The organism is Bradyrhizobium sp. 87 (genome assembly GCF_023073015.1).
Classification (GTDB): Bacteria; Pseudomonadota; Alphaproteobacteria; order Rhizobiales; family Xanthobacteraceae; genus Bradyrhizobium; species Bradyrhizobium canariense_D.
In genome coordinates this window covers 1-56,335 of the sequence record NZ_JADPIQ010000134.1, presented here as the reverse complement: position 1 = coordinate 56,335, position 56,335 = coordinate 1, and the positions used below count along the sequence as shown (strand labels likewise).

Annotated in this window: 56 protein-coding genes and 3 pseudogenes (1 of these 59 cut by a window edge); 33 read left to right on the top strand and 26 right to left on the bottom strand. The window is 62.0% G+C overall.

The annotated features are described in order from the left end of the window. Positions 1–551, bottom strand: partial view of an MFS transporter gene (locus IVB50_RS36330; RefSeq protein ID WP_026233652.1) — the start only. Its footprint begins 646 nt before the window's first position; 551 of the gene's 1,197 nt are visible here — the first part of the coding sequence; the start codon lies at positions 549–551; the stop codon falls past the left edge of the window. 26 nt (positions 552–577) lie between these two features. Here IVB50_RS36330 and IVB50_RS36325 point away from each other — a divergent pair, with 26 nt between their 5' ends. Next, positions 578–913 carry a hydroxyisourate hydrolase gene (locus tag IVB50_RS36325; RefSeq protein ID WP_026233653.1) on the top strand — a complete coding sequence of 112 codons (336 nt, stop codon included), beginning with the start codon at positions 578–580 and terminating at the stop codon, positions 911–913. On the opposite strand, the gene IVB50_RS36320 is transcribed toward IVB50_RS36325, so the two are convergent. The 4 genes from IVB50_RS36320 to IVB50_RS36305 are packed head-to-tail and all read right to left on the bottom strand — an operon-like array spanning position 914 to position 4,781. Continuing rightward, positions 914–1,729 (bottom strand): ABC transporter permease, encoded by an 816-nt coding sequence (locus IVB50_RS36320; protein ID WP_018458752.1) that lies wholly within the window; start codon positions 1,727–1,729, stop codon positions 914–916. After that, entirely contained in the window at positions 1,729–2,592 is an 864-nt protein-coding gene (locus IVB50_RS36315) for an ABC transporter permease (RefSeq protein ID WP_026233654.1), read from the bottom strand. Before IVB50_RS36315 ends, IVB50_RS36320 begins: the two co-directional genes overlap by 1 nt. A gap of 17 nt (positions 2,593–2,609) precedes the next feature. Further along, positions 2,610–3,656 carry an ABC transporter substrate-binding protein gene (locus tag IVB50_RS36310; protein WP_007608710.1) on the bottom strand — a complete coding sequence of 349 codons (1,047 nt, stop codon included), beginning with the start codon at positions 3,654–3,656 and terminating at the stop codon, positions 2,610–2,612. A gap of 30 nt (positions 3,657–3,686) precedes the next feature. Beyond that, on the bottom strand, positions 3,687–4,781 hold the full coding sequence (locus IVB50_RS36305) for an ABC transporter ATP-binding protein (protein ID WP_018458754.1): 1,095 nt from the start codon (positions 4,779–4,781) through the stop codon (positions 3,687–3,689). 40 nt (positions 4,782–4,821) lie between these two features. Between IVB50_RS36305 and IVB50_RS36300 the strand changes: the two genes are divergently transcribed. Beyond that, complete coding sequence (locus IVB50_RS36300; RefSeq protein ID WP_247299697.1) at positions 4,822–6,261, top strand: amidase; 1,440 nt, start codon at positions 4,822–4,824, stop codon at positions 6,259–6,261. Here IVB50_RS36300 and IVB50_RS36295 read toward each other — a convergent pair. Then, complete coding sequence (locus IVB50_RS36295) at positions 6,258–7,007, bottom strand: aspartate/glutamate racemase family protein (protein ID WP_018458756.1); 750 nt, start codon at positions 7,005–7,007, stop codon at positions 6,258–6,260. The two genes, IVB50_RS36300 and IVB50_RS36295, sit on opposite strands and share 4 nt — an antisense overlap. Beyond that, positions 7,004–7,720, bottom strand: coding sequence for a GntR family transcriptional regulator (locus tag IVB50_RS36290; protein ID WP_018458757.1), 717 nt, complete (start codon positions 7,718–7,720; stop codon positions 7,004–7,006). Before IVB50_RS36290 ends, IVB50_RS36295 begins: the two co-directional genes overlap by 4 nt. Before the next feature lie 206 nt (positions 7,721–7,926). Here IVB50_RS36290 and IVB50_RS36285 point away from each other — a divergent pair, with 206 nt between their 5' ends. After that, positions 7,927–8,667, top strand: a complete 741-nt coding sequence (locus IVB50_RS36285) for an aspartate/glutamate racemase family protein (RefSeq protein WP_018458758.1) — start codon at positions 7,927–7,929, stop codon at positions 8,665–8,667. An 11-nt stretch (positions 8,668–8,678) separates the two neighbouring features. Beyond that, positions 8,679–10,088, top strand: a complete 1,410-nt coding sequence (hydA, locus tag IVB50_RS36280) for a dihydropyrimidinase (protein ID WP_026233655.1) — start codon at positions 8,679–8,681, stop codon at positions 10,086–10,088. 225 nt (positions 10,089–10,313) lie between these two features. Here the strand turns inward: hydA and IVB50_RS36275 are convergent, their stop codons facing one another. From IVB50_RS36275 to IVB50_RS36265, 3 genes are all read right to left on the bottom strand, one after another. After that, positions 10,314–10,610 (bottom strand): hypothetical protein, encoded by a 297-nt coding sequence (locus IVB50_RS36275; RefSeq protein WP_231188681.1) that lies wholly within the window; start codon positions 10,608–10,610, stop codon positions 10,314–10,316. Between the two features lie 141 nt (positions 10,611–10,751). Beyond that, entirely contained in the window at positions 10,752–11,912 is a 1,161-nt protein-coding gene (locus IVB50_RS36270) for an iron-containing alcohol dehydrogenase (protein ID WP_018458761.1), read from the bottom strand. A 35-nt stretch (positions 11,913–11,947) separates the two neighbouring features. Further along, a complete protein-coding gene (locus IVB50_RS36265; protein WP_026233656.1) occupies positions 11,948–12,526 on the bottom strand; it encodes a TetR/AcrR family transcriptional regulator in 579 nt (192 codons plus the stop codon). Between the two features lie 86 nt (positions 12,527–12,612). Here IVB50_RS36265 and IVB50_RS36260 point away from each other — a divergent pair, with 86 nt between their 5' ends. From IVB50_RS36260 to IVB50_RS36240, 5 genes and pseudogenes are all read left to right on the top strand, one after another. After that, positions 12,613–13,695 carry an efflux RND transporter periplasmic adaptor subunit gene (locus tag IVB50_RS36260; RefSeq protein WP_247299695.1) on the top strand — a complete coding sequence of 361 codons (1,083 nt, stop codon included), beginning with the start codon at positions 12,613–12,615 and terminating at the stop codon, positions 13,693–13,695. 39 nt (positions 13,696–13,734) lie between these two features. Next, the gene (locus IVB50_RS36255; protein ID WP_018458764.1) at positions 13,735–14,190 is read left to right on the top strand and encodes a nuclear transport factor 2 family protein; all 456 of its coding nucleotides are present in this window, start codon (positions 13,735–13,737) and stop codon (positions 14,188–14,190) included. 70 nt (positions 14,191–14,260) lie between these two features. Next, positions 14,261–14,638: pseudogene (locus IVB50_RS36250) on the top strand (efflux RND transporter permease subunit); the annotation flags it as partial. A 430-nt stretch (positions 14,639–15,068) separates the two neighbouring features. Further along, positions 15,069–16,268, top strand: coding sequence for an ABC transporter substrate-binding protein (locus tag IVB50_RS36245; protein ID WP_018458766.1), 1,200 nt, complete (start codon positions 15,069–15,071; stop codon positions 16,266–16,268). A 57-nt stretch (positions 16,269–16,325) separates the two neighbouring features. After that, positions 16,326–18,128: an AMP-binding protein gene (locus IVB50_RS36240; protein ID WP_018458767.1), complete on the top strand. Its 1,803-nt coding sequence runs from the start codon at positions 16,326–16,328 to the stop codon at positions 18,126–18,128. A 26-nt stretch (positions 18,129–18,154) separates the two neighbouring features. Here IVB50_RS36240 and IVB50_RS36235 read toward each other — a convergent pair whose 3' ends face one another. Next, positions 18,155–18,667 (bottom strand): helix-turn-helix domain-containing protein, encoded by a 513-nt coding sequence (locus tag IVB50_RS36235; RefSeq protein ID WP_018458768.1) that lies wholly within the window; start codon positions 18,665–18,667, stop codon positions 18,155–18,157. 238 nt (positions 18,668–18,905) lie between these two features. Here IVB50_RS36235 and IVB50_RS36230 point away from each other — a divergent pair, with 238 nt between their 5' ends. Beyond that, positions 18,906–19,538 carry a 2-hydroxychromene-2-carboxylate isomerase gene (locus IVB50_RS36230; RefSeq protein WP_018458769.1) on the top strand — a complete coding sequence of 211 codons (633 nt, stop codon included), beginning with the start codon at positions 18,906–18,908 and terminating at the stop codon, positions 19,536–19,538. Between the two features lie 98 nt (positions 19,539–19,636). Next, a complete protein-coding gene (locus IVB50_RS36225) occupies positions 19,637–20,836 on the top strand; it encodes a CaiB/BaiF CoA-transferase family protein (RefSeq protein WP_018458770.1) in 1,200 nt (399 codons plus the stop codon). Positions 20,837–20,869: 33 nt separating this feature from the next. On the opposite strand, the gene IVB50_RS36220 is transcribed toward IVB50_RS36225, so the two are convergent. Together IVB50_RS36220 and IVB50_RS36215 are read right to left on the bottom strand one after the other, a co-directional pair. Beyond that, entirely contained in the window at positions 20,870–21,547 is a 678-nt protein-coding gene (locus tag IVB50_RS36220; RefSeq protein ID WP_026233657.1) for a glutathione S-transferase family protein, read from the bottom strand. Position 21,548: 1 nt separating this feature from the next. Next, a complete protein-coding gene (locus IVB50_RS36215) occupies positions 21,549–22,292 on the bottom strand; it encodes an SDR family NAD(P)-dependent oxidoreductase (protein ID WP_026233658.1) in 744 nt (247 codons plus the stop codon). 229 nt (positions 22,293–22,521) lie between these two features. Here IVB50_RS36215 and IVB50_RS36210 point away from each other — a divergent pair, with 229 nt between their 5' ends. The 7 genes from IVB50_RS36210 (at position 22,522) to IVB50_RS36180 (ending at position 28,548) form a co-directional block, all read left to right on the top strand. Continuing rightward, complete coding sequence (locus IVB50_RS36210) at positions 22,522–22,767, top strand: hypothetical protein (RefSeq protein ID WP_157643067.1); 246 nt, start codon at positions 22,522–22,524, stop codon at positions 22,765–22,767. A 14-nt stretch (positions 22,768–22,781) separates the two neighbouring features. Further along, positions 22,782–23,519 (top strand): SDR family oxidoreductase, encoded by a 738-nt coding sequence (locus tag IVB50_RS36205; protein WP_018458774.1) that lies wholly within the window; start codon positions 22,782–22,784, stop codon positions 23,517–23,519. 9 nt (positions 23,520–23,528) lie between these two features. Then, positions 23,529–24,710 carry an acyl-CoA dehydrogenase family protein gene (locus tag IVB50_RS36200; protein WP_018458775.1) on the top strand — a complete coding sequence of 394 codons (1,182 nt, stop codon included), beginning with the start codon at positions 23,529–23,531 and terminating at the stop codon, positions 24,708–24,710. A 23-nt stretch (positions 24,711–24,733) separates the two neighbouring features. Next, a complete protein-coding gene (locus IVB50_RS36195; RefSeq protein WP_018458776.1) occupies positions 24,734–25,864 on the top strand; it encodes an acyl-CoA dehydrogenase family protein in 1,131 nt (376 codons plus the stop codon). A 14-nt stretch (positions 25,865–25,878) separates the two neighbouring features. Then, a complete protein-coding gene (locus tag IVB50_RS36190; protein WP_018458777.1) occupies positions 25,879–27,066 on the top strand; it encodes an acetyl-CoA C-acyltransferase in 1,188 nt (395 codons plus the stop codon). Between the two features lie 22 nt (positions 27,067–27,088). Then, entirely contained in the window at positions 27,089–28,099 is a 1,011-nt protein-coding gene (locus tag IVB50_RS36185) for a nitronate monooxygenase family protein (RefSeq protein WP_018458778.1), read from the top strand. Positions 28,100–28,251: 152 nt separating this feature from the next. Then, entirely contained in the window at positions 28,252–28,548 is a 297-nt protein-coding gene (locus IVB50_RS36180) for a YciI family protein (RefSeq protein WP_018458779.1), read from the top strand. A gap of 18 nt (positions 28,549–28,566) precedes the next feature. Here IVB50_RS36180 and IVB50_RS36175 read toward each other — a convergent pair. Beyond that, a pseudogene (locus IVB50_RS36175) lies at positions 28,567–28,740 on the bottom strand (acetyl-CoA C-acetyltransferase); the annotation flags it as partial. A 170-nt stretch (positions 28,741–28,910) separates the two neighbouring features. Here IVB50_RS36175 and IVB50_RS36170 point away from each other — a divergent pair. The 6 genes from IVB50_RS36170 (at position 28,911) to IVB50_RS36145 (ending at position 35,622) form a co-directional block, all read left to right on the top strand. After that, a complete protein-coding gene (locus IVB50_RS36170) occupies positions 28,911–29,798 on the top strand; it encodes an AraC family transcriptional regulator (RefSeq protein ID WP_247299693.1) in 888 nt (295 codons plus the stop codon). 206 nt (positions 29,799–30,004) lie between these two features. Further along, positions 30,005–31,078: a sugar ABC transporter substrate-binding protein gene (locus tag IVB50_RS36165; RefSeq protein ID WP_026233659.1), complete on the top strand. Its 1,074-nt coding sequence runs from the start codon at positions 30,005–30,007 to the stop codon at positions 31,076–31,078. A gap of 60 nt (positions 31,079–31,138) precedes the next feature. Then, positions 31,139–31,963: an ATP-binding cassette domain-containing protein gene (locus IVB50_RS36160; protein WP_085350866.1), complete on the top strand. Its 825-nt coding sequence runs from the start codon at positions 31,139–31,141 to the stop codon at positions 31,961–31,963. Next, positions 31,960–33,216: a sugar ABC transporter permease gene (locus IVB50_RS36155; protein ID WP_247299691.1), complete on the top strand. Its 1,257-nt coding sequence runs from the start codon at positions 31,960–31,962 to the stop codon at positions 33,214–33,216. The genes IVB50_RS36160 and IVB50_RS36155 overlap by 4 nt, the downstream gene beginning before the upstream one ends. Before the next feature lie 27 nt (positions 33,217–33,243). Further along, the gene (locus IVB50_RS36150) at positions 33,244–33,972 is read left to right on the top strand and encodes an SDR family oxidoreductase (protein WP_085350868.1); all 729 of its coding nucleotides are present in this window, start codon (positions 33,244–33,246) and stop codon (positions 33,970–33,972) included. A gap of 24 nt (positions 33,973–33,996) precedes the next feature. Further along, complete coding sequence (locus IVB50_RS36145) at positions 33,997–35,622, top strand: FGGY-family carbohydrate kinase (RefSeq protein ID WP_247299689.1); 1,626 nt, start codon at positions 33,997–33,999, stop codon at positions 35,620–35,622. Positions 35,623–35,928: 306 nt separating this feature from the next. Here IVB50_RS36145 and IVB50_RS36140 read toward each other — a convergent pair whose 3' ends face one another. After that, positions 35,929–36,855 carry a hypothetical protein gene (locus IVB50_RS36140; protein ID WP_247299687.1) on the bottom strand — a complete coding sequence of 309 codons (927 nt, stop codon included), beginning with the start codon at positions 36,853–36,855 and terminating at the stop codon, positions 35,929–35,931. Positions 36,856–37,063: 208 nt separating this feature from the next. On the opposite strand from IVB50_RS36140, the gene IVB50_RS42500 reads away from it, so the two are divergent. Beyond that, positions 37,064–37,186: a hypothetical protein gene (locus tag IVB50_RS42500; protein WP_256465361.1), complete on the top strand. Its 123-nt coding sequence runs from the start codon at positions 37,064–37,066 to the stop codon at positions 37,184–37,186. A 179-nt stretch (positions 37,187–37,365) separates the two neighbouring features. Here IVB50_RS42500 and IVB50_RS42835 read toward each other — a convergent pair whose 3' ends face one another. Both IVB50_RS42835 and IVB50_RS36130 read right to left on the bottom strand, forming a co-directional pair. Further along, positions 37,366–38,052, bottom strand: a complete 687-nt coding sequence (locus IVB50_RS42835) for a hypothetical protein (RefSeq protein WP_247299685.1) — start codon at positions 38,050–38,052, stop codon at positions 37,366–37,368. Then, the gene (locus IVB50_RS36130) at positions 37,965–38,351 is read right to left on the bottom strand and encodes a hypothetical protein (protein ID WP_244561323.1); all 387 of its coding nucleotides are present in this window, start codon (positions 38,349–38,351) and stop codon (positions 37,965–37,967) included. Before IVB50_RS36130 ends, IVB50_RS42835 begins: the two co-directional genes overlap by 88 nt. Positions 38,352–38,691: 340 nt before the next feature. Between IVB50_RS36130 and IVB50_RS36125 the strand changes: the two genes are divergently transcribed. Further along, positions 38,692–38,991, top strand: coding sequence for a hypothetical protein (locus tag IVB50_RS36125; RefSeq protein ID WP_247299683.1), 300 nt, complete (start codon positions 38,692–38,694; stop codon positions 38,989–38,991). Between the two features lie 92 nt (positions 38,992–39,083). Here the strand turns inward: IVB50_RS36125 and IVB50_RS36120 are convergent, their stop codons facing one another. Next, positions 39,084–39,380, bottom strand: coding sequence for a response regulator (locus tag IVB50_RS36120; RefSeq protein WP_346731165.1), 297 nt, complete (start codon positions 39,378–39,380; stop codon positions 39,084–39,086). Positions 39,381–39,645: 265 nt separating this feature from the next. Here IVB50_RS36120 and IVB50_RS36115 point away from each other — a divergent pair, with 265 nt between their 5' ends. Further along, on the top strand, positions 39,646–39,864 hold the full coding sequence (locus IVB50_RS36115) for a response regulator (RefSeq protein ID WP_018458793.1): 219 nt from the start codon (positions 39,646–39,648) through the stop codon (positions 39,862–39,864). Positions 39,865–40,005: 141 nt separating this feature from the next. Here the strand turns inward: IVB50_RS36115 and IVB50_RS36110 are convergent, their stop codons facing one another. Continuing rightward, positions 40,006–40,158, bottom strand: coding sequence for a hypothetical protein (locus IVB50_RS36110; protein WP_157643068.1), 153 nt, complete (start codon positions 40,156–40,158; stop codon positions 40,006–40,008). A 215-nt stretch (positions 40,159–40,373) separates the two neighbouring features. Between IVB50_RS36110 and IVB50_RS36105 the strand changes: the two genes are divergently transcribed. The 5 genes and pseudogenes from IVB50_RS36105 to IVB50_RS36080 all read left to right on the top strand — a co-directional run bounded on the left by IVB50_RS36105 (position 40,374) and on the right by IVB50_RS36080 (position 44,924). Further along, complete coding sequence (locus tag IVB50_RS36105; protein ID WP_051113050.1) at positions 40,374–40,571, top strand: Myb-like DNA-binding domain-containing protein; 198 nt, start codon at positions 40,374–40,376, stop codon at positions 40,569–40,571. 14 nt (positions 40,572–40,585) lie between these two features. Further along, positions 40,586–40,906 (top strand): annotated as a pseudogene (locus IVB50_RS36100) (MBL fold metallo-hydrolase); the annotation flags it as partial. A gap of 554 nt (positions 40,907–41,460) precedes the next feature. After that, positions 41,461–43,122 carry a cytochrome b5 domain-containing protein gene (locus IVB50_RS36095; protein WP_247299679.1) on the top strand — a complete coding sequence of 554 codons (1,662 nt, stop codon included), beginning with the start codon at positions 41,461–41,463 and terminating at the stop codon, positions 43,120–43,122. A 747-nt stretch (positions 43,123–43,869) separates the two neighbouring features. Then, a complete protein-coding gene (locus tag IVB50_RS36085) occupies positions 43,870–44,013 on the top strand; it encodes a hypothetical protein (RefSeq protein WP_018458798.1) in 144 nt (47 codons plus the stop codon). 356 nt (positions 44,014–44,369) lie between these two features. Further along, complete coding sequence (locus IVB50_RS36080) at positions 44,370–44,924, top strand: hypothetical protein (protein ID WP_143275384.1); 555 nt, start codon at positions 44,370–44,372, stop codon at positions 44,922–44,924. 128 nt (positions 44,925–45,052) lie between these two features. On the opposite strand, the gene IVB50_RS36075 is transcribed toward IVB50_RS36080, so the two are convergent. The 5 genes from IVB50_RS36075 to IVB50_RS36055 form a co-directional block, all read right to left on the bottom strand. Beyond that, positions 45,053–45,382, bottom strand: coding sequence for a GcrA family cell cycle regulator (locus IVB50_RS36075; protein ID WP_085350875.1), 330 nt, complete (start codon positions 45,380–45,382; stop codon positions 45,053–45,055). A gap of 37 nt (positions 45,383–45,419) precedes the next feature. Then, entirely contained in the window at positions 45,420–45,590 is a 171-nt protein-coding gene (locus IVB50_RS36070) for a hypothetical protein (RefSeq protein ID WP_166517563.1), read from the bottom strand. A gap of 152 nt (positions 45,591–45,742) precedes the next feature. Beyond that, positions 45,743–46,054 carry a hypothetical protein gene (locus IVB50_RS36065; RefSeq protein WP_085350876.1) on the bottom strand — a complete coding sequence of 104 codons (312 nt, stop codon included), beginning with the start codon at positions 46,052–46,054 and terminating at the stop codon, positions 45,743–45,745. Between the two features lie 31 nt (positions 46,055–46,085). Beyond that, positions 46,086–46,586 (bottom strand): dodecin family protein, encoded by a 501-nt coding sequence (locus IVB50_RS42585; RefSeq protein WP_274535507.1) that lies wholly within the window; start codon positions 46,584–46,586, stop codon positions 46,086–46,088. A 1,105-nt stretch (positions 46,587–47,691) separates the two neighbouring features. After that, positions 47,692–53,571: an AAA family ATPase gene (locus tag IVB50_RS36055; protein ID WP_247299677.1), complete on the bottom strand. Its 5,880-nt coding sequence runs from the start codon at positions 53,569–53,571 to the stop codon at positions 47,692–47,694. Between the two features lie 1,137 nt (positions 53,572–54,708). On the opposite strand from IVB50_RS36055, the gene IVB50_RS36050 reads away from it, so the two are divergent. Beyond that, positions 54,709–54,972, top strand: coding sequence for a hypothetical protein (locus IVB50_RS36050; RefSeq protein ID WP_007592736.1), 264 nt, complete (start codon positions 54,709–54,711; stop codon positions 54,970–54,972). Positions 54,973–55,219: 247 nt separating this feature from the next. Here IVB50_RS36050 and IVB50_RS36045 read toward each other — a convergent pair whose 3' ends face one another. Together IVB50_RS36045 and IVB50_RS36040 are read right to left on the bottom strand one after the other, a co-directional pair. Beyond that, positions 55,220–55,411 carry a hypothetical protein gene (locus IVB50_RS36045; RefSeq protein WP_026233663.1) on the bottom strand — a complete coding sequence of 64 codons (192 nt, stop codon included), beginning with the start codon at positions 55,409–55,411 and terminating at the stop codon, positions 55,220–55,222. A gap of 408 nt (positions 55,412–55,819) precedes the next feature. Further along, positions 55,820–56,335, bottom strand: a 516-nt coding sequence (locus IVB50_RS36040) for a Crp/Fnr family transcriptional regulator (RefSeq protein WP_247299676.1), incomplete at its 5' end; no start/stop codon positions are given.

The following is a 56,335-nucleotide window of genomic DNA, read 5'->3' as shown; positions in this document are numbered from 1 at the left end:
CGCTCGAACCACGCTATCGCCAGCAGCGCACAGGCGCCCACGGCGGCATAGCACCAGGCGGGCCCGAGCGAGATTGCGATCGCGGGCAGAACCAGCGAGCCGCAGACGGCGCCGATCTGGTTTCCGGTCTGGCGAACCGAGAACACGAACGCGCGCCGCTCGGCCGTCACGAGCCGCGCCAGCAGCACCGCGCTTGCGGGCGTCTCCGGTCCGAAGGCGAGGCCAAGACAGAGGCCGGCTGCGAGCAGGGCCGCCGTCGAGCCGAGCGAAGCCAGCGCCATGCTGGCGATGATCGCCGCCGCGCAGAGGCTCGCGATCCGCATCGAGCCCAGGCGGGCGATGAAGCCGCCGCCCCAGAACGAGGCGGGAATGCCGACCGCGAACACGGCGCAGGAGAACATCGAGAGCTGCCAGACCTCGATATGGGCGCGCGGTGCCACCACGCCCGGCGCGAACAGAGCCAGAGCCACCAGCGCCTGCAATGAGGTCGTGGCGCCAAGCGCGGGCAGCAATGCGGGCGCTGGTCGAACGGCCGTGTTTGCGTCTACCATGGTGCAGCGCTCTCGGGGGGAACATTGTGGCAGGTGGCATTTCCATTCACGCGGTCGATGTGGCGAGCGGACGCCCGGCGCAGGGTCTGCGCGTCGAGATCTGGCGGATCGATCCGGACTCGCTGCGCGTCGCCGACGGACGGCTTGGTGTCAACGGCGTGCTCGATCATCCCGTTGCGCAGGGGGCGGGCGTGACGGCGGGCGAGTATGAGGTCCTGTTTCATCTCGGCGAGTTCTTTGGCGAGCGCGACGGGTTTCTCACGGTGACGCCGTTCCGCTTTCGCATCAAGAATGTTGACGAGCATTTTCACCTGCCGCTGAAATTCACGCGCTGGGGCTATTCGCTGTTCCGCGGCGCCTGATCAGTTGGTCAGCCGCCGCGATAACCCCGTGACGCGCTCCATAATCGCGACCAACGCGACGGTTGCAATGATCAGCACGCCCGACAGCGCGGCGATGGTGACGTCGAGCTTGCCCTCGAGGTCCTGCCACATCCGGATCGGCAGCATGTCGGTGGCGGCATCACGCAGGAACAGCGACACCGGCACGTTGTCGAAGGACGACATGAAGGCGATGAAGGCGCCCGCGATGATGCCCGGCCGGATCAGCGGCAGCACGATGCGCCGGAACGTGTAGATGCGGCCGGCGCCCAGCACGGCCGAGCTCTCCAGCAGGGTCGGCTCCAGCTGGGCAAGCGCCGCAATCGTATTGCGCACGACATAGGGCACGCAGACCACGGTGTGGCCGATTACCAGCGTCAACGGCGACACCGGCAGGCCGACCAGCGAGAACAGCATCAACGCGGCAAGGCCAAAGGCCAGCGCCGGCAGAACCAGCGGCGACATGAAGAGGGAATCGAGCAGCCGCGCCGACAGCGTCGGTGAGCGCGAGATCGCGAGCGCGGCGGCAACGCCGAGCACCACGGACAGGCCCGTCGCCCACAGTGCCACGATGAGGCTGTTCTTGGCTGCGAAGTGCAGCTGCCAGGCGTTCCACAATTCGGCGTACCAGCGCAGCGAATAGCCCGGCGGCGGAAAACGCAGCGAGAAGCCGCTGGTGAACGAGACGATCAGCACCACCAGCGACGGCGCGATGATGATGATCAGCGCAATCGCGGCGATCAGGCTCATGACCAGCTCGAAACTGAACGCCTCCAGGGTGCGCTTGCGCCCGCTCATCACGCACCTCCATAGCCGCGCGACAGGCGGCCGAGCGTGGTGAAGACGGAGACGACCGCGAGCACCGCGAGCAAAAAGATGATCGAGATTGCGGAGGCAAACGGCCAGTTCTGCAGGGTCGAAGCCTGCTGGTAAAGATACATCGGCATGAACAGCATCTGTCCGCCGCCGATCAGCGACTGGGTGATGAAGGCCGTGATCGCGGCGGCATAGGTCAGCGTGCAGCCGGCGATCACGCCGGGCAGCGACAGCGGCAGCACGATCCGGAAGAACGTGCGCCAGCTTCCAGCGCCGAGCGAGCAGGAGGCGTCGTCGAGATTGGAATCGATCCGGCCGAGCGCGGTGATCAGCGGCAGCGTCATCAGCGGCATCTGCACCTGCGCCAGCGCGAGGACGACGCCGAACTGGGTGTAGAGCAGTTTCAGGGGCGTCTCGATGATGCCGAGCGATTGCAGCGTCGCGTTGATGATGCCCTGGCGGCCCAGGATGACGATCCAGGCGAAGGTACGGACCACGACGCTGGTCAAAAGCGGCAGCAGCACGATCAGGATGATGATGGTCTGAAGCCGCGGCCCGACCCGCTGGTAAAGCCAGGCGATGGGAAAGCCGAGCACGAGGCAGACGGCCGTCACCTCGGCCCCAAGCAGCAGCGTCGAGCCGAGCACGCTGAGGCTGAAGGGATCGGTGAGGAAGTGCAGATACTGGCCGAGTCCCCAATGGAGCGCGGCCGTGTCGTTGTGCAACGAGAGCCACAGTAATTGCAGCAGCGGCGCCACTAAGAACACTAGGAAGAACAGCGCCAGCGGCGCTGCCAATCCCATCCCGTAGGACGTGACGTCTCGTGATGCCGGTGCTGTGCCCATCATGAGTCCTTGAAGCTCTAGATCTTGATCTCGCGGTTGAAACGCTCGATCCAGGCCGAGCGCTGCTCGTTGATCTTCTTCCAGTCCTGGAACACGAATTTCTGCTTCAGCTCGGCCGTGTCCTTGGCGAGCACGCGCGCGATCTCGCCGCCCATCGCCACCTTGGAATTGGTCGGCACGATCAGGTAGGGCGGGTTCATCAGCGTGGTCTGCACTTCCGGGGTCAACGACGCCTCGATCAGCTTGAAGGCGAGCTCGCGGTTGGGCGAGTTCTTGACGATGTGGATCGTGGTCTTGAAGGCGATGGCACCTTCCTTCGGGGCCACGAACTCGACCGGCACGCCGCGCGCTTTCAGGATCTGGATGGCGTTGAAATTGCCGGGCGAGATATCGATCTGGCCCTGCTGGAACAGGGTGGCGAGCGCGCCGGGATTGGCGGCGACCGCGGCGAGGTTGGGCTTCAGCTCCTCGATCGCCTTGAAGCCGGGATCGACATTGGCTTCCGAACCGCCGCGCATCTTGGCGATCTCGACCAGCCAGCCGGTGCCGAGCGTCGAGTTAAGGTTGGTGATGCCAACGCGGCCCTTGAACTCGGGCTTCCACAGATCGGCCCAGGAGGTCGGCGGCGTCTTGACGGCTTCCGGATTGTAGGTGAGGCCGACGACCTGAAAGAAGGGGGCAGGGCCCATCGGCTCCTGGGCCTCGGCGATCAGGTCCTTGTAATAGGCGCTCTTCTCGACGGGGTATGGCTCGACCAGATCCTGGCCGATTGCGACCAGGGCCGGGCCGGGATCGTGCAGCATGACGTCAATCGGCGGATTGGCCTTGGCGGCGTTCACCTTGGCGATCTGGTCGACCGAGAGCATGGGGTCGAGCACCATCGCGGCATCGGCGTTCGCCTTGCGAAAGGCCGGCACCAGCACGGCCTTGTGCGCCTCCTCCCAGCTTCCGGTGAAGGTCGCAAACACCAGCGGGCGGGCCTGGGCGTAGCTCAGTCCGGGAAACGCCTTCATGGCGCCGAGTGTGAGTGCGGTCGTCATCAGGCTTCGGCGGTTCATGATCATGGTCGAACTCCCTCTGGACAAAAACTGAATTCAAAGCGTTGCAGGAAAAGCGTTTGCGAGCGACGGGGCGAGCGGCGCGAGGCGCACCGCGGCGCCGCTCTCCAGGGTGCGCGTCTCGCCGATGCGCGCCTGGGAGATCTTGACGCCGGAGCCGTCCGCGGTGGTGACCTCGTGGACGACGGTGGCTCCTAACGGCAGCGACATGCCGACCACGCCGGCAAAGCCGGTCTCGTCGCCAACGAATTGCAGATGCTCGGGGCGTATGCACACGGTGACGCGGCCGCCCTCGGTGAGAGCGCCGCCGGCGGGACGCGCAATGATTTCCGCGCCGGCATCGAGGCGGACTTTTGCGGCCGTGCGGTCTGCCGAGACGACCACGCCGGGCATGCGGTTGCTGGCGCCGACGAACGTGTTGACGAACAGGGTCTGCGGCCGGTCGTAGACGTCCGACGGCGACCCGAACTGCTCGAGCTTGCCGTGGCTCAGGACGGCGACGCGGTCGGCCATCGACAGCGCTTCTTCCTGGTCGTGGGTCACGATCAGCGTGGTGATGCCGGAGACGCGCTGGAGCCGCTTGACCTCGATCTGCATGTCGAGCCGCAGATTCTTGTCGAGCGCGGCAAAGGGCTCGTCGAGCAACAGGATTGACGGCTTGATCGCGAGCGCGCGGGCCAGCGCGACGCGCTGCTGCTGGCCGCCGGAGAGCTGCCGTGGCAACCGTTCCGACATGGTCGGCAGCTGCACCAGATCCAGCAAGCGCTGTGCTTCGCGCTGGCGGGTCGCCTTGTCGATCCCGCGCGCGGCAAGCCCATAAGCGACGTTCTCGCTGATGCTGAGATGGGGGAATAGTGCGTAGTTCTGGAACACGATGCCGACCGCGCGGCGGTTCGGCGGTAGCGCGTCGACGATGTCGTCGCCGATGATGATCCGCCCCTGCGTCTGCGCGATGAAGCCGGCGATGATGCGCAGCAGGGTAGTCTTGCCGCAGCCGGAGGGGCCGAGCAGGGCGATGATCTCGCCCCCTTTGATGTTGAGATTGATGTTCTCGACCGCGAGCGCGCCGCTCGGATAGCGGTGGGTGACGGCGTCGACCACGAGCGATCGGCCGCCTTGCGCTTCAGCCATGGTGTTGCCTCCCGTTGCCCCGGAGTAGAAAGCAAGTCTCATGCCCGCACCGGTCGCTTTTCGCCGCGAGGTTTGGCATGGTGGGGTGATGACGTCGGATCGATCGGTTTGCGACCTCACTGCCACGGCCCTCGCACGCGCCCTCGCGAAGGGCGAACTCTCCTCGCGCGACGCGGTCGAGGCGCATCTGGCGCGGATCGCGAGTCTTGATAGCCAATTGGCGGCCTTCGTGACTGTCGATGCGGAGGGGGCCCGCCGTGCCGCTGATATCTGCGACGCCGCGCCAACGCGGGTCGGCCCGCTGCATGGGGTGCCCATAGGGATCAAGGACCTCACCGACACTGCGGGGGTTGCGACCACGTACGGATCGGCTCTGTTCCGCGATCATATTCCGGCCGAAGACGATCTCGTGGTCGCGCGATTGCGGCGCGCTGGCGCGATCATTCTGGGAAAGACCAACACACCCGAATTCGGCTTCGGCGCGGTCTGTACCAACAAATTGTGCGGGCCGACGCGCAATCCGTTCGATCCGGTACTGACTTCGGGTGGATCTTCCGGTGGCTCCGCGGTTGCGGTCGCGGCCGGCATGGTGCCGTTGGCCCATGGCACCGATTTCGGTGGCTCCGTGCGCACGCCCGCAAGTTTTTGCGACGTCGCCTCGATCCGGCCGACGCCCGGTCGCATCCCGGCGCCGCATCGCCCCCTCGGCTGGGACATGCTCGCCACCCACGGTTTTCTCGCCCGCGGCGTCGACGATCTCGAGCTTGCGCTGTCGATCTGTGGGGGAGGCGATGTGCACGACCCACTCTCGATCGGTGTCGTCAATGAGGATCGGCCGGTTGCAGTGCGTCCCCGGATCGCAGCGACGCCCGATTTCGGGATCGCGGCCGTCGCGCGCGATGTCCGTGCACGTTTCGCCGCGGCCTGCGAGGCGCTCGGAGCCGTGGCCGATGTGGTGCCGTCCGCGCCCGATTGCGGCGGTGCGATCGAGGCATTTCGGACGCTGCGCGCCGCGCACATCGCCAACGGCTATGGCGAGCTGCTGAAGTCGCGCCGCGCCGAGCTGACGCCCACCGTGATCTGGAATATCGAGGCGGGCGCAAAGCTCTCCGCGGAGGACTATCTCAATGCCGAGCGTCGCCGCACCGCGATCTATCGCAGCTTTCGCGAGCTGTTCAGCCGCGCCGATTTCCTGGTAGCGCCGGCGGCGTCCGTTTTGCCCTGGCCGAATGAGATCAGCGACGTCACCACGATCGATGGCGCGGCGCTGGAGACGCCGATCGATTATCTCGCCGTCACCTTCATCGTGTCGCTGGTCGGTTTCCCGGTGCTGACCCTGCCGGCCCCCCGAGCGGAGAACGAGCTGCCGTTCGGTATCCAGATCATTGCACCGCCGGGATGCGAATCCCGCCTGTTTGCCTTCGGCCGTACGATTGAGAACAAGCTTGGTTTTTCGCATCGCTGGCCGCAGCTCCCCTAGTTATCGCGATGCTCGAGCCGGGCGGCGAGCGCATCGGCAAGACCAAGGGTGGGTTTGGCGGCGGGCCGGCGGTACGTGCCTGCGGTTGCCTTGCGCAGGCGAAGCGCGACCAGGGCCTCGGCCTGCTTCACCGACGCGATGACTTGATCGACGACTGGGACGGGGATCCGGTCGGCCACGCGCTCGGCGAGGCCCGAGAGCGGCGCACCTGCAAAAATCAAGACGTCCGCGTCGTCCTCCACGATCGCGCGCCTGGCGAGATCGACCAGCACATCCTCCTTCTCGGTGCCGACCTCGGAGATCGCCTGGAACGGCGTATCGAGCATGCGGATGCCGGCGCAGCGCTCCCACAGCCCGTGGGCGCGGACGCATTCCTCGTACCAGGGGCCGAGCGCCTGGGCGAAGGTGACGATGGCGAAACGCCGTCCGGCCATGCAGGCGGTCAGCATCGCCGCTTCCGCCATGCCGACCACGGGAATGTCGAAGGTTTCGCGCGCGGCGAACAGGCCGGGGTCGCCGAAGGCGGCGATGATCGCGGCGTCGACCTTGCGATGCTGCCCGGCCAGCATCTCCAGCGCAATGGCACCGCCGATCTGTGCCTCGGTGCGTGTCGAGATATAGGGCACGCCGCGGGTCGCGGTGCAGGGGATCAGCTCGGTCCCGGGCGCAGCCGCGCGCTGCCCGACATCCGTCATCAACTGGGTGACTGCGGTGCTGGTGTTCGGGTTGAGCAGCAGCAGCTTCATGATTGCGCCGCCGTCTGCTTGGCTTGAGAGGCCGCGATGACTTCGAGCAGCGCCGTGCCGGTGCGCCGAACATGGGCGCCGAGCAGGCGTCCTGCGGTTTCGCTATCGCGCGCCTCGAGCGCGGCAAGGACGCCGGCGTGCTCGTCGACCGAATTGCTCCAGCGCCGGTCGGCGCCGAGCGCGAGGTAACGCGCGCGCTCGGCGCGGGAGATTAGCGTCACGTGCGCCTCGCGCAGCGGCGTGTTGCGCGCCATGCGGACGATGGTGTCGTGGATCTCGCCGTTGATGGCGAAGTACTCGTCGAGCTTGCCGTTGCGATGATGACCTTCCATGCGGGTCTGAAGCGTGCGCAGGCGGGCGAGATCGCGCTCGGTGGCGCGCTCGGCGGCGAGCTCGGCGGCCAGCCGCTCGATGCCGGCCAGCGCCTCGAACAATTCCGAGATGCCGTCGACGGCGAGGTCGGCGATGCGCGGGCTGCGGTTGGGGCGGAGCTCAATCAATCCCTCGGCCGCGAGCACTTTCATCGCCTCGCGCAGCGGAGTGCGCGATACGCCCAGCTCCTTCGACAGCCTGGTTTCCTGGGTCTGCGATCCCGGCGGCAGCTCGCCGCGAATGATCATCGTCCGCATCCGCGCGGCGGCGCGCTCATGCAGGCCCATCCGTTTGAGTTTGGGCGACTTTCGGCCCGGGTTGGGTTCGGATTTTTGCGGCACGCCGGCCTTCCTGCTGACGTGCGATCGTAGCTAATTTCCTTCACGTGAGGTGCCCAAATAGAAGACGTATGTGGCTCAAAACACGTGCATATCGAATAAATTGTATGCAGCATGCAGATTGCGGGTTGCGTGGACCGATGCGGACGCGGATGATCCTTTTGAGGAAGCGGAGGAGCGCTTTCGCCGCAACGGAGCGACTGCGATCGATGTCAATTGTGCGCAAACGCCTCGGCATGATCACGCCGTCCTCCAATTCGGTGCTGGAGCCCGTCACCAGTGCGATGCTCGCCGGCGTGGCCGATGTCACCGCGCATTTCTCGCGTTTCCGCGTCACCGAGATCGCACTCGACGCCGCCGCGCTGAACCAGTTCGACGCCTCGGTGATGCTGCCTGCGGCGGACCTGCTGGCCGATGCGAAGGTCGATGCCATCGCCTGGAACGGTACGTCCGCAAGCTGGCTCGGCATCGGCAGAGACCGGAGCCTTTGCGAGGCAATCACGGTGCGCACCGGCGTGCCGGCGACGACCTCCACGCTCGCCTGCATCGATGCCGCTCGCGCGCTCGGCGCCAAACGTGTCGGCCTGGTCTCGCCCTATACCGACGACGTGCAGCGGCGGATCGGTCACGTCTGGGCCGAGGAGGGGATCGCCCCGCACGCGGAGCGGCACCTCGGACTGCGCGACAATTTCTCTTTCGGCGAGGTCGCGCCTGCGACGATTGCTGGCATGATCCGCGCTGTGGCGGCTGACGGCGCCGATGCTGTCGTCATCCTCTGCACCAACCTCGACGGCGCCGCGCTGGCGGCTTCGCTCGAACGGGAATTGAATGTCGCGGTGGTCGATTCGGTAGCGGTCACGCTGTGGCGAACCCTGGAGCTCGCCGGCGGCGATGCCGGGGCTCTTGCCGACTGGGGGCGGATCTTCCAGACATCGACGGTCATCAAGTGATGGAGACTCCTGTGACGCAGCTCGATCTTGCTATTCGCGGCGGCACCATCGTGACGGCCAGCGACGAGTTCCGCGCCGATATCGGCATTCGCGACGGCCGCATCGTCAGCATTGCTGATCATCTCGAAGGCGCAGCGCGCGAGATCGACGCGACCGGGCTGCTGGCCCTGCCGGGCGGGATCGACAGCCATGTCCACATCTCGCAGGCCTCCGGCCCCGACGTGGTGATGGCCGACGACTTCGCCTCAGCGACCCGTTCGGCAGCCGCCGGCGGCAACACCATGGTGCTGCCGTTCGCGCTGCAGCAGAAGGGCACGTCGCTGCGGACCTGCGTCGAGAACTACCGCAAGCTTGCCGAAGGCGAGTGCTATATCGACACGGCGTTCCATCTCATCATCTCCGATCCGACCGCGGTCGTGCTCGGGCAGGAGCTGCCGGCCCTGGTCAAGGACGGCTACACCTCGTTCAAGGTGTTCATGACCTATGACGACCTCGTGCTCAGTGACAAGCAGCTGCTCGAGGTCTTCGAGGTCGCGCGCCGCGAGGAGGCGCTGGTGATGGTCCATTGCGAGGGTTACGACGCCATCCGTTTCCTGACCTCCAAGCTGGAACGCGAGGGCCATATCGCGCCCTATTATCACGGCGTGTCGCGGCCACAGGCGGTCGAGCGCGAAGCCACGCATCGCGCCATCAGTCATGCCGAGGTGATCGGCGTTCCCATCATGATCGTGCACGTCTCCGGGCGCGAGGCGATGGAGCAGGTGCGCTGGGCTCAGCAGCGCGGATTGCCTGTTCATGCCGAGACCTGCCCGCAATACATTACGCTGACGGCTGACGACATGAAGGGTCTGAACATGGACATGTCAGGCGCGAAATATGTCTGCTCGCCGCCGCCGCGCGACGCGGAAAGCCAGCAGGCGATCTGGGAAGGCATCACCACGGGCGTGTTCCAGACTTTCTCGTCCGATCACTGCCCGTTCCGTTACGACGATCCCAGGGGCAAGCTGACGCCGAACGGCCGCACCTCGTTCCGCTGGGTGCCGAACGGCATTCCAGGTGTCGAGACCCGGCTGCCGATTCTGTTCTCCGAAGGCGTGTCGAAGGGACGGATCAGCCTGCAAAAATTCGTCGAGCTGACCGCGACCAACCATGCGCGCATCTACGGCCTCTATCCGCGCAAGGGCTCGATCGGCGTCGGCTTCGATGCGGATATCGTGCTCTGGGATCCCAAATTGAAGAAGCCTATTCGGCAGGCCGATCTGCATCACGGTTCGGACTACACGCCATGGGAAGGGTTCGACGTCACCGGATGGCCGGTAACGACGATCGCCCGTGGCCGGGTGGTGTACGAACACGGCAGGATCGTCGGCGACAAAGGCGCAGGCGACATTCTCAGCCGCGGCAGGTCGAGCCTGATCTGATCGGACTCAACGCGTTGCTGCTCAGCTATGGCGCCCGTGCGCGCGGCGCGACGGCCGTCTCAAGTCCACAGATCATGCCGGTCATATGTTCGTATCCAGCCTTCGCATGCGGCAAAACGAATCTAATCAATTCGGACAAGGTTGTCAGGCCGTCCCCCATAAGGCGACGTCCTTGACACGATTCTCGAAGCTGCCTGGTGGCGTCGTCCGACCTGTGCCGGGCGCTCAGCCGTGCGGAATGAAGCCGTTCAACGAAGCGTCATGGCGCAGATGTTCGACCAGCCCGGCGGCATCGCGGCCGCCATTGCGCTTGGGATCCTTCATTTGCGCGCAGATCTCGGCGCCGCTTTTTCCGAACCGGATGAAGTCAACGGGAGCGAGTTGCCAGTCGATGCCGGCGCGGGGCGGAGCGGGAGCCGGTTCGTTTACTTGCGTCGAAGTCATGTGACAGGTTGAGCAAGGGATCGCCTCCTTGTCTTTACGGCTTTCTCCACCGTGGATGTTCATGCCAGCGGGCAGCATCCGCGCTCTCCTGCATGAACAGTTGATAGACGGTTGCCGGCGCGTCGCCGGCCCTACTTGCCGGCGTGGGCGCGGAGCTGATGTCATGGCTGGATTCTCCCGCACGTCAATTTGGGCAAGTATCAGTTCATTCGGATTTGGCTAGGCGGCCATTCGCAACAGATCGACGATGTCGGCTTCGCTTTTAAAAGGCCGCGGATTGGCCTGCACGAAGCGATGATTGATCGCAATCTTGCTGATCTGCTCGAAATTGTCTTCGCCGATCCCGACGTCGGCAAGGCGACCGGGTAGTCCAAGTCTCCTGGTGAATTCTGCGAAGGCGGCTGCCGCTTCCATGCCCGGCTCGCCAAGAGCCGCTGCTAAGCGCGTTTGCGCATCCTCTGTGAACGCCTTGTTGTAGCGAAGTAGGCTCGGCATGATGACCGGTGTGCAATAATAGTGTGGTACGCCGAAGGTCCCGCCAAGCACGTGGCCGATGCCGTGACTGGCTCCCATCGGGACCCGCGCCTGGAGGCCGAAAGCGGCGAGCCACGCGCCATATTGAGACAGTCGACGCGCCTCCAGATCATCGGGTTGCTGCAAGGTCCGTTGCATTCCCTCCCGAAGCGTGCGGATGCCGGCCAGGACCACCTCGTCGCTAAGCGGCGTGCCGGCGGGTGAGCACAATGCTTCGATGCCGTGGTCCATCGAGCGCGTTCCCGATCCCATCCAGAGCTTCGAGGGCGTATGGACGGTAAGGGCAGGGTCGAGAATGATCGCCACCGGCATCATCAGAGAATGGAAGAAGATCTGCTTCAGCCTGCTGCGTTCATCGGTGACGAGCGCTGCTGCATTGTATTCGCCGCCGTTCAGCGTGGATGGCACCGCGATCTGTCGAACCTTTGGCGATCGGAACGGAGAGACGGTGACGCCCGGGCCCATGGGAAATGGATCGAAACCCGCTTCGTCACGGATGTCATGTTCCATCGCCATGATGACGATCTTGGCGAGATCGATCGCCGAGCCTCCCCCGACGGCGACCACCAGGTCGGCTCCGGCGTCTTTGGCTTGACGGGCAACCTCGGCAGCTTGCTTGCGCGTGGTGTGCTCTGCAATTCCATCGAAGGTCGCGACATGTCTTTCGCCGAGCGCACGCCGGATCTTCTCGATCTCGTCGGTCTTGGTATTCAAGGTGCGGCTGACGATCAGGAAGACGCGCTTGGCATCCAGCCGCACCGCTTCATCGTTCAAGGCCTCAGACGCAGCTTTGCCGTAAACGACACGGTCGATCGCCGGAAAATTGTGTATCCCTGCTTTGCGCATTTGCGTTCTCCCTGTGAGTTATCAAGCACCGATCTTCAAGCGGCGACAGTGTCGCGAATCTGTCGCGACGCCGTTTCCAGAAAGGCCTGAGCGAGATCGGGATCGTTGACGACGCGTGAGAGTGTCAACGCTCCGACCATCGTCGAAAGAATGGCCATGGCTTTGCTCCTGGATTCCTCGTCGCTCGTTTCGGCAATCAGGCGGCTGAGGATTTCGATATGCGCTTTGATCCCGCCTTCGAACGACGCTTTCACCTCGCTGCTCTGTCTGGCCACATCCGAGCCGAGCGCCACGATCGGGCAACCGTCCATCTTTTCGTCGCGATGATCCGTGCTGAGATAGAACCCCATCACCGCCCCGAGGGGATCCTCAGGGGCCGCGGCGATGGCGGTCGACCATCGCAGCGTGGCGCTCTCCAGCGCGCGCGTCGACGCCTGCGCGGCCAGGTCCTCCTTTGACTCAAACTGCTTGTAGAATGCGCCTTGGGTCAGCCCGGCAGCTTCCATCAGGTCCTTGAGGCCGATGCCGTCAAATCCCCGCGACCGAAACAGGCGGCTTGCGACATTGATGACGTTTTGCCGGTTTTCCTCAGCCTGAATGCGACTCACTCGCATCATTGGTCTCCCCATTTTAGATTGCGTTCGACATCTATTATCCGGTATAGAGCTCGAACGCAATCTATCTGGCATGAGGCCACGTTATGAAAAAGCGACAGATGATCGTGCTGGGGAGCGTCCTGATCGCGGGATGCGCGGTGGCCGCATTCGTTACGCTTCGCGCGCCGGCGGCCTCGGCCGTGAGCGATCCGAGGCAAGAAGCCCCGATCGTCAGGATCGCGGCCGCGGGCGCGGGTGACCGGATCGGGGCGCGGGTGCAGAGCAGCCTCGGTTTTCGCGTTCCCGGCAAGATCGTGGAGCGGCTTGTGAATACCGGTGAGCAGGTCAAAGCCGGTCAGCCGCTGATGCGGATCGACGAAACCGACCTTCGTCTTGCGGTCACGGCGAAGCGCAACGCCGTTGCTGCCGCGCGCGCGTCCGTCGTGCAGACCGAAGCGGACGAACCGCGATACGCCAAGTTGGTGAGCAACGGCTGGGCTTCCCGACAGCGCTACGAGCAAGCCAAGGCCGCGCTGGATACGGCCGAGGCGCAGCTTGCGAGCGCTGAAGCCGATGCACGGGTTGCCGAGAACGAGGCGACGTACTCGATCCTGGTCGCGGACGCGGACGGAACGGTGGTCGAAACGCTTGGCGAGCCCGGGCAGGTCGTTTCGGCCGGCCAGACGGTTGTTCGGATTGCCAAGGCCGGTCCTCGCGAGGCGGTGGTCGCGCTCCCTGAAACGATCCGGCCGGCAATCGACTCCGTGGCCGAGGCCAGCGTGTACGGAGCAGCCGAAGGGTGGCGCTATACGGCGCGTTTGCGGCAATTGTCCGACGCCGCCGATGCCCAGACCCGAACCTATGAAGCCCGGTATGTCCTGGACGGTGAAGCCGCGGCCGCACCACTTGGCGCGACGGTGACCATTCGGCTACCGAGCCAAACGAGCGAGCCGCAAGTTCAGGTGCCGCTCCGAGCAGTGCTCGATGATGGCCGCAAGACCGGAGTTTGGATCCTCGACAGCGCCACCTCAACCGTACGCTTTCGGCCGATCAAGCTTGTTCGGGTGACCGACGAAACCGCCGTGATCTCCGGCTTGAATTCTGGTGATCCAATTGTTTCGCTCGGCGCTCACCTCCTGCAGGAGGGCGCTCGTGTCAGGACCGCCGCTGAAAGCCGGAGCAACTGAAGAGTCTCAATCGTTCCGCCCCAGCCGCTGGAGAAGCACATGTACAGCTACATCGTCGAGCAGGAAATCCGAAAGACCTTCGACCATGTCAACAACCATCGCTGGGATGAAGCGGTGAAGGCGGTCGCGCCGCACATCCATCACCGTGTTTCCGGCCATCACGCGTTGGGCGGGGAGCGCCACGACAAAGCGGCCCTGCGCCGCTGGTTCGAGCGGCTCGGACGCGTCCTGCCCACGCTCCATATCAGGGTCAACAACGTCTGGGTGAAGGGCTGGCCCTGGAACACCACCGTGTTTGTCGAATGGGACGGCACCGCAACGCTGCTCGATGGCGACGGCTCGTACGTCAACCGCGGTCTCCACGTGTTCACCCTGCGGTGGGGCAGAGTCCATGCCCTCGAGGAATTTCAAGATTCACAGGAAGCCGCGCGCGGGCTTGCCGCCCAAGCGGCAGCTGGCCTCAAGGAAGCTGCCGCCCAGCCAATTGTAAGTTAGCAGATGAACCTTAATCTTTCCGCGATCGCCGTTCGCGAACGGGCCGTTACCCTGTCTTCATCATCCTGCGTTCGGGTTCAACGCCATTCTTGGCCTGATCGGACTGGCAGGCATCCTGATGCGCAATACCCTGATCCTGACCGAACAGATCAAGGAGAATCGTGCTGCCGGCCTCGATGACTATCACGCCGTCATCGAAGCCACCGTGCAACGCACCAGGCCGGTGATCCTGACCGCACTTGCCGCCGTGCTGGCCTTCATTCCTCTGACGCATTCCGTGTTCTGGGGATCGACGGCTTATACGCTGATTGGCGGCACGGCAGTTGGCAAGGTCCTGATCCTGCTGTTCCTTCCTGCGCTTTATGTGGCCTGGTTTCGCATCAAGCCAGCCCCCTATGAGCGTTCGGCGAAGGATGCAGAATTGCGAACAGCAATCGCCGCCGAGTAGGGCTCGGCGAAATCTATCCCTGCTGCGCCGTGGGTGCCTGGCTAGATAAGCCAGGCACTGCGTGGTCTCGCGGCGGCCTTATAGTTCAAAAAAAGAATGTGTGCAGCAGCATGGAAATGCGCCAGCGATCCTGTCCTAGAACAGCCGAAAACGCGGCCTTATACGCAGGATTTAGACCAAGTTATTTCCAAGTACGAGGACGGGGCCTGTCGTCCAAGTCACGGCACGTGAGCATCTAATCGCTTGACGAGTTCAAAAAAAGAACTGTAGGCTGCGCACGAGATGGCCGAACGCAACGGCCGCGACGTGCCGGATTTGCGGCTGGACCTGTTCTGCGCGATGCCTCTTCGCAAAGGGCGCGACGAGCCGCCACCGGCGCAACAAAACAAAGCCGCACACTCGAGAAGGGGTGCAAGTTTGGGAGGACGCAATGCTGGTGAGATGGAAGATCGTCGCGGCTCTGGCTCTATTCCTGAGTGGTCCCGCATTCGCCGCCGACGAGCCGGGAATCTCTGCTACCGAAATCAAGATTGGCGGGGTTTTTCCCTTCAGCGGACCGGCATCATCGATCGGTCTCGTGGGCAAGGGGCTCATGGCCTACGTTCAGGCGTTGAACGACCGCGGCGGCGTCAAAGGACGCAAGATCAACTACATCGCCTATGACGACGGATATAGTCCTCCCAAAGCGGTGGAGCACGTCCGCAAGCTGGTCGAAAGCGACGAAGTGTCGTTCATGTTCGGCCAGCTCGGCACGCCCGGCATCTCGGCCACTGCAAAATACCTGAGGGCCAAAGGGGTACCGAGTGTCGCCATCGTCAGCGGCTCGTCCAAGTTCACGGACGTCGCCAATTACCCGCTGATCACCACGGGTCTTGTCAGCTACGACACCGAAGGAAAAATCTACGCCAAATACCTGACGAGAACGCTACCGAACGCCAAGTATGCCATCCTCTATCAGAACGACGATCTTGGCAAAGATTACGTCGCTGCCTTCAAGGCGTTTCTCGGCAAGGATTTCGACCGCAAGGTCGTCAGTGCTTCCTACGAGGTCACTGAACCGACGATTGACTCACAGATTACCAATCTGAAGAGCTCGGGTGCCGAGGCCTTGGTGATCGCCGGGACGCCGAAGTTTGCGGCGCAGGCCATCCGGCAAGCTTCGGTGATTGGCTGGAAGGCGACCGTAATCATCAATTTCCCGTCCGGATCGGTCGGAGGCACGCTCGCACCGGCCGGCCTCGACAAATCGGTCGGCGTGATGGTCGGGACCACCAACAAGGACGTCCTGGACGAGACATGGAAAGACGACCGGGGTATGCAGGCCTACCGGGCGTTTTTCGAAAAGTATCTGATGGGCGCCGATATCACCAACGGCAGCTATCTGACCGGTTATCAGCAAGGCGTCCTGCTCGAGCGGATCCTCAAGCAATGCGGTGATGATCTGTCGCGGAAGAATATTCTGGCGCAGGCGAAGAACCTGAAAGACGTCGTCGTTCCGACTGTGCTGCCCGGGATCAAGGTCAACACGAGCGAGACCGAGAACATGATCTGGACGCAGATGCGGCTGCAGCGCTGGACCGGCACGACGTGGCAAGCGTTCGGAGACGTCTTGGACGCCAGGTCGGAGTGACGCTTGGCGCAGCCCGCCCGTTCTATCCATCCGCGGTAATTCAGGAGATCGTTTTCGATGTCGGCGAAGCCATTGACGTTTGCGCCACGGGAGCTCTCTGTCGAGCGCCGCACCGACGGCACGCTCATATTGAGGTCGCCGCTCGAATTGGGGCCATGCGACTGGCGCGTCACCGATTTTCTGCCGCGCTGGGCAAACGCGGCTCCGGACAGAATATTCCTCGCGCAACGCAATCCCAAAGGGGGATGGGACGAGATCACCTATAGCGAGGCATGGTCGCAGGTGCAGGCGGTCGGCCAGAGCTTGATCGACATGGGCGCAAAGCCGGCTGACAGGCTGGCAGTGCTTTCGGGCAACTCCATCGAGAACGCGGTGATCTCCTTTGCGGCGATGTCGATAGGTGTCATTCTGGCGCCTATATCGCCGAACTACACGCTGATGCCCGGCGGCCTTGCGCGCCTTAAGGACATCGCGCAGGTGCTGCGTCCGAACTTCGTTTTCGTTCAGAGTGGACGCGACTTTTCCGCGGCCCGTTCCATTCCCGAATTGGCAGACTCGACCTGGATCAGCGTCGATGGCGCGCCGGAGACGACGCCCTTCCGGGTCCTGACGGATCGAACGGACCGTGAAGGATTCACGCGTGCGTCGGGTGCAATTCCCAGCGACGCCGTTGCAAAAATTCTCTTCACCTCCGGTTCGACCGGCCTGCCAAAGGGCGTGCTGAACACGCATCGCATGATGGCGAGCTCGCTGCAAATGGGGAGCCTGCTGGTGTCGCCTCCGGAGGCGCCGGTTCAGGTCGAATGGCTGCCGTGGCACCATACGATGGGCAGCAACGTCATTCTTCACGGCATTCTCAGGAACGGCGGGACGCTCTACATCGATGACGGTCGGCCGCTGCCTCAGCTCTTTCACAAATCGGTGGCGAACCTCAAGGAGATCTCGCCGACGGCGATGTTCAACGTTCCCGCCGGCTATAACCTGTTGTGCGATGCCATCGAGAACGACTTCGCCCTCGGCGCCAGCATCTGCAAACGGCTGGATCGATTGAGCTACGCGGGGGCTGCCATTTCGCAAGGAACGCTCGAAAAACTCTATCGGCTGACTTCATCGGTCACGGGCCGGCGGATTCCGGTGATGTCGGGGTACGGGACGACCGAAACGGCGCCGACAATCAGCACGACGCATTGGGCAACGGATCGGCCGGGCGAGATTGGCCTTCCCGCGCCGGGCGTGCAGCTGAAACTGATCCCTGTTTCCGACACGTACGAGGCCAGGGTCAAGGGCCCCAACGTCACCCCCGGTTATCTCGGCAGAGCCGATCTGACGGAGAAGGCTTTCGACGAGGAGGGGTTCTACCGCATCGGCGACACCGTGTCGTTTATCGATCCCGAGAAGCCGGAGTTCGGTCTGCGTTTCACCGGCAGAATTTCGGAGAACTTCAAGCTCGCGAACGGCACCTGGGTTGCGATCGGCAATATGCGTGCCGCCATCCTGGCCGCAACGCGCGGCGTCCTACTGGACATTGTCGTTGCCGGAGAAAACCGTGATGCCTGCGCGCTGCTATGCTGGCTGAATCCAACCGAGGCGGCGCGGATTTCGAACGCGCCGGCTGCGGATTTGACCTGCGACCCCAAGGTGCTCGAATTCCTGAGACATCGTTTGCAGGAATACAATGAGGCCGTCGGAAGCAGCGAAAAAATCTGCACGTTCACCCTGCTGAAGGATCCGCCCTCATTGGCCGCGGGAGAAATCACCGACAAGGCCTATGTCAATCAACGTGCTGTGCTCAAGCACCGGGCTGAACAAGCGGACCGTCTCCACTGCAACGAACCCGACGCAGCCGTGATTCGAGTCTGATTCAGTGCCTGACGCCGGTGGCCGGCTCAAGCGGCGCTGCGGCGCGCCTTTGCCTTCGGCTTGTCAGGTGCGGCTGTCGTCAGCGGGCTTTGGGCGCCGGGGCCTGGATGGGTATGAACCTCTTTGGCCGAGAGCGGCTCGCCGCATTCAGAGCACACCATGACCGGGTCGAAGTCCTTTCCGCACTTGCGGTGCTGGTGCAGCAGCGGCCGGCCGCGCTCGTCGACCATGTGAGTGTCGCCCCAATGCACGAGCGCCATCATGATCGGATAAAGATCGAGACCCTTCTGGGTCAGGATATATTCGTGCCGCTTTGGCGCCTCCTGGTAGGGAATGCGGCGCAGAATGCCCTGCCGGACCAGCTTCTTCAGCCGTTCGGCGAGGAGATGACGTGTAATTCCGAGCGCCGACTGGAATCCTTCGAAGCGCCGCGTGCGCAAAAAACATTCGCGCAGGATCAGAAGGGTCCAGCGGTCACCGATCACGCCGATGGTCCGGGCCATCGAACACGGCTCTTCCTCCAGTTCTTTCCACTTCATCCGTATTCTCCAGTCATCCCAGCGAGACCCGCTCGAATCGCTGCCGAGGCCGCCATGTTTGCCTTGCATTCTAGATAGGTACTGAATTCCAAACAATACCCGATGAAACGGTCAAACCAGCATAAATCTAGCCGAATTTGACAGTTCGTTTTTAGAACTGTAGAAGTGAGAACAGGCAAGCCATGCGATTGGATCGCCGGTCCCTGACCATCCAATACGCTCTGCGGGAGAAGCGGTCATGACCCTCAAGGTTGAATTCCAGTTCGATTTCGGCAGCCCAAACGCGTATCTGGCGGAGGTCGCCATCCCCGGGATCGAGCGGCGGACCGGGGTAAAATTCGAGTACGTCCCGGTCCTGCTCGGCGGGATCTACAAGGCGACCGGCAACATGTCCCCGTTCGACTCGCTTCGCGGGATCAAGAACAAGCCGGAATACCAGGCGCTCGAGACCCAGCGGTTTATCCGCCGCCACAACATCACGAAATTTCGTCAGAATACCTTCTTTCCAGTCAACACTTTGATGCTGATGCGCGGCGCCGTCGCGGCCCAGTTCGAAGGCGTATTCGAACCCTATTTCCGCGCCGCCTATCATCACATGTGGGAGGAGCCCAAGAAGATGGATGATCCCGAAGTGTTCCGGACCGCATTTGCCTCCTCGGGGATCGACATCGACAGGCTGGTTACGCGCGCGCAGCAGGATGACGTCAAAAAGAAGCTGATTGACCTGACCAATGACGCGGTCGCCCGCGGTGCCTTCGGCTCGCCGACATTCTTCGTCGGTAAGGAGATGTTTTTCGGCAAGGATCAACTCCGGGACGTCGAGGAATCGATCGTCGAACAGACCCGGCAGCCCGTTTCCAAGACCGGCTAGTTACCGACTTGCGGTCCGTGCGGGTTGAGGCGAAGGGCTGACGGTAAGCCGGAGTTTATCCTCAGCCCGTCGGCAGAAAAACAATCCAGGAGAGTGAAATGGCTGGTCCGCTTAGCGGCGTTCGTGTCCTCGATCTGACCGGCGTGGTGTCGGGCCCGTTTGCGACCATGTTTCTGGCGGACCAGGGCGCCGACGTGCTCAAGATCGAGCCGATCGGTGGCGATATCACCCGTCGCAGCCGGGCCACCATCGACAAGGACGGCGAGTTCTCCGCGCTGTTCATCTCGTCCAACCGCGGCAAGCGTTCGCTCTCGATCGACGTCAAGAGCCCCGCCGGGCACGAGGTGCTGGCCAAGCTGGTCGCGCAGGCCGATGTTCTGGTGCAGAACTTCCGGCCCGGCACCATGGAGCGCCTCGGCCTCGGCGTCGAAGAACTGCGCCAGCGTCATCCGCGCTTGATCTATGTCTCGATCAGCGGCGTCGGCGACACCGGGCCCTATGTGAAGAAGCGCGTCTACGATCCAATCATTCAGGGCCTGTCGGGCTTTGCCGATATCCAGTCGCAGCCGGTCACCAATCGCCCGCAGATGATCCGCACCATCGTGTGCGACAAGACCACCGCCGTGTTCACCGCGCAGGCGGTGGCGGCGGCGCTCTACGCGCGTGAGAAGACGGGGCAGGGGGATCATATCCAGGTCGCGATGCTGGACGCGATGATTTCCTACCTCTGGCCGGAAGGCATGATGCAGTACACGGTGGTCGGAGCCGAGGCCGCTGCCGCCGATCCCAACGACCGCCCGGATCTCGTGTTCAAGACCAGCGATGGTTACATCACGGCCGGCACCATCTCAGATTCCGAATGGCAGGGCTTCTGCCGCGCGTCCGGCGATCCCGAGCTCGCCAACGATGCCCGGTTTGCGACCCCGTCCGCGCGTTCGGTGAACGCCACGGCGCGCATCAACAAGATGGCGGAGTATATCGGCCGGCACACGACCGCCGAATGGCTGGAGCGGTTGGACGCTGCGGATGTCCCTTGCGCGCCGATCCTGCGGCGCGGCGAGATCATCCACAATGAGCAGGTCGTGGCGCGAGGAATCATCGCGGAGTTCGACCAACCGAAGGTCGGTCGTGTGCGCCAGCCCAAACCCGCGGCCCGCTTCGAGGTCAACCAGGCTGCCATCGGCGGACCGGCCCCGCGCGTCGGGGAGCACTCGCGCGAGGTGCTGCGCGAACTGGGCTACGATGATGGCGCGATCGACGATATGGTCGCTGCACGGACGCTACGCGTGGCCATGTAGGTCGAAGCGCTTCGCGCGTCCGGCGAACGGTTCTCAGGCCTTGGCAGGCGTCGGTTTAATTGGTGCGCGCGGAGCATTCGCGGCAACCGCTCGCTGGTAAGCCTCCCGGCTTCGCATGCGCTCGAGATAGGGCCGCGCATTGTCGCAGATGCCTACCCCGTAGGCGACCGCCCAGTCCAGGCACGTCGTCAGCAGGATGTCGGCGCTGCTGAATCGCTCGCCCATGATAAAATGTCGGCCGTCGGCCAGCGCGACCTCGACATGGCGCAGCTGCGCCCGAAAGTATTCTGCGGCTTGAGCTACGACCTCCGTCGCGACGCCGTAAATTGGGCCGAGCGCATCGGCGCTGTGACGGCGCATCACATACAGGCTAGTCGAGTCGAGCTCGGTGACGATAAAGAAGCACCATTCCAGCCACGCGGCATAGTCGCGGGTGGATTCAGGGATCAATGCACGCTCCGGCGTTGAGTACATCCGCGACAGATAAGCGACGATCGCGGCGCTCTCGCCGATGCGGAAATCACCGTCCTGCAGCAGCGGAATCTTCTGGCGCGGATTGAGCCTGGTATATTCGGCGGTCTTGGTCTCGCCGGTCCGTGGGCCGATCGGTTTGATCTCGTAGGCCAGCCCCAGCTCGTGCATCGCCCAGTGCGGCCGAACGGTGCGGCTTGTCCCGACGCCCCACAAAGTGAGGTCTGGATTGTCGCTCATGTCACCATTTCTCTACGGCGGGGCGAAGATCGAGTTCATGGGTCCAGCCGTCGCGGCTTTGCTGATGGGCAAACCAATACGCTTCGGCAATTGAGGAGGTCTTGGTCAGGCTGTCGGGCGGGATCTCACTGGCCTCGATCCCCCTGGCCGCTTTCATGCGCTGATGAATAGCCTCGCTATCGACGCCAGCGTCGATGATGAGATGGACGACGTGAATGTTCTTGGGCCCGAGCTCGCGCGCCATCGCCTGGGCCAGCGCGCGAAGGCCGAATTTTGCCGACGAGAACGCGACAAATCCCTTGCTGCCCCGGATGCTTGCGGTCGCACCGGTAAAAAGAATGGTGCCGCATCGGCGCGGCAGCATGACGCGCGCGGCTTCGCGTCCGACCAGGAAGCCGGCGTAACAGGCCAGCTCCCAGGCCTTGAAGAAGAGCTTTTCGGTAGTCTCCAGCAGGGGCTTGTTGACGTTCGAACCGGCATTGAACAGGCAGATCTCGATCGGACCGATGTCGCGCTCGACGCCCGCGAATAGCTTCTGGACTTCTGCTTCCTGACGGGCGTCGACGCTGAAGGCGTGGATGTTGTGGCCTTTCGCCCTGAGCTCGTCGACAAGCGCCTGAGATTTGGTCGGATCGCGTCTGCAGATGCAAATAGTGTAGCCGCCGCTGGCAAACCGCCGCGCAACGGCAGCGCCGATGGCATCACCCGCGCCGACCAGCATCGCGACCCCGCGACTTTCTCCCATGCTGCCTCTCCCATAAGTTCTTATTTGATACGCTATGGGTATCGGTTGGAAGTCCGGTTGTAAACGGTGTTCTCAAGAGCGCTGGAACAGGGCAGTAAGCTTGCCGTTTTCTGATCCGATCGTGACAACAAAATAGCGATTGACGAGTTCTAAAAAAGAACGCATGTTTCGCTTCGAGGCGCAATGCTGAAAAAGGCGCCGATGTTTTTCAGTCGGGAGGCGGTTAGTCGTGGCGAAGCTGTCGCAAGCACTCGGTCTCGATCAAACCGCTTTTCGGTTTGCTGGCCGCATCGACCAATCGACAGATCGCCATCTTGCCAAAGCGGTGGACCAGATCGGGCCGATCGAGGACTGCGCCACGACCATGGTAGCCTCGATCGGCGCGATGGCGAATCCCGATCGTTCTGGTCTCGCTCAAAAAATGTGGTCCACCAGGGCCGATAGAACTGCTTCGCACACAGCGCGCCTAACCTAACTGGGAGAAGTTCCTTGAAAAAGAGAAATGCAACCGTCGCCGTGATCGGCGCGGGCGATTTCATCGGCGGCGAGATCGCCAAGAAATTTGCCTCCGAGGGCTTTACTGTCTTCGCGGGTCGCCGCAACGGCGACAAGCTGGCGCCGCTGGTCAAGGAGATCGAGGCTGCCGGCGGCGAGATCCACGCACGTTCGCTCGACGCGCGCAAGGAGGAGGAGATCGTCTCCTTTCTGAGCGACGCCGACAAGCACGCACCATTGGATGTCTGCATCTTCAATATCGGTGCCAACGTCAACTTCCCGATCCTCGAGACGACCGAGCGCGTGTTCCGCAAGGTCTGGGAGATGGCCTGCTACTCCGGCTTCCTCGCCGGGCGCGAGGCGGCCCGGCTGATGCTGCCGCGCGGCCAGGGCAACATCTTCTTCACCGGTGCGACCGCTTCATTGCGCGGTGGCAGCGGCTATGCCGCCTTTGCCAGCGCCAAATTCGGACTGCGCGCTGTGGCGCAGGCAATGGCGCGCGAACTCGGCCCGAAGAATATCCACGTCGCGCACCTCGTTATCGATTCCGGCGTCGACACCGAATGGGTCCGCCAGCGGCGCCTGGAAGCGCTCGGGCCTAATGCGCTCGACGATCCGGATCTGCTGATGCCGCCGGCCTCGGTCGCGGCGTCCTATTGGCAGCTGTATCAGCAGCCGAAGAGCGCCTGGACCTTTGAGCTGGAAATCCGCCCCTTCGGTGAGAAGTGGTAGGAAGCGCAGATGGAACTCGCACTGTCTCCCGAAGATGCGGCCTTCCGTGATGAGGTGCGCGCTTTCATCGCCGAAAACTATCCGAAGGAAATGCGGGTCCCTAATCCGGAGACCGACCTGACCAAAGAGCAATCGTTGCTCTGGCACCAAATTCTCTACGAGAAGGGCTGGATCGCGCCGCTTTGGCCCAAGGAATTTGGCGGCCCCGGCTGGTCGATCACCCGGCGTTTCATCTTCGAGCAGGAGACCAGCCGGGCCGGGACGCTGCCGCCGTTGGCGTTCAGCGTCACCATGGTTGGTCCGGTCATTTACACCTTCGGCAATGATGCCCAGAAGCAGAAGTTCTTGCCGCGGATACTGTCGGGTGAAGACTGGTGGTGCCAAGGCTATTCCGAGCCGGGCTCAGGCTCAGACCTCGCCACCGTCCGGACCAAGGCTGTGCGCGACGGCGACCATTACATCGTCAACGGTCACAAGACCTGGACAACGTTGGCGCAGCACGCCGACTGGATCTTCTGCCTGGTGCGTACTGATTCGAGCGCCAAGCCTCAGGCGGGCATCTCGTTCCTCCTGATCGACATGAAGTCGCCAGGCGTGACCGTGCGTCCGATCATCACGATCGACGGTTCGCACGAGGTCAATGACGTCTTCCTCGAGGATGTCCGCGTTCCCGTCGAGAACCTGATCGGCGAGGAGAACAAGGGCTGGACCTACGCAAAATTCCTGCTGGGCAACGAGCGCACCAGCATGGCCGGGATCGGCCGGTCGACGCGCTACCTCGACCGGTTGAAGAAGATCGTGAAAGCGGAGATCGCAGCGGACGATCCGGCGCATCTCGAATTTCGCAAGGAGATCGGCCGGCTCGAGCTCGATGTGCTCGCGCTCGAGGCCACCGAGCTGCGGGTCGTTGCCCAGATGGCGCGCGGCATCGATCCGGGGCCCGCGGCCTCGCTGTTCAAGATCCGCGGCACCGAGATCTTCCAGGGCATTACCGAGCTCACACATCGTGCCATCGGCAACTATGGCCTGGCGCTTCGCGAGCAACCGTCGGGCGCAAACCAGTTCATGCCGGGTGCCGATTACGGCCACACAGCGTCGGAGAAATACCTGAACGCGCGCAAGCTCAGCATCTACGGTGGATCAAACGAGATCCAGCGCAACATCATCGCCAAAGCGGTGCTCGGTCTCTAGCAACAGCGCAACAAGAGGATCGGATGGATATCCAGTTCACGGAAGAGCAGGAACTGTTGCGCTCCAGCGTACAGCGTATGCTACGCGACCAATACAGCTTCGAGGCGCGCCGCAAGATCGTGGCCAGCGAAGAGGGCTGGAGCCGCAAGCAGTGGGGCGCTTTTGCGGAGCTCGGCCTGCTCGCCGCGCCATTCTCCGAGGAGAGCGGCGGACTTGGTGGCGGCCCGCTCTCTACTATGATCGTTGCCCAGGAGTTCGGCCGCCACCTTGTCGTGGAGCCGTACGTGGAGACGGTCGTGCTGGTCGGCGGCTTGATCGAGCAGGCAGGGACGAAAGAGCAGAAGCAGGCCTTCATTCCCGATATCATCGCCGGACACAAGATCTGGGCGCTGGCCTGGACCGAAAAAAACTCGCGCTTCGATCTCGCCAATGTCGCGGCCACGGCGCGGCGAGAGGGAAAGGACTACACGCTTAGTGGTGAGAAGACCGCCGTCATAGCGGCGCCTTGGGCCGATTATCTCATCGTCTCCGCCCGGACTGCCGGCAAGCGCGACGATTGTGGCGGCGTCAGCCTGTTCGTCGTCGACGCCCGGGCGGCGAATCTCGAATTGCGGAGCTTCAAGACCATCGACGGCCGCCGTGCCGCGGAGATCACTTTCCGCGATGTGCGCGGCGAGTTGCTCGGCAGCGAGGGCGAAGGCGTCGCCCTGCTGGAAGGCTGCCGCGACAGGGCCATCGGCGCGCTCTGCGCCGAGGCGGTCGGCGCGATGGCCGAACTGAACTCTGCGACGCTGGAATACGCCAAGGCCCGAAAGCAGTTCGGCGTCACCATCGGCAGCTTCCAGGTGTTGCAGCACCGGATGGTCGACATGTTCATCGCGCATCAGGAGGCGCTTTCCCTGATGCAGCATCTCAGTCTCAGCCTCGGTGCCGGCGAAAGTGGCATCTCGCGCCTCGCCTCCGGCGCCAAGTCGAGGGTCGGCTATGCCGGCAAGTTCATCGCCGACCAGGCGGTGCAGCTCCACGGCGGCATGGGCATGACCGACGAATTGAACGTCGGTCACTACTTTAAGCGAATCTCCTCGATCAATATCCAGTTCGGCGATCCCGCTCACCACTTGCTGCGTTATGTGCAGCTCGACGCGGCAGCGTAACCAAAGAGGCAGCCATGACGACAGAGGCAGTTATCGTTTCCACCGCCCGCACCGGCGTCGGCAAGGCCTATCGCGGTGCGCTGAACAACACCGAGGGGCCGACCATGGCTGGCCATGTGATGGCCGAAGCGGTGAGGCGCGCGGGCGTTGAGCCGGACGAGGTCGAAGACGTGGTGATGGGTTGCGCGATGCAGCAGGGCACCATGGTGATGAACGTCGCACGCAAGGGGGCGGTTCGTGCCGGCCTGCCGGTCACCGTCGCCGGCACCACGATCGATCGGCAGTGCGCCTCCGGCCTGCAGGCGATCGCGGTCGCGGCCCGCTCGATCATGCTGGATGGCGTCGAGATCGCGATCGGAGGCGGCATCGAATCGATCAGCCTGGTGCAGAACGACCACATGAACAGGTTCCACGCCGTCGACGACGAGCTGATGGCGATGAAGCCCGAGATGTACATGTCGATGCTCGACACTGCCGAGATTGTCGCCGAGCGCTACAAGATCGGTCGCGACCGGCAGGACGAATACAGCCTCGAATGTCAGCGCCGCATTGGTGCCGCGATGCAGGCCGGTCGCTTCAATGACGAGATCGTCCCGATCACAACGACGATGGCCGTCGTCAACAAGGACACCAGGGAGGTCTCCTATCAGCAGGTGACGCTGTCGAAGGACGAAGGGCCGCGCCCCGAGACCACGGCGGAAGGATTGGCGAAGATCAAGCCGGTATTCGAAGGCAAGACCATCACGGCCGGCAATGCCAGCCAGCTCTCCGACGGAGCATCGGCCTGCGTGCTCATGAGCGACAAGACCGCCACCAAGAAGGGCCTTAAGCCGCTCGGCATCTTCCGCGGCTTCGTCGCCGCCGGAGTCGAGCCGGACGAAATGGGCATCGGTCCGGTCGCGGCGATCCCGCGCCTTCTCAAGCGCCACGGCCTGAGGATCGATGACATCGATCTTTGGGAGCTGAACGAAGCCTATGCTGTCCAGGTGATCTACTGCCGCGACAAGCTCGGCATCGATCCGGACAAGCTGAACGTCAATGGCGGCTCGATCGCGATCGGCCATCCCTACGGCATGACGGGCAGCCGGCTTGCGGGCCATATCCTGATCGAGGGGCGGCGGCGCAAGGCGAAGTACGGCGTGGTGACCATGTGCATCGGCGGCGGCATGGGCGCGGCCGGCCTATTTGAACTCGTCAACTGATCGGAAAGCGGAGAAAGCGCACGTGAAGACAGCAATCACTGAACTGTTCGGCATCCAGCATCCGATCATCCAGGGCGGCATGCATTATGTCGGCTTTGCCGAGCTTGCCGCCGCGGTCTCGAATGCCGGCGGTCTCGGCATCATCACCGGCCTGACCCAGCGGACGCCGGAGCTGCTGGCGAAGGAAATCGCGCGCTGTCGCGACATGACCGACAAGCCGTTCGGTGTGAACCTGACCTTCCTGCCGAGCTTCACTGCACCGCCTTATCCGGAATATATCGCCGCCATCAAGGAAGGTGGCGTCAAGGCGGTGGAGACCGCCGGCCGCAGCCCGGAAGCGTACATGCCCGCGCTGAAGGCTGCCGGCATTAAGGTGATCCACAAATGCACTTCGGTGCGGCATTCGCTGAAAGCCGAGAAGATCGGATGCGACGCCGTCAGCGTCGACGGCTTCGAATGCGGCGGCCATCCCGGCGAGGACGATATCCCGAACATGATCCTGCTGCCGCGCGCGGCGGATGAACTGAAGATTCCGTTCGTGGCCTCGGGTGGCATGGCGGATGCGCGCAGCCTCGTTGCTGCGCTGTCGATGGGCGCCGCCGGCATGAACATGGGTACCCGCTTCGTCGCAACCAGGGAAGCTCCCGTCCACGCCAACGTCAAGCAGGCCCTCGTCAAAGCCACCGAACTCGATACCGTGCTGGTCATGCGCGCGCTGCGTAACACCGAGCGCGTGCTGAAGAACAAGGGTGTCGATCAATTGCTCGAGGTCGAGCGCGAGAAGGGGGCGAGCCTCAAGATCGAGGACATCCATGAGCAGGTCGCGGGTGTCTACCCCAGGGTGATGGTCGATGGTGACATGGATGCCGGTGCTTGGAGCTGCGGCATGGTGGTCGGACTGATCCACGATATCCCGACGGTGAAGGAGCTGATCGACCGCATCATGAGGGAAGCCGAGCAGATCATCCGGCAGCGGCTGACTGGATTTCTTGACGGTACTGTCGCCGATCTGGCCACGCGCGCCGTTGCTTGACAAAGGTTTGCATGCGAGCGCTTCAGTGCCGAGATCAATGCTCGCTGATCGCATTGAGCAGCGGATCGGCGTGACCGATTGATCTCTCAAGTTGGGGGGGCGGGCCAGGCCGACAAGCAAGCTGAAATGTCGTTTTCACCGAGGAGCGGCCAATGAAGTACTATCTCTGCAAGTACATTCCGCCCCGGGCGGATTTCCTGGCGACCATGAGCGCCGCTGAGAAACAATGGATGAAGCAGCACGGTGCGTTCCTGGATGATCTGCTCGCAAAGGGGCAGATCGTCGCGCACGGTCCCGTCACGGACCCGCGTGGCGGTTATGGCGTGTCGCTCTATCAGATCCCAAACGATCTCGACATCGAGGCGGTCACCTCGGAAGATCCTGTCGTGAAGAACGGCGCCGGCCACTATGAGCATTACCCGATGATGCATTTGAAGGCGCGCGGCTGAGATCCTCCCCTGGACCAATTTGGCAGCGTGGGTGGCATGACCTTTGATCTGTGCCAGCACGGGTAGGCCATCGCGATCGGCGAGACAGCGTTTTGCAAGGATGGGAGCCGCGGCGCCGTCGGCATTGGCGGGGGAGGCGGCCGGCGTAATAGTGCCGTTGGTGCGGAACGCTGCCTTCAATCCGGGAACTTGGCCGGACGGCGTGCTGCACGTCAAAAAAGTATCAGTTCACATCTGAAATGGTGGTGGCGTGCCTAGGTACTGGTCGCTACTCTGCCAACGAGAGGAAGCGCTGAACCAATCAGCCGATAAGGGAGCGGAGGCGGATCATTACAAGCCGCACCGGCCTGAAGGGAGGGGACATGGAACCGGACCTGGAAGTTGTCCAGATACGGCGCGGCGAGTCATTCAAGGCGTGGTCGCACGGCTACCCATTCCACACCGTCCGCTGGCATTTCCATCCCGAGTACGAGCTCCATCAGGTCGTGGCCACCAGCGGACGCTATTTCGTCGGTGACTTCATCGGCAACTTCGAACCAGGTAATCTCGTGCTCACCGGCCCCAATTTGCCGCACAATTGGGTGAGCGATCTGCCAGCAGAGTGCGCCATCCCGCTACGCGGACGCATCCTTCAATTCAGCGAAGAATTGATCGGCGACCTGATGAAGGTCATGCCTGAGCTTTCGGGCCTTGCCGCACTGCTGGATTTTTCCCGGCGTGGTGCGCTGTTCACCCGCAGCACGAGCGATGCGCTCGTCCCACTCATGGAGGAGATCGTCACGGCGAACGGCGTGCGCCGGATCGAGCTGTTCTTGATGATCTTGGGGATACTCTGTCGCGCCGCGCGACAGGCGCGTCCGCTGTCCAGCCCAAACTATCTGCCCGATCCGTCTGGCTACATGTCCGTGGGAATGAACAAGGCACTCGCATTCATCCGGAAGAATCTGACGCAACCTTTCGGCGAAGCGGAGCTTGCTGCGATCGCCGGTCAATCGCAAAGCGCATTTTCGCGCTCGTTCCGCCGGCACACGGGCATGTCATTGGTGCAATACGTTAAGCGGCTGCGTATCAATCTCGCTTGTCAGATATTGATGAGCGACGAGCAGGCTTCCATCACCGACATCTGCTTCGAGGTCGGCTTCAACAATCTCTCCAATTTTAACCGGCAGTTCCTGGCCGAGAAAGGCATGCCCCCTTCGCGCTTCAGACGATTGTTGGCGCACAACATCGATGAGGCGCACGCGGCCTAGCCGCATAGGAGCAAAGAAGGAGGATCGTTACGGAAGAATGACGCGGACACGCCGACGGCGGTCCGCGACAGCAATCGTTCGACCAGAATTCTGCGCGGCTCCGAGCACCGGCGCCCATCGTGCCGTCGGAAACGGAAGCAGCGAGGGCCTGACTTCGAAGGATCAACGACGACACCCTGACACCCAGTCTGGAAAGGAAATCTGAAATGAGAAAGTTCTCTGCTAAATATGCGGGCACAATTGGCATAGCCCTCTCGCTGCTCGGCACAACAGCCATTTCTTCGCGGGCCGCAGAGGTGAAGAACGCGACCGTCGCCTTCCTGATGCCGGACCAGGCCTCCACCCGCTATGAACAACATGATTATCCGGGCTTCGTCGCAGAGATGAAGAAGCTGTGCGACAGTTGCAAGGTGATCTACCAGAACGCCAGCGCGGATGCCGCGCGGCAGCAACAGCAATTCAACTCGGTGATTTCGCAGGGCGCCAAGGTAATCGTGCTCGACCCCGTCGACTCCACTGCCGCGGCATCCCTGGTCAAGATGGCACAATCGCAAGGCATCAAGGTCATTGCCTATGACCGGCCGGTCCCCGACGCCAAGGTCGATTTTTACGTGTCCTTCGACAATCAAGCCATCGGCAAGGCTATCTCCGAATCGCTCGTCAAGCATCTTAAGGCCGCCAACGCGACGGCGAAGGAGGGCGAAGGCGTACTCGAAATCAATGGATCGCCGACCGATGCCGCTGCGGGACTCATCAAGAAGGGGATCCACGAGGGGCTTGATAAGAGCGGCTATCCAATTCTGGCCGAATACGACACGCCGGACTGGGCGCCGCCGAAGGCGCAGCAATGGGCGAGTGGCCAGATCACCCGCTTCGGCAAGAAGATCCTCGGCGTCGTAGCTGCCAATGACGGCACGGGCGGTGGCGCAATTGCCGCCTTCAAGGCCGCAGGTATCGAGCCGGTGCCGCCGGTGACGGGCAACGATGCGACGATTGCCGCGCTTCAGCTCGTCATCGCAGGCGATCAGTACAACACGATCTCCAAACCCAGTGAGATCGTGGCAGCTGCTGCGGCGCAAGCGGCGGTGAAATTCCTCTCCGGAGAGATGCCCAAGGCGGAAGCTACGCTATTCAATGCGCCATCGAAGTTGTTCGTGCCGGCCGTCGTCACTCAGGAGAACCTGAAGGCGGAGATTATCGATAAGAAGATCCAGACGGCCGATCAGCTCTGCACGGGCCGATATGCCGCGGGTTGCAAGAAGCTTGGCATCACGCAGTGACGACGTCGGTCCCGGCCGCTTCCGGCGGCCGGGACGAAGGATGAGAGGGCGAATTGGGACATGACCACGATCTCGGATGCCGATGACGCGCAGGGCGGACCGCGCAAGCCGGTCTTGAGTCTTCGCGGAATTTCCAAGCATTTCGGCGCCGTGTCCGCCCTGACCGATGTTGATCTCGATGTGCATGCCGGCGAAGTCGTGGCACTTGTGGGTGATAACGGTGCAGGAAAATCCACGCTGGTGAAGATCCTTGCCGGCGTGCACCAACCCACCTCCGGAACGATCACGTTCGGCGGTGAACATGTTGTCCTGTCCGACCCATCCATGGCACTCGGCCTCGGCATCGCCACCGTTTTCCAGGATTTGGCCCTCTGCGAGAATCTCGACGTGGTCGCAAACATCTTCCTCGGCCGCGAGCTCAACCCGCTGCGGCTCGACGAGGTCTCCATGGAGCTTCGCGCCTGGACCTTGCTCAACGAGCTGTCAGCGCGGATCCCGAGCGTGCGAGAGCCCGTGGCGTCGCTCTCCGGCGGACAGCGCCAGACCGTGGCGATCGCGCGCTCGCTGCTGACTGAGCCGAAACTCATTCTGCTCGACGAGCCGACTGCGGCGCTCGGCGTTGCCCAAACCGCTGAGGTGCTAGACCTCGTCGAACGCGTTCGCGCACGCGGTCTCGGCGTCATCATGATCAGTCACAACATGGAGGACGTCCGCGCGGTTGCCGATCGGATCGTGGTGCTGCGCCTCGGTCGCAACAACGGCGAGTTCGATCCCGACGTGTCCAATCAGGATCTCGTTACGGCGATTACCGGAGCGGACGAAAATTCTGTCTCGCGCCGCGCCAGGCGGCGCCGCGCCCCTCAGTCGCCGGAGCTTGGGCGATGACCGACGACACGCAACCGGTTTCGACGGCGCGGTTGCTCGACCGCAGTGACGAACGAGTCAAGCACGCGGACACGCTTGGAAACATGATCGGCGCCTTTGTGGACCGTGTGCGGTCGGGTGATCTCGGAGCGCTGCCGGTGGTCGTCGGGCTCATCGTCATCTGCGCGGCGTTCGAGACTCTCAACCCTGTTTTTCTCGCGCCGAACAATCTGGTCAATTTGCTTTTCGATTGCGCGACAGTGGGTGTGATCTCGCTGGGCATCGTCTGTATCCTGATGGTCGGCGAGATCGATCTGTCGGTCGGATCGGTGAGCGGGTTCTCTTCGGCGCTCGTCGGCGTGCTTTGGGTCGCTCAGGATTGGCCGGTCGCCGTGGCGATCGTCACGGCGTTGGTGCTGGGCGCTGCCATCGGCGCGCTCTATGCATTTTTGTTCAATCGTCTGGGTATGCCGAGCTTCGTCTCGACGCTGGCCGGCCTGCTGACGTGGCTCGGCCTGCAGCTGTATCTGCTCGGCTCCTCCGGCTCGATCAACCTTCCGTATGGATCGACGCTGGTCAATTTCGGACAGATGCTCGTCATGCCGTCGATCGTATCCTACGTGCTGGCGGCGGTCGCGAGCGTGGTTATGTTCGTGACCGGCTACCGAACGGCCGCGCGCCGGCGGGCGGCGGGGCTATCGGCCAGTTCGCTTGGCCGCATGGTGCTGAAGGCGCTGCTGGTCACCATCGTGCTCGAATTCGTTGTCTATTATCTCAATCTCGGGCGCGGCATTCCCTGGATGTTTGGTCTGTTCGTCGGCTTGTGCGTGATCATGAATTACGCATTGACGAGAACCAAATGGGGCCGCTCGATGTCTGCCGTCGGCGGCAATCGCGAGGCGGCCCGTCGGGCTGGCATCAACGTTCGCCGGGTCTATTCGACCGCATTCATGTTGTGCTCCACGCTGGCCGCTGCCGGCGGCATTCTGGCCGCAGCGCGGCTGGCATCTTCCAGCCAGCAGGCCGGGACCGGGGATGTGAACCTCAACGCGATCGCCGCCGCGGTCATCGGTGGCACGAGCCTGTTTGGCGGCCGCGGGAGCGCCTATTCCGCGCTCCTCGGCGTCATCGTCATCCAGTCCATCGCGAGCGGCCTCACGCTGCTCGATCTCTCCTCGTCGCTGCGGTACATGATTACGGGCGCAGTCCTTGCCATTGCAGTCATCGTCGATTCGCTGGCACGGCGCTCGCGCCTTTCCCACGGCCGAGCTTGAACAACTCTCATAGGAAAAGGACAAGCCTTGGCCCAGGAACTTGCAGAAAAAGTCGCGGCGATCACCGGCGCCGCATCGGGCATCGGTCTCGAATGCGCTAGAACATTGATCGGGGCCGGCGCGCGGGTAGTGCTGATCGATCGGGCGGAGGAGGCGCTGAGCAGCGCCTGCGTTGCGCTGGGCGATCAGGCGATTCCTTTACGTATCGACCTCACCGATCCCCTGAGCATGGAAGAGATGATGCCGCAGGTGCTGGAGAAAGCGGGTCAACTGGACATCTTCCATGCGAATGCTGGTGCCTATGTCGGCGGCGAGGTGCTTGGCGGCGATCCCGACGCGTGGGACCGCATGCTCAATTTGAACGTCAATGCGCTGTTCCGGTCGATCCATGCGGTGCTGCCGCACATGGTTGAGCGCAAGAGCGGCGACATCATCGTCACCAGTTCGATCGCAGGTCTCGTGCCTGTCGTCTGGGAACCGATCTATACCGCGTCCAAGCACGCCGTGCAGGCTTTTGTGCATACTCTGCGCCGGCAGGTCGCGAAACACGGTTTGCGCGTCGGCGCCGTTGCGCCCGGTCCAGTCGTGACCGCGCTCATCAAGGATTGGCCCAAAGAGAAGATCGAGGAGGAAATGGCGGCCGGTGGCTTGATGCAGCCCGTGGAAGTCGCGCAGGCAGTGCTCTTCATGTTGACGCGCCCGAGAAACGTCACCATCCGCGACCTCGTCATTCTGCCGCAGAGCAACGATCTGTAACATCTTCCGATCGGCGATCCTGAGATGAACAAGCAACCCGATAACCGCCATTTCCTTGGCATCGATGTCGGCACCGGCAGCGCACGGGCCGGACTCTTCGACCGCTCCGGCAGGCTCCTGGCGAGTGACAGCGCCCCTGTTGCACTTTGGCGGGAGGCTGGCGACGTGGTCGAGCAGTCGAGCGAGGATATCTGGCGTGCCGTATGCCGCAGCGTGCGTAGCGCGGTGGTGCAGGCGGGTATCGCGGCGGACAGTATCGCTGGCATCGGCTTTGACGCGACCTGCTCGCTGGTGGTGCTTGGCGAGGCGGGTGTGCCGCTGCCCGTCGGGCCGTCCGGCGATCCTGCTCGCAACGTCGTTGTATGGATGGATCACCGCGCTGCGGATCAGGCGCGCCGTATCAACCAGTCGGGCGAGAAAGTTCTCGACTATGTCGGCGGAACGATCTCTCCCGAGATGGAGACGCCGAAACTGTTGTGGCTCGCCGAAAACATGCCCGAGACGTTCTCCCATGCGTGGCAGTTTATGGACTTGACTGATTTTCTCACTTGGCGTGCAATAGGGAGTTTGTCCCGCTCCATTTGTACCGTGACGTGCAAGTGGACCTATCTGGGCCACGAAGACCGCTGGGACGATCAATTCTTCCGCAGGATTGGCCTCGGCGTGCTGCCGGATGAGCAGTTCCGCAGGATCGGCACCGAGATCGTGCCCGGCGGGACCAGGCTGGCAGCGGGCCTGACGGCGAAGGCCGCGGCCGATCTCGGACTCGCGACGGGTACGCCGGTCGCCGCCGGCCTCATCGATGCACATGCCGGCGGGGTTGGTACGGTGGGGGCGCGCGGAGCGGCGGGTACGGTGCTCACGCGCATGGCCTATGTATTCGGAACGTCCGCCTGCACCATGTCGACCACACCGGACCCATCCTTCGTCCCTGGCGTTTGGGGACCTTATTTCTCCGCCATGGTGCCTGGGCTTTGGCTCAATGAAGGCGGACAGTCGGCCGCCCGCGCTGCGATCGAGCATCTGTTGCAGATGCATCCGAATTCCGCGCAAGCGACACAGGCTGCGGGCCAGAAGCAGCAGACGCTTGCCGATTGGCTTGCCTCGGAAATCGAATCACGCGGCGGTGCCGAAATGCTCCCGGATTTGGTCGGCCAGCTTCATGTCGTCCCCGAATTCCTCGGCAATCGAGCGCCGTTCGCCGATCCCGGCGCGCGCGCACTGATTGCGGGCCTTGATATGCGCTCGGATCTGGAGAGTCTGCTCGCGCTTTATCTTGCAGGGCTTTGCGGCCTCGGCTGCGGGGCCCGGCAGATCGTTCGCGCTCAGCAAGACAAGGGCATTGCGGTCGATACGATCGTGGTCAGCGGCGGTGCCGCAAAGAGCCGCCTCGTGCGGCAGGTCCTCGCCGATATGACGGGTTTGACGGTCGCTGCGCCAGCCTCTCCGGAGGCCGTCCTGCTCGGCTCCGCGATGCTTGGATCAGTTGCCTCGGGCGACCATTCCGACCTCAGTGAGGCGATGCAGGCGATGTCGGTCTTGGGAGACATCCATCAACCCCAGGCCGCTTTGGCAGGCTGGGTTGATCAGCGCATGGGAGCCTTCGAGGCTCTGCAGAAGGTCGGCCGGGCAATTAGAAGAGCTTCTTAGCTCTTGCCAACTGGACCCGGCACCAAGCACGGCATCTGACCCGGGCCGAGCCGCGATCCTAGACTATCCGCGGTTCGGAGAGCCCATGGGGCAAGTTCGTGAACGGTGACCGCCAATGAGGCAGGACCGCTACATCCCGGCACGACGCATCTGGTCGCGGACCTGACGGAGAAGTTCGACGACATCAACTCGCTCGTCGCGGCCAAAGGCGGGTCGCCAGCGTCAGGGGGCGGCTGAAGGGATCCTGTGGGCGGGGAGGAACCCGGGTCTCGCCCCGCTGTAGGCGGGGCGAGATGCCTGCTTTTCTCAGATGAGGAAGTCGGTCGGGTGCAGGCTCGCGGCGTGGACACCGTCGAGTGTAATGGTGTCGCTCGCCGATACATGAATCACGGCATCGCCGTCGGCATTGTCGCTGATCAGCTTCGACAGCGCCGTCCAGTCCGTAAAGCCGTAATCGTGCAGGTTGATCAGATCGTGCTCGGTCACGGTGCTGCAGGCCGCCTTGTTTCCTTGATCGAAGTCGGTGATGAGGTCGTTGCCGGACCCGGTGTTGAAGACGAAGGTGTCGCTGTTTCCGCCGCCCGAAAGCTGGTCATTTCCGGCGCCCCCGTTGAGCATATCCTTGCCGCCGGTGATCGAGCCCGGTGTTGCGGGATCATAGACCTTCGCATCGCCATACAGAAAGTCGGTGGCCGCTCCGCCGGTGAGGATATCGTTGCCGCCATGGGCATTGCCGGACATGGTCGGAGCGTCGCCGAACAGCAGATCGCGCGCATCGTCGGTGTACTCGGTGCTGATCTTGACCTTGAGGATGTCGTCGCCACCCTGTGCGTTGTCGGTCAGGGACGTGGAGGAATCTCCCGACAGCGACGCACCGGCCCAGACGTTTTCGCCGCTCATGGTCAAGATGATGTTGTCGTTGCCGCCATGCGCATCGCCGCTGATGGAGCCGATGGCATCGCCGCTGGCTCTCGCTGAACCCTCCCGGGTGTTCAAGCTGATGTCGATCGTGTCGTTGCCGCCCTGCGCCGTGCCGCTCATGGAGCCACCGGCATCGCCGGCGTACACATTGTCGAAGCCTCGCCAGCCCACAGCGCCCGTGATGGTGTCACTGCCGCCGTGCGAATTGCCGGACATGTCGCCGGCGACATCGCCGAAAGCATGCACGTTGGTGTACATCGAGTGGTCTTGGGTATCGATCGTGTCGTTGCCGCCCCTGGCGTCGTCGGTCATCGCCTGAGCATCGCCGACCACGAGGGCGGCGTTCCAGCCGTAATTGACGTTGACCGTGAGCGTGTCGTTGCCGCCGTGGGACTGGCCATGCAGCGTCGTGTTGTCGTCGCTCTGCTTCGGGCTGAGTGATGGTTGCGGTCACGGTGTCGTTGCCGCCCCAGGCGTCCGTGGTGGTCGGAAAGTTCGGATCTCCGATGACGGTTTCGATTTGGCCAAATTGGTCGAGCAGGATGTCGATGGTGTCGTTCGGCAGATGCTGCATGGCGTAACTCCCATTTCATTGTCGGAGGCGGGCCTGACATCGGCAAAACTCTTGCGCGACGTGCTGTGACCACGCTTCACGGAGACGAATCTAGTTTTGGTCGATGGCGGAGATTTGCTGGAATTCGGGACGGAGTTTGTTCGCGACAGGTTTCGCTGCGCCGTGCGGCGAAACTGGTCGTTGCGCACTCGCGATTGCGATGTCGCCCCGCGCGTCGGGGTACGACATCGCCGCTTTGATTTATTCCCTCAGATGATGAAGTCGGTCGGATGCAGGTTGGCCGCGTGAATCCCGTCCAGCGTGATCGAGTCGTTGCCGGAGAGATGAATCACGGCATCGCCGGAAGCATTGTCGCTGATCAGACTCGACAGCGCCGCCCAGTCCGCGAAGCCGTAATCCTGCACATCGATCAGATCGTGTTCCGCTGCGGTGCTGCCGGCGGCCTTGTTGCCCTGATCGAAGTCGGCGATCGTGTCGTTGCCGGAGCCGGTGCTGAAGGCGAAGAAGTCGCTGTTTCCTCCGCCCCACATCCAGTCGTCGCCCGCTCCGCCGTTCAGCGTGTCGCTGCCGCCGGTGATCGAGCCTGGCGTCGCCGGTTCATAGATTCCTGCATCGCCATATATGAAATCCCGGCCGACGCCGCCATTGAGGATATCGTTGCCACCATGAGAATGACCGGCCATGATCGGCGCGTCGCCGTACACTGACGAGACCGCATCCGCGTACTGGCCTTCCATCTTGACGGTCAGGACATCGTCGCCGCCCTCGGTAAGATCCATCAGGGACGTCGACGAGTCCCCCGACAAGGTCGCGCCGGCTATGGCGCTGTCGCCGTTCAAGGTGACCGTCATATTGTCATTGCCGCCTTGCGCAAGGCCGCGCAGGGCGCCGATGGCGTCGCCACTGACGGTCGCCACGCCGTCCGTGGTGAGCACGCTGACATCGAGCGTGTCGTTGCCGCCGTGCGAGGTGTCATCATGGAACCGCCGGCATCGCCGGCGAACAGGTTGGCGCCACCGCGCCACGCGATCGAGCCGGTTATCTCGTCATGGCCGCCCTGGGCGTTGCCCGACATGTCCCCCGCGACGTCGCCGAAGGCCGAGACAGTGGTATAGACCGTGCCATGGGCATCCGCGACGATGGTGTCATTGCCGCCCTTGGCGTCGTCGATCATCGATTTGGCATCGCCCACCACGAGAGCGGTGTTCCAGCCGCCGCCGATATCGGCGAACAATGTGTCGTTTCCGCCTTGCGAGTGACCAAGCAGCATCGACTGGTCATCGCCGAAGATCGTGAGCCTCGTATTGAGCTCGGTGACGTTGCCGTCACGGTGTCGTTGCCGCCCGAGACGTCCTTGGCTGCGGGAAATCCGAGATTTCCGTACCCAAACTGGTCAAGGATGACGTCGAAGGTATCGTTCGGCAGATGCTGCATGGCGTAACTCCCATTTCATGTCGGTAGCGGGCCGGACGTGTGCACCAGTCTTGCGACACGCTTGATCGACACGGTTCACCGGAAGCAAATCTGCCCTTGGTAAATGGCAGAGATTTGCAAGAATTCAGGAGAGAGTTTGATTGCTCGCATCGATCTGCGGTCGCCGCCGCGAGAAAGAGAATGTTGATGGAACTGTCGGCGAGGATCTACCGCCGATTGGCGCGTTCGAGTGCGAGCTTACTTCTCCTCTGGTTGGGATGAAGTGCCGCTTTCGCCGTCGTCATTTCCTCGATCAAGTCGGCGATACCGTCTCTCGCGATCTTGTCAGTGACAAGAGACAACAACCGACTATGGCGCGCGATCTTGTTGTCGATCTCATCGCATTTGCCGCACGTGAGCATACCCTGCGCTATTGCAGGCGGAGCGAACGAGGCAACTGAGACTAAAAAATGTTCATTGCCGAGCTTCGTTCCTGCCGCCATGGACGGTTGGGACGCTGGCTTGCTGTGCGAGCCAGTGACGGCGGCGGTTTTTACTTGTGCGTCGGTGGGACCTCATTGAGGAGCTTCGAGACCGCAGTGACAAGCTGGGCCGGTGCAAACGGCTTCTGCAACAGGATGCTATTTGGGACGCCCTGCGAACCCCAATCGTTCGCTGCAGCGCCCGTCATGTAGACCACGGGAAACGTCGGCTCTCGTTGTCTGAGCTGTCTGGCCAATTCCCAGCCGCTGAGCGTGCCCTTGAGGAGGTTCACATCCGCGACGACCGCCCGGTACTCCTTCATTCCGCTTCTGAAGAGAGTCAGGGCTTCCTCGGCAGACGAGAGGATGTCAGTCGCGAAGCCTGCCTCCAGCAGGGCTTCCTCGACACCGCCTGCAATGGGTATTCATCCTCCACCACCAAGATGAGAGGCGACGGCGCTGTCATGTTCACTCCGTCTCGGAACGCTGAACCTACTATGTTGCGGCGCTTTGTTCCCTGAAAATGTGTCCAAAAGTGAACATAGGCCGATCCGAGGGCCCCAGGGAGCTGGCCGGCTGCATGGCGGATATCAAGGCCGACGAGACGGAGCATGGGCGCACTCTCAATCTTCCGTGGTGGAGGACGTAGCGCCGATCCGCATGATGGTCTGCGACATGCTGGAGGAGTTGGGCGACAAGGTCATCGCCGAAGCAGGCACCCTGAAGGAAGCGATCGAAGTCGCGCGGGTGGCTGACTTCGATCTGGCCATTCTCGACCTGAGGCTTGCCGATGAAACAACTGAACTGGTGGCGGAGATCACTCGTGGTCGCGGGTTGCAATTTTTCTCCTGACCGGCCACACATCCGATGGATTGCCGGGCGGCTTCCGCAATGCTCCCCGATTGGAGAAGCCCGTCCTCTGCTCCGCGCTCGCGGAGATGATCGAAAACTGCGCCAGGTCTTGACCAGCGAACAGGCCGCTCGCGGGGAGTTTCACGCTGCCAACTTGCCCTTCGCCAAGCTTTCAAGATGTTTCCACGCCAAAGCGGCCCTCAACCACTTCAAACGCTCGGCAGCACAGGTCGCGGCGACCGCTTTGCGCATTGCGGCGATGGCCTCTGCTTGATGGTCAAGGTCTCCGGTCATCGGAGCGATCATTCGCTCGAATTATTAAAGCCGACGAAAATTTACGGCCCGGAAAACTACCGGCTTGCCCCGCCGTGGAGCCTCCATCCAAGCCCTGTGCTCGCTCAGTCCGGCGCCATCCGCTCGCCTCGTCCTGCGAGATAGGCATCATATGTTAAAGCGCGACTCAGCAATTGCAGCCCGATAACCTGGCAACAGGCTGGGGACGCGGGACGATGGCACAGTCACGCTATCCGTTGATCCGGAGGTGGACACCGGAAGAGCATCAACAGCTGCTGGTGATGGCGGCGGCTGGGCGCCGACCCGACGAGATCGCCCAGGCGCTCGGCAGGACAGAGCCGGCCGTGCGAGGCCGCGCCAACCTGCATAACATCCCGCTGCGACTGGTGATGCAAAAGCGAAACGGCCCATGATCAAGGGCGCGTTTGGACCAATGCCGATGGACTATTTCGTGTGGCTGGCGAGGGGAGGCGGCCGCATCTTCGTCATCGACACCGGGTTCAATGCCGACGTCGCGAAGCAGCGCAGGCGAAATTACCTGCGCTGCCCGGTAGAGACGCTTGCCGCGTTCGATATCGACGCTGCCCACGTCAAGGACGTGATTCTCACGCATCTGCACTACGACCACGCCGGCAATTTCGACCGATTTGCGCATGCGCGGTTTCACCTTCAGGAGCGCGAGCTTGCCTGTGCGACCGGGCGCTACATGCTTTATCCTCGGCTGTCGCATTCGTTCGAAGTCGAGGATGCCGGGAAGCGTAGCTGTGCACGTTACATCGGTGCGGTCGCTGCTCGCCGACGAGACCTCGACCAAATGGCTCGATGCTGCCGTGAATACCAGGCTGCCTTGGGCCGCAGGGTACCGGACCCGCTGCCGGGCGCCAGGGCGCCGCCATTCGTGCCGGTGCTGCCGATGATGCCTGTACCGCCGAGTATACCGCACCGTCTGGCTGCTGGCTGCGAGGGCCAATGAAAGGATCGGGTAGGTCCGACGACCTTTCGCACTGCCCGGTCGCTCCCTTCGGAAGGCGGCGCCAAATGTCGGTTCGTAGACGAGGACCGAGGTTTGCAACGCAGCGCCAAGCCGACGCGACTGGCTCATCCTCAATGGAAGTTGGCGCTCGGTCGGCGTGTTTGCTCACGGAGGCCGATGACCGAGGAACTCCAGAACTCTATTTGGCGTGCCACAAGATCCTTTATTGCCAATCAGCCCGGCGCTAGTCTCGAGCCCATTGATGAGGCGCCTTAAACTTATTCCAGCCGCGAGTTGAGGGGCGTTCGATTGCATCGGAAGGAAGATGGATGAGGGCAGTGATCGTCGGTGCGGGAATGGGCGGGTTGATGACGGCCTTGGCGCTGCGTCAGTCGGGAGTGTTCGCATCGGTCGATGTCTACGAGCAAACGAAGGTGCCTAGCACCGCAGGCGCCGGGTTGAACATCCCGCCCAACGGGGCGCGAATATGTCGTTGGCTAGGCGTCGACCTGGATGGGGGAGATTCCAAAGGCCCCGACGGGGTCATTGACGGCGGCCGCGCGGCAATCCTGGAGTCGACACGACAGTTCAACGCAGATGGGAGCGTGACAAAGAGGCCATTCGATCATGTCACCGCCGCAGGCGACGGCGCCGGCTTTCATCACATGCACAGGCTGGACCTTTTGATGTGCCTGTACAAGCGAGTGTCCGACTTCGGTATCGACAGCGGCGCGCCATGCCCGATCGCGGTGCACATGGACTGCAGACTGACGCAGCTGCGTCAGACCGCAGGCGAGGTAATAGCGACCTTTTCGAATGGTCGAACCGCCACGGGAGAGCTTCTCGTAGGTGCGGACGGGATCAACTCTGCGACGTTACAGCTGGCGTGGCCGAATTCGCGTCCCAAGCGTTGGACGGAGGTAACCTGCTTTCGAGGACTCATTCCGCGGACGGGGGTTGCGTCCCTCCGCAAAGCGAACGGTAACCCGCTGGACCACAATCCCATCAACTCCTTCAGCATGGACCGCCATCGGGCGGATAGGAGCGGCGCGACCACGTACTGGGTACGCGGCGGCGAGTTGTTGAACGTGTGGATCGCGCATTATGAGCCTGAGTCCGCCGCGTTCGAGCAGGAGGAGGGCGACTGGTTTCCCGTCAGTCAGCAGGAGATCGTTCGCGAGGTCGGCGAGGCATTCGCGGGCCATCCCAGCAGAGACGACCTCATCGCTCTGTCGGGGGCGATCGTTCGTCCTACCAAGTGGGGTCTCTATGATCGCGATGCGCTCGAAACCTGGGTGCAGGGCCGCATCTGCCTGCTCGGTGACGCGGCGCACCCGATGCTTCCCACATTCGGTCAAGGAGCTGCTCAGTCCTTCGAAGACGCCGCCGCCCTTGCCAGCGCCTTTGCGCTTCAGCAGCGCGATGTGCCTACAGCCTTGTTGCACTACGAACGCGTGCGGCATTACCGCGCTACCCGCTTTCAATTGGGATCCAAATTCGCCTTCGACCATTTGCGAGCGAAGGACACCGCTGAGCAGAAGGCGCTACTGGAGAGACTCGATGAGCGTGTGAGTCCTGCCTTTGCCCACGATAAGCGCGGCGGCGAGGACGATTCCTGGATCTACGCCTACGACGCCCGCAAGATCGGCAGCGAGTTGCCTGCCAAGAGGCTAGGTCCGTGGGACTTCCGCCGAACCGCCAAGGTAAGGTACGGTGGGATCAAGCTCTGGATGCCCGCCAATCCGGCGAAGGGTACGCGCCGCGTCACGCGCGAAGAGGTCGCTCTGCACAACACACAGAACGACTGCTGGATCATCATCTCGGGAAAAGTTTATGACATCACCGAGTGGGCCCCTCATCACCCTGGCGGCGCTGGAATCGCACGAATGTACGCTGGCAAGGAGGCCACTGCCGAATTCGGTGACTATCACAGCACCGAGGCCGTCGCGCACATGGCAAATTTTTGCGTGGGCGCTCTCGTCGAGAATTGAACCACCTCGTCGTAGCCGGGCACCTGGCGGCACTGCCGTAGGCCGCATCCGAGCCGCGCCGTCGACCCGCCTCGCACATCGCGAAGAGCATTCCGACAACCGGTAGACTTCCAAATAACGGCTCGCGACGGCTGATGCGCACGACATTCGCGGGCCAACGCACTTACCGTCACGCGAGACGACCGCATCGGTCGCCGAGGCGAGTAATGCCATTCGAGTTCTGGTCGTGGAGGATGAAGCTCGGATCTGCAGCTTGATCGAGGACGCCTTTTCGACGGCGGTTTCGAGGTCCTACTTGATCAATTCGGGGGACGGTCGCGCGGACGACGAACCGGCCGCGCGAGTAGCCGGGGGAAACCGAGGCTCGCAATCCTCGACCTGCGCCTCGAGGAAGCCGTTCGCGACAATGAGCGCCTTGACCGCCTCCCGGGTGTCTCGACCGCAGGCAGCGATGGCCTGGTCGGCGGCAGCCTCCAATTCGAACGGTGCCGGTCGGGATGGCTCCCGATCCCGATTCACTAACCCACGTCTACCTAAGTATGGTCACTTCATACCTGCGCGCGATGGCGCCGACCTAGGGCTAATGTTACTGATACATCCAGACTGAAAAGTAACGGAACCGGCCCTGCGAGCCGGCAGTTGCGGGACGAGACCGGCGGCGTAGCGCCCGCCGGCCCTTCTCCCGATCTAGCGGCGCTTCGCCGCTCAACTGACGCTTACGGCCGTAGTTTGTGCAGAGAGTCCGCCATGAGAAACATCGCCGACCTCCTGATGTGGTTCAGACGGGGAAGCCAACGCGTGTCCAATACTCAGGTTGCAGCTATGGCTGAAGATCGATCCAGCATGGCTGATTTTGTCCGGATCCTGCAGGCCTGCGATCAAGCCCAGTAAGACAGGGGTTTGGTGCGAGCGCGTCAGTCCGTGATGCGGACGTCCGAGCAAACCAAAGCCAAGACCTCACACCACGCCGCGTCCAGCTGTTTATGCCTAGCACGTCCGTTCAGGGTCAAACGGCGACAAGAGCAGAGGACTCTGATTTGCAGCTTCGGGCAAACTGCGGAAGTCACTCGGCTCCAGCCTTGGTTCAGTTCGGCGCTGATGTCAGTCAGCCCCAACGGTTCGCGCGCCGCATACAATGAAGCTAGCGCGGGATTCTGCTAGGTCCGGGCCGGGCCCAGCAACTGCCTGCTGAGACCTCCAATGACTTCGCACTGTTGCATTGGCCCCCGCGCCACGCTGCCAGCAGCATGAACCGCCTGCATGTCCCGTTCCTGCAGGGCACCCGCCGCATTGACAACGACATCAACGCCGGCAAGAGCGTCCTTCCATTTCGAAGCGTCGGTGGTCCGACCATATCGAGGGTGATGTGGTGCGTATCAGGTGCGGTGGGTGGCGCGACACCAATACGCATTCGGGCCCTTCGGCGGACAGTCTGGCCTGGATTGCCGATCGAACAAGCCCCGTGCCACCAACGAGACGGATGCGCATTGACTGGTCCTTCGATCGGCGGCGGCTTTCGCAAACTGCTGATCGAACAATTAAAGGTGCGGACGGTTAAAGCACGGCTGATGCAATCGTTCCTCGCGGCGGAACAGGTGAGTTGGCCGCAAGCAGCGCCTTACCGTTGGCAAGCATCGCTTTTCGAGCGCACGACGATCGCCACCGACGTTGCGGCGTCATCGATATCGACGGCAGGTCATTCAAAGGGCCAGATCCGGCATTACGGCTTCCACTTCGTGCCGCTTAGTCGAAGATCTCTTGAATCGGTGACATGTCGGCTTTCGGCGGCCAACCTCAAGTAAGTTCAGCCTAGCATCTACCGCTGCTGTTGACTCCAAGCAGATGAAGCCTTGGGATGGGTATACGACTGCCGAACCCGTCGAACTGGGCCAGGGACTTGCGGGAGCACAACCACATTCTTGGTGAGCTCTTAGCCAGTGTTTCTGACCGCCTCTGCCAGCATGGAGTAGAGCTGCTGCTTGCTGAATTCCTTGGGCGGCTGCCTCTGCACTGCGTTCCGCGACACCTTCCGTGCGACTGGACGGGCGCAGGCAGCCGACGAGGTCGGCCTCAGCTTCGGGCGCGGCCTTATCTTGGGCGTTGCTGTGGGCGGCTTGTGGCCGCGCTTCAAGCCCAGACGGGTCAGCATGCCGCAGACCGCGTTACGACTGCACCCGAGACGACGCGCAATCTGCGCCGCGCTCTGTCCTGCGGACCAGAGCCTGTTGAGGAGCGCTATGTCTTTCGCATCCCAGCCCATGAGAGATATTATAGCGCCGGCTGCCGAACACGCCAGTCTAGTCTTCGTCCGGCTCGCGCACGACCGGCGGTTCGTCGGCGTCATCTTCCTCTTCGTCGTCCTCGTCGTCTTCATCGGGATCTCTTGGCGGCATCGCGGTGCCCATAAGCACAAGCGGTGTCCAGTAGATCGCGGCGGTGGAAAATGCTTCGAAGGTATGTTGCTTCATGTGGCTGCTACTCCTCGAGAATACGCGTAGTCGCATATTCATGGCGGACGGCACGCGCGTCCAGGGCGCGATCGGTGCAAACGAGATGGAAACATCAAGTCGACGACATGAGCAAAGGAGGGCAACCGGCACGCAAATGGCGGCGTTTTCAGCTACTTTATGCCCGAGAACTCATTCGGCTCTATGTTCACCAAAACCTCGCCGGTGGTGATTTCGGGAACTCCAAGATCGAGGTCATGTAGACTTGCTTGAACAAACGCGAGTATCTTGTCGTTCGCTGCATTGGCGCTTTCGCGATCGTCAAATATCATCACGGCGATACCAACGCCGTCGCCCGCATCCAGAACTTGGTAAGATCTGAAGCCGTGCGATTGCCTTAGGATCTGGCCGACGCCGCTCTTGGCGCGGCGAGCGGCGTCCGCTACCGAACGAACCTTGGTGTACTTGCGAATGACCATGTACATGAGGCCACCATGCACCACACGCCTCGACGCATCAAAGCATATCGGTCCCGGTCGGACTAGGGCCAACTTCCGAGACCGGGCCACAGTGTCCGGCTAGGCGAACCGGGCAACGCGCCTTTTCCAATGAGTCCTCCTCGCCCTGCGCATGGGGCGAGGTGCTGAGGCTCAGGAGCCCTCGAACTTGAAACGATACGTTGAGCTTGGCGCGATAGGCCTCGACCTTTCCCTTGTCATCGAGCTGCATATCCAGCTTGACGACCTCTGCAATGCGAAGATCTCGGAGAGATTTTGCAGCTTGCTCGACCGCATTTGCGGCGGCCTTCTCCCACGAGTCGTCGCTGGTACCGACCAGTTCAATGACCTTGTAGACGCTATCAGGCGTGTCGTCCTCCTGTCCGGGATGACGAAGGAAATCTAGCATCAGGATCTCGACCCCGATACGGGGATGCCGTCCGGAGCCGGAAAGGGACAAAATTGCATTTGGCGGGGGCAGCTTTTGGCCGGAGCCAATCTGCCGGGCCAGCGCCATCATGTCCGCTCCTAGCGAGCAGACGGAAAAACGTCCGATTGCCTGTCACTTTCCTGTTTGACCCGGTGCCGACCATTTCAGTCTCGGGTCACTCGATCGCGGCTGCTAAGACTAACCAAAAATACGGACCGGCTAAGCCGTCCAAGCCCCTGGCTCCGGCGCTTGCTACGAGGCAGGATTCGCATCCGCGCAGGCTTGCCCTTGTCCACCTGCTTTAGCGACGGTCTGTAGATAGCTATCGGTCAGATCTCATGACTTGCCGCGGAAGCACGAGCACTACATTGATCTGGCGATCGAGGATCGTCGTGGCGATGATCGTCGTCTTCGACCTCATCGTGGCGGAGCATTTAACTTAGTGCTAGAGACAACCCTCGCTCAGGCCCGCAGACCGGCATCATATCCACAATCTTGCCTCCCGACCGGTTGCGCTTTCACATTGCCATGCCAGCGTGGAGACCGGCCCAAATCTTACCGCAGCGTCGCCCATCAACCGGGTGGTTGCGTCGCGGACCGGGGACAGGATCGTCGCCCGGCGATACGTGGACGGCTCGATTAATTGAGCGCGCTGCCGCGTATTGCCGCCAAAGTGAGCTTATGAATTCGGAGGCCAGGCCCGCAATTAATCCATCACGCTGCCAGATTTAAGCCGCATGGGGCCCATATCGCCGCGAAGGCTTTGCCGGTGGGGACGCATTGGCGCGAATATCGGTGTTCGCAGTGCAATAGATCTTGCTCGCTGTCCATTCGGTCTTGAACGAGGAGCAGAAGCCCTCCGTGGCCGCGTCGTTCCTTCTTGCTTGCGATTTGCGTTCGACCTTTATGGATCACTCGGCCTCGAGCTTCATGCCTTTCGGCTCGGCCAGAGATCAAAGAGCGTCAAGATGTTCTGCCGATCCCCGCCGCCCTGGAGCAGGACAACGCTAAGGCGCGCAAAACGCACAACCTGTTTTGCCCAGTCGCCTCGTGATCCCTCAACCGTTCTCCGACAGCTTGGTGATTTAATCCCCGCCGCGGCGGCCGGGATCGGCAGGGCTGTGATCGACTTGATCTTCTCGATCGCAAAGCGCGAGGTGCGTGCTCGAAGTTGGAACCAGCAATCCTGCCATAATCAAGAAGCGTCGGCAGGGTGGGCCGGTACGGTGAAGTGAAAAATTGCGCCGTGGGGCTGGTTGCGCGTCACCCACAAGCGTCCGGCATGCGCTTCGATAATCGAACGACAGATCGACAGTCCCACCCCCAAACCGCTGGGCTTCGTCGTGTAGAAGGGGGCGAAGGCGTGCTCGAAGGTTTCAGAGCTCATCCCCGGTCCCGAGTCCTTCACCTCGACGAGAACACCGTTCGGTGCACCCTGCGCGGTGGTGATCAGCACTTTCTTGGCTCCATTCGCGACCGTGCCGATTGCCTGGACAGCGTTGATAATCAGGTTGAGAACCACTTGTTGCAATTGGACGCGGTCGCCCTCGACAAGCGGTAAGCTGTCTGCAAATTCCGTCTGCACCGAGATGCCGTTCTTCATCGCTTCGCCGCGGGTAAGCTCAATAACGTCCCTGATCGCCTCATTGATGTCCAAGCGATCCTTCCGGGGCGGTGCTTTTTTGATGAGATCGCGAATTCGTTGGATGATGTCGCTGGCCCGAGCGGTATCGTTCATAAGCCAGTCCAGTGATTCCCTGACCCTCTCAAGATCCGGCGGATTTCTGTCCAGGAATCGCGCGGCCGCACCAGCATTCATGGATGCCGCGGCAATCGGCTGGCTCACTTCATGCGCGATCGAGGCCGTGAGTTCGCCCATGGTGGCGAGGCGGTTAGCGTGCGCAAGCTCCTTCTGTATCTCGCGCAGCGCCTCTGCGGCCCGCTTCTGTTCGGTGATGTGCCGTCCAACGCCGCGATAACCGATGAAGTGCCCGGACTTGTCGAGCACCGGTAGCCCGGAGACGGACACGTAGCGCTTGCCGCCATCGGGCGTAGGGCGCGCGAGCTCGAAATCGCGGAACGGCAGGTGGGCATCGAGCGTCTCCCGATGCTTGCGCCAAGCCTCCTCGTCGGGCTCCAAGTAGGGCACTTCCCAGCGCGTCTTACCAAGTTCAGAGCCCGACGCGGGTGCGTCGACCATGCCTTCGGCGAATTCCTGGCGAATGAAACGATGCCGCGCATCGGATTCCCAGTACACGTCGAAAGAGAACTGTACGAGAGTCCGGAAACGCTCCTCGCTCTCCTGCAGAGCCACTTCCGATCGTTTGCGCTCCGTCAGGTCAACGACAAAGGAGACACCCTGGTCTCGTTGTTCGTCGAACGCAGCCATGCCGATCAACACCGACACGCGGCTTCCGTCCTTGCGGAAATACTCTTTCTCGAACGGCTGCACGCTACCCATCTTTTTTAGTTCCGGGATCCACCATCGCTCGTGGCGGTCGAGCCATTCAGGCGGCGTCAGGTCAGTCCAGCGCAGGCGGCCCGAGACGAGATCCTCACGGTCGTATCCCACGATGCTGAGAAACGCATCGTTGGCCTCCAGAATCGAACCTTCAAGCTCCCAGATGATGATTCCGATGATGTTGGCATCGACAAGGCGTCGGATTCTCGCTTCCCGTTCTCCGAGATCGCGGTACAAAGCCGCATTTTCCAGCGCGATTGCTGCCTGTGAGGCGAGCAGCTTCAGCACCGCAATTCGCGCCGGTGCAACAACGTAGGGCGTCAGTGTATTCTCGAGGTAAAGCACGCCGATAACTTTCGCACGGTTGATCAGGGGCATGCAGAGAATGGAACGAGCGTTGCGCTGATTAACGTAGGGGTCCGTGGCAAAGGGAGGCTCGACCGTGGCATCCTCGAGAACCGCGCACTCTCTAGTTCGCAGTACGTAATGGAGAACGGATTCGGGAAGGAGATCCGCGGTCACCGCTGTATTGCGCATTTCAACAGTAACTTTATCGCCGGTTGTGGTGGCTTCCGCTTCGATGCGCGGCTCGGTGTCGTGCGACAGGATCAGCAGACCGCGTTCAGCCCCTGCTTGTTCGATGGCAGTGCGCATGAGCGTCTCGATAAGCGTCTCCAGAACCATCTCACCTGACACCGCTTCCGACACCTTGATGACAGTGGCGAGGTCGAGATGCTCGACCGGCGCTCCAATCGTGCTCATCGGGCCTGGCTCTGATCTCGCCTCCCTGAGGTGCGGATGCATATCCTCAAGTTGCCGCACTTTGCCGTCTGCCCCCCAACGAACATAGCAGTCGCGCGCTCTCCGCAAATAGATGCCAGAAAATTCTTCGAAACCACGCTCGCCGTAAAACCGCGCGGCCAATTCATAAGCGAGCGCCTCGTGGTGGACGAAGCCGTTGTCGCGAGCGGAGCGGATGGCTTGTTCATAGAGACGCTCCGCGTCCAGTTCTCTGCCTTGGAGACGGGCGATCTCGGCGCCGGTTAGAATAGCGCGGTCCGCGAAATTCTCCGGGCAATTCTGTGCCCACAAATCGAGCTGCGTGTGGTGCCCAGTCAGGGCCTCAAGGTGCCCTTGACGTTGTTCGGGGTGTGCCGAATTCCAGCATGCAGCGTGCGATAGCGCTGCATAGAACTCGTATTCCACCGTCTCGAGTAGCTGCGGTGGTGACCACGGCAGTCTCCGTGCCTTCGATGCGGCGTCGACGGCCAGCGAATAGTCGCCGGCAAAGAAGCACGCTTGCAGCTTGCGGATCCAATACCAGCTCTCGGGCAGCGCGAATGCCGGATCGGCGGCCAAACGCCGTTCGAACCGAAGCTCGTCGGACGGGTCGTCGTGCAGAGCGCCGAAACGCCGCGTCAGGCCGCGCAGCATACGGATTAGCGCAACCTGCGGCATTATGATGTCGGCCACCAACGCAAACTTCGCCTTCTTGCTCAACTGCAACCCGTGCTCGGCTTCGCGCTGCGCTTCTGCAAGCGCATCGCCCGCCGCAAGGAAATTCGTATTCAAGCTGGCGCAACTGAAGGCCGCGAACGTGACATCGCCACTGCTGCTCGCGGCCTCAAATGCCCGCTGAAAGGCGTCTCGGGCATGCTGGAGGTGCTTGGTCCATGAAAGGACAAGGTTGCCATAGTTCAGGTAGGTCCTGGCGTGCACGCGCGAAAATCCGCACCGCTCGACCAGCTCAGTGCCGATACGGCTGAATCGAAGGCCCGCCTGATAATCGCCGAAGCGCGCGCCGGCAATGGCGCCGAACATGACGTAAGGAACGCATGAAGCATCGTTGTTCCCCCACTCGAGGCTGATCTCCACCGCTTTTAGGGCCACCAGTGAGCGAAGGTTCGCATCAGTGAAAAACGCCGGCGGCATGAGCGCCGTCAAAAGATCTATGGTCGCTAGTGCGAGTGCATCACTCATTAGCGGCAGATCCAATAGCTCCTCGACCGACCGATTCCCGAGCCGAGATCGGACGTGCTCGTATTCGCGTCGGACGTGATCATCGCTTGGGTGGACTACCCATCGAATCCCGAGTTGTTCCAGATAGCTGAGACCGGCGCTAACCGCGCGGTCCGGCTCACTGAGCGCCGTATACAGATCCACCCGACGGCGCGCGACGACAGCAAGGTCGGCAGCGGTCGCGGTTCGCGTCGTCAGCTCCTGTAAGCGCTGTTCTGCCTCCAGGACCGAGCCAGTCACGAACTCGCATTCGGCGCGATGCAACTCGAACGCAAAGGCAAGCTGCTGGCGTTGTTCCCAGCAGTCGTCTGGTAACAATGCGGCACCGGCAGCGGCATAGTTGAGCGATGCCGCGTAGGCCGCCGCCTCCCACGCGCGCAGGCTGGCTGTCAGATTAAGCTCTGCGAGTTGCTCGCGTTCGTCTCGCGAGGTGATCAAGGACTCGCCACGGTTGAGCTGGTTGACGATCTCGAAAATAGCCTTCTCCCACTTCTCCCGGGTGGTCTGCGCCAGTAGCTCCCGACCGATTCGCAAATGCAGCGCCGCGCGTTGATCATCAGCAATCAGCGAGTAGGCGGCTTCGTGCACTCGATCGTGGACAAACCGATACACTCCTGGCTGGTGCTCGACCAATTCCTGGCGAATGGCCTCCCACAGATCCGCGTGTACCCGCTGCTCGGAGCGATCGAGGACGATCGAAATTGTCCTCGTGTCGGCGACGTTGCCGAGACAGGCCAGCCGCTGCAGCGTGATCTGCGTCTCGGCAGGCAGGCGGGTCAGCTTTGCGATCATCAGATCCACGACATTGTCGGTGTGGCCCTTGACGCGAATGCGAGCGAGATCCCAGCACCAGAACCGTGCGTCATGATCGAAGCGGACCAATCCCTCTTCGGCAAGCGCCTGAAGGAATTGAATCACAAAGAATGGGTTGCCGGCCGTCTTATCGTGAATCAACTTCGCGAGTGGCGCGGCACGCTTCGAATCGCAGCGAAGAGCATCGGAAATCAAACGCGAAATGTGTGAGCTGGCAAGCGGCGCTAAAATGATCTGCTGCACGTTAGCGCCAGCACTCTTTATGGCCTCAAGCCTGTACCACAATGGATGAGCGAAAGTGACCTCGTTGTCGCGAAAGGCGCCGATGAGCATCAGGTATTGCAGATCGGAGCGGGTTAAAAGGTCCTCAACCAGATCGAGCGTAGCGGCATCGACCCACTGGAGATCGTCGAGGAACAACGCCAATGGATGCTCGGACTGTGCGAACACCCCTATGAAGCGCCGGAGCACGAGACGGAAGCGGTTCTGTGCTTGCTGCGGGGGGAGCTCAGGGACGGGTGGCTGCTCTCCCACGATCAGCCGCAATTCAGGGATCAGGTCGGTAACGAGTCGTCCATTGGCGCCCAGCGCACCATGAAGCGCTTGGCGCCAGTGCGTCAGCTCGGCTTCGTTCTTGCTCAGAAGGAACCGCACGAGGCTCTGAAAAGCCTCCACTACCGTTGAATAGGGAATATCGCGTTTGTATTGGTCGAACTTGCCTGATGCGAACAGCCCGTGGGACGGAACAAGGCGACGATGGAGCTCATTGACTACCGAGGATTTACCAACGCCGGAATAGCCGGTAACCAGCATCAATTCCGGCGCGCCGCTCTTGATCATCCGGTCAAAGGCGGCCAGCATGGCTTCAATCTCGCGGTCCCGTCCGTAGAGCTTCTCAGGGATCCGCAGTCGGTCGGGCGTGTCGTATTGTGCGAGCGCAAACTCTTCGATGCGGCCTCCGGTTTCCCATTCGATCAGGCAGCGGCGTAGATCATGTTCGAGGCCTGAAGCGCTCTGGTAGCGTTGCTCGGCGGATTTGGCGAGCAGCTTGAGGACTATGGTCGAGATTGCAGCCGGTACAGTGCTTACCCGCTCGCCGGGCGCCACTGGCTTTCGCGCAATGTGGCAATGCACCCACTCCATGGAATGTGCCGCTGAGAACGGCAACGAGCCGGTCAGCATCTGATAGAGCGTAACGCCAAGTGAATAGAGGTCACTGCGGAAATCGATCGAGCGGTTCATCCATCCGGTCTGTTCGGGCGCCATGTAGGGCAGCGTGCCCACGATGAATTCCGGCGGCCCAGGGGCGCGTCGCTCGCGGGCGAGGCGCGAGGCGATACCGAACCCGGTGAACCGGACCCGTTCGTCCTCGCAGTTCACCATAATGTGCGCCGGCTTCACGTCCTTGTGGACGAGGCCGCGTTGGTGCACCTTGTTCAGGGCTGCGGTGATGCCGATCGCGAGCTGCAAAAAGCGTCCGATGTCCATGGGCGCACCAAGCAACTGTTCGAGCGGCTGGCCACCAGGATCCTCAAGCAGCAGCACTGGACGGTCACCATCGCACTTCAGCCCGAGCGGCCGCATTGCCCAGGTCTCATCTAATTGGTCTTTCAGCGCAAACTCGTGATCAAGACGATCGAGGAGGCCGGACGAAGCGTGTTTCGCCTTGGGAAGTACCGCCAATACAGTTCTGCATGCGCCATCGGAAGCCGGGCGCAATGGCCGACAAAAGATGCGGTCATCGTCCTCCCATAGCACTTGGAACCTGCTGTCCATGCGCATCAACCCAAAACACTGGGTTTAACCCCGAAGCCTCCGCGTGACCAATGTCAGGTGAGGAGGTACTGTGTTGCGCTCTGTGGCCACATCGACACTGCCATAAAAGCGGGGTTCTGCCCAGCGTAAGCTGCGGCGCCAGGCAGATGACGGCGAGAAAGCCGAAGCGGCGCTAGCCGGACATCAACCGTGATCGCGCGCGAGCCGGCGGGCGAATTCAGCGGTGTATCGAACTCGAAATATGCTGCCCGATTCGTCGCCACAACTTCTGCTGGCCGTCCGGACCGGCTCGAATGCGAACGGCTTCTGCGGCTCAGGTGTGGTCTGGGCACCGGATTGCTGTGCGGTGCGGCCCACGAGCTGATTGGCTCATAAAGCGGACGCGCACCGCCTTTGATTCCGGTCGCCGACCTTCATCCTACTCAGTGGTAACAATCCGTGGTTAATGTCACCATCATTCAGAATTCAGAGCTATCGGATGTAGGCGCGCCAGCCGCTGACAGCGCCCTTTACATCTCGCGGGGTCGATTGGCTTCGGCGCTGGCGTTTCGGTTCTCATGTTGTGCGCGGATCGGCCGATCCGTCGACCGTGCAGGCCACAGCCTCAAATAGCAGTTTGAGATAGTTGCAGGTCCTGATTTGCACTTATGCGGCTGTGTCGTTGGTTCGTTGGTTCGAACGTTTGTGAGATAGTACGACGTCCGAGGACACTTCCTGGAAGTAGCTCAAACTTGCCCAGATGGACTGGAGCGAGAGAGGATGATCGTACCGGTGGTCATCCGCGCAGAGGGTTGAATTGCTGGTCGGCATCGTGAGGTCCTCCCCAGGCGGCGCGGGAGAGGTTTGTGCCCGTTAACAGCGGCGCCGGCCGGCGTGTCGCGCCCTTGGGTTCCTGAGATGATCAGAGCGGCCTGTCCCGTTGCGCAATGCAGCTTACATGGGGACGTCAATTGTCGCACATCTGTGTCGACGAGCCTGGATTTGTACGGGGTTCGCCAGCATAGGCGGGCCGGTGCTCACGAAGCTGGGGCATGAAAGCAACAGTCCACAACACGTTGCACCAGCGCACCACTGTTAATTTGCGCGATCGGGACGATTCAGGCCTGCTCTCTGCAACGAACCTAGTAGCTGCGGGGGATGACAATGACTGTCACGCGTGCGATTGGCGCTGCTGCCTTGTTTCTGATGACGCTTAGCTCTGAAGCCTATGCTGCGCGCCAGCACAGACCGGGAGAGCGGATTTCTTGCTCAGAGGTCAAATACTACGTTGCTAAGTATTCGGCGGCCCTGGCTGAGATGTATGCCCGTAATCACGGGGCCACCGGCGCCCAGATCGAGCGGGCGCGGCGTTGCTTGGCCTCGAATGAGGCTGCCGAAACAGGGCAACGCAGGTCCTATAGCGAATGAGCATGACGCAGCCTTCGTAATAAAGCGCGCTGGCCGGGGATATCCTGCAAGGTCAGGGCTGTACGCCTACCCGCGGTCGCAGCTGACGATCGAAGTTAGCTGATTGCCTTGCACGCGCAGATAGGCCTTCCGACTAGTGGCTAGGCGAGCGCGCGATTGCACACTCGCACGGAGGCCGCTCCGCAGTCATGTCCTCCTCCGCTCATCGCATGCTGATTCCCAATCATCGGTGTCGGGCCATATCCTCTTATCGCTCCAATTTGGTGCCAAAGGCTGTCGCAGCAATTGCACGCTCGACCTCGGAAGCCAACACGCTCAGATGATCGGCAAGCCTCGCGAACAACTCTCGCTTTTGCAGGTCGGTGGCCAGATCGCTGATCGATTTGCAGTCGGCTGCGTCTTTGAGGAGGTTCTCCAGCTGCTCTTGCATGTCTCTCATCGTCTGTGTGCCCCAAAGGCACCCTCGGCTTCATTCAGTTGAACTGATTGAGGCGTACTTGAGCTCCCGTCGATCCATTTCCGAACGGAGCGATTCAGCATAGGTGCGCAGATTGTCGCCAACAACGCGGGAGCGTCCGCCATTTGCGCGATCAGCCAACACCTGTCGCCGCACGCTTTCCCAAAGAGACAATAAGGTCTGATCTTTCGTTTGAAAAGGTCATCCACAGGCCTCCAGTACATGGCGCGCCGATAGTACGCGTACCTCATGAGCGGGATTGTTCGGTTGCGGACATTGCCGTGGAGAAGCTAGGCGCCCGTTGCACATTGGCCACATCGTCCATGTTCGGGATAACGGGCTATCACGCCGAAAGGCGCGATGGTTTGCGGCATCCCCCCGTTTCAGTTACTACGTCGGCAGAACCAAAGCGCGAGACCGGGCTGCATTCATAGAGAAGATCCCCTCGATTTCGAGACGCATGGTATCGTGGCATTCGCACGCCACCGCTGCGAGCCGCAATGGGTCAATCTCGATTTCTCCTCGCCGTTCAGATCTGATCGCTCCGGAAGCGCGCAGGTTGCGCATCAGGAGCGTCACTGTCGTTCGTCGCACACCCAGTATTTGCGAAAGCGCCTCTTGGGTGAGTGCGAGGACGTCGTGGTCGGCGCGGTCGCGAAGATGGAGCAGCCAGCGTGCCATGCGGGCTTGGGCCGGATGCAGAGCATTGCAGGCGCCGCCGATTTGTAGCTGTATCAGCATCGCTTTGAAATGAATCTGGACTGCGTGGCGGATCGCGGCGCTTCGGCTAAAAGCGGCGTGGAATCGCGATGCGGGGATCCGCGAGGCGATGCCCGCGGCACGAACGACGGCGGTAACGGCCGAAGGGGACGGCCCCAGCACGGAAAGAGTGCCTACTGCTCCCTC

Excerpts from the sequence above, each read along its gene's own strand:
- IVB50_RS36320 (WP_018458752.1), bottom strand. The coding sequence starts at position 1,729 with ATGAGCGGGCGCAAGCGCACCCTGGAGGCGTTCAGTTTCGAGCTGGTC.
- IVB50_RS36315 (WP_026233654.1), bottom strand. The coding sequence starts at position 2,592 with ATGGGCACAGCACCGGCATCACGAGACGTCACGTCCTACGGGATGGGA.
- IVB50_RS36310 (WP_007608710.1), bottom strand. The coding sequence starts at position 3,656 with ATGATCATGAACCGCCGAAGCCTGATGACGACCGCACTCACACTCGGC.
- IVB50_RS36305 (WP_018458754.1), bottom strand. The coding sequence starts at position 4,781 with ATGGCTGAAGCGCAAGGCGGCCGATCGCTCGTGGTCGACGCCGTCACC.
- IVB50_RS36300 (WP_247299697.1), top strand. The coding sequence starts at position 4,822 with ATGCCCGCACCGGTCGCTTTTCGCCGCGAGGTTTGGCATGGTGGGGTG.
- IVB50_RS36295 (WP_018458756.1), bottom strand. The coding sequence starts at position 7,007 with ATGAAGCTGCTGCTGCTCAACCCGAACACCAGCACCGCAGTCACCCAG.
- IVB50_RS36285 (WP_018458758.1), top strand. The coding sequence starts at position 7,927 with ATGTCAATTGTGCGCAAACGCCTCGGCATGATCACGCCGTCCTCCAAT.
- IVB50_RS36275 (WP_231188681.1), bottom strand. The coding sequence starts at position 10,610 with ATGCTGCCCGCTGGCATGAACATCCACGGTGGAGAAAGCCGTAAAGAC.
- IVB50_RS36270 (WP_018458761.1), bottom strand. The coding sequence starts at position 11,912 with ATGCGCAAAGCAGGGATACACAATTTTCCGGCGATCGACCGTGTCGTT.
- IVB50_RS36265 (WP_026233656.1), bottom strand. The coding sequence starts at position 12,526 with ATGCGAGTGAGTCGCATTCAGGCTGAGGAAAACCGGCAAAACGTCATC.
- IVB50_RS36260 (WP_247299695.1), top strand. The coding sequence starts at position 12,613 with ATGAAAAAGCGACAGATGATCGTGCTGGGGAGCGTCCTGATCGCGGGA.
- IVB50_RS36255 (WP_018458764.1), top strand. The coding sequence starts at position 13,735 with ATGTACAGCTACATCGTCGAGCAGGAAATCCGAAAGACCTTCGACCAT.
- IVB50_RS36245 (WP_018458766.1), top strand. The coding sequence starts at position 15,069 with ATGCTGGTGAGATGGAAGATCGTCGCGGCTCTGGCTCTATTCCTGAGT.
- IVB50_RS36240 (WP_018458767.1), top strand. The coding sequence starts at position 16,326 with ATGTCGGCGAAGCCATTGACGTTTGCGCCACGGGAGCTCTCTGTCGAG.
- IVB50_RS36235 (WP_018458768.1), bottom strand. The coding sequence starts at position 18,667 with ATGAAGTGGAAAGAACTGGAGGAAGAGCCGTGTTCGATGGCCCGGACC.
- IVB50_RS36230 (WP_018458769.1), top strand. The coding sequence starts at position 18,906 with ATGACCCTCAAGGTTGAATTCCAGTTCGATTTCGGCAGCCCAAACGCG.
- IVB50_RS36225 (WP_018458770.1), top strand. The coding sequence starts at position 19,637 with ATGGCTGGTCCGCTTAGCGGCGTTCGTGTCCTCGATCTGACCGGCGTG.
- IVB50_RS36220 (WP_026233657.1), bottom strand. The coding sequence starts at position 21,547 with ATGAGCGACAATCCAGACCTCACTTTGTGGGGCGTCGGGACAAGCCGC.
- IVB50_RS36215 (WP_026233658.1), bottom strand. The coding sequence starts at position 22,292 with ATGGGAGAAAGTCGCGGGGTCGCGATGCTGGTCGGCGCGGGTGATGCC.
- IVB50_RS36200 (WP_018458775.1), top strand. The coding sequence starts at position 23,529 with ATGGAACTCGCACTGTCTCCCGAAGATGCGGCCTTCCGTGATGAGGTG.
- IVB50_RS36195 (WP_018458776.1), top strand. The coding sequence starts at position 24,734 with ATGGATATCCAGTTCACGGAAGAGCAGGAACTGTTGCGCTCCAGCGTA.
- IVB50_RS36190 (WP_018458777.1), top strand. The coding sequence starts at position 25,879 with ATGACGACAGAGGCAGTTATCGTTTCCACCGCCCGCACCGGCGTCGGC.
- IVB50_RS36180 (WP_018458779.1), top strand. The coding sequence starts at position 28,252 with ATGAAGTACTATCTCTGCAAGTACATTCCGCCCCGGGCGGATTTCCTG.
- IVB50_RS36170 (WP_247299693.1), top strand. The coding sequence starts at position 28,911 with ATGGAACCGGACCTGGAAGTTGTCCAGATACGGCGCGGCGAGTCATTC.
- IVB50_RS36165 (WP_026233659.1), top strand. The coding sequence starts at position 30,005 with ATGAGAAAGTTCTCTGCTAAATATGCGGGCACAATTGGCATAGCCCTC.
- IVB50_RS36160 (WP_085350866.1), top strand. The coding sequence starts at position 31,139 with ATGACCACGATCTCGGATGCCGATGACGCGCAGGGCGGACCGCGCAAG.
- IVB50_RS36155 (WP_247299691.1), top strand. The coding sequence starts at position 31,960 with ATGACCGACGACACGCAACCGGTTTCGACGGCGCGGTTGCTCGACCGC.
- IVB50_RS36145 (WP_247299689.1), top strand. The coding sequence starts at position 33,997 with ATGAACAAGCAACCCGATAACCGCCATTTCCTTGGCATCGATGTCGGC.
- IVB50_RS36140 (WP_247299687.1), bottom strand. The coding sequence starts at position 36,855 with ATGACCGACGACGCCAGGGGCGGCAACGACACGATCGATACCCAAGAC.
- IVB50_RS36110 (WP_157643068.1), bottom strand. The coding sequence starts at position 40,158 with ATGACCGGAGACCTTGACCATCAAGCAGAGGCCATCGCCGCAATGCGC.
- IVB50_RS36105 (WP_051113050.1), top strand. The coding sequence starts at position 40,374 with ATGGCACAGTCACGCTATCCGTTGATCCGGAGGTGGACACCGGAAGAG.
- IVB50_RS36095 (WP_247299679.1), top strand. The coding sequence starts at position 41,461 with ATGAGGGCAGTGATCGTCGGTGCGGGAATGGGCGGGTTGATGACGGCC.
- IVB50_RS36085 (WP_018458798.1), top strand. The coding sequence starts at position 43,870 with ATGAGAAACATCGCCGACCTCCTGATGTGGTTCAGACGGGGAAGCCAA.
- IVB50_RS36080 (WP_143275384.1), top strand. The coding sequence starts at position 44,370 with ATGAACCGCCTGCATGTCCCGTTCCTGCAGGGCACCCGCCGCATTGAC.
- IVB50_RS36075 (WP_085350875.1), bottom strand. The coding sequence starts at position 45,382 with ATGGGCTGGGATGCGAAAGACATAGCGCTCCTCAACAGGCTCTGGTCC.
- IVB50_RS36070 (WP_166517563.1), bottom strand. The coding sequence starts at position 45,590 with ATGAAGCAACATACCTTCGAAGCATTTTCCACCGCCGCGATCTACTGG.
- IVB50_RS36065 (WP_085350876.1), bottom strand. The coding sequence starts at position 46,054 with ATGTACATGGTCATTCGCAAGTACACCAAGGTTCGTTCGGTAGCGGAC.
- IVB50_RS42585 (WP_274535507.1), bottom strand. The coding sequence starts at position 46,586 with ATGATGGCGCTGGCCCGGCAGATTGGCTCCGGCCAAAAGCTGCCCCCG.
- IVB50_RS36055 (WP_247299677.1), bottom strand. The coding sequence starts at position 53,571 with ATGCGCATGGACAGCAGGTTCCAAGTGCTATGGGAGGACGATGACCGC.
- IVB50_RS36050 (WP_007592736.1), top strand. The coding sequence starts at position 54,709 with ATGACTGTCACGCGTGCGATTGGCGCTGCTGCCTTGTTTCTGATGACG.
- IVB50_RS36045 (WP_026233663.1), bottom strand. The coding sequence starts at position 55,411 with ATGAGAGACATGCAAGAGCAGCTGGAGAACCTCCTCAAAGACGCAGCC.